46 protein-coding genes and 1 pseudogene are annotated in these 49,435 nt (G+C 73.3%); 21 read left to right on the top strand and 26 right to left on the bottom strand.

Going from position 1 to position 49,435, the window contains the following annotated elements; translation table 11 throughout:
- Window positions 1-395: pseudogene (locus tag V6U81_RS22295) on the top strand (hypothetical protein); the annotation flags it as partial.
- On the opposite strand, the gene V6U81_RS22290 reads toward V6U81_RS22295, so the two are convergent.
- The 3 genes from V6U81_RS22290 to V6U81_RS22280 all read right to left on the bottom strand — a co-directional run bounded on the left by V6U81_RS22290 (window position 360) and on the right by V6U81_RS22280 (window position 2,007).
- Entirely contained in the window at window positions 360-770 is a 411-nt protein-coding gene (locus V6U81_RS22290; RefSeq protein ID WP_334491835.1) for a hypothetical protein, read from the bottom strand. The pseudogene V6U81_RS22295 and the gene V6U81_RS22290 overlap by 36 nt on opposite strands.
- 164 nt (window positions 771-934) lie before the next feature.
- Window positions 935-1,156, bottom strand: a complete 222-nt coding sequence (locus tag V6U81_RS22285) for a DUF397 domain-containing protein (protein ID WP_334491834.1) — start codon at window positions 1,154-1,156, stop codon at window positions 935-937.
- Complete coding sequence (locus V6U81_RS22280; RefSeq protein WP_334491833.1) at window positions 1,126-2,007, bottom strand: helix-turn-helix domain-containing protein; 882 nt, start codon at window positions 2,005-2,007, stop codon at window positions 1,126-1,128. Before V6U81_RS22280 ends, V6U81_RS22285 begins: the two co-directional genes overlap by 31 nt.
- A gap of 632 nt (window positions 2,008-2,639) precedes the next feature.
- Between V6U81_RS22280 and V6U81_RS22275 the strand changes: the two genes are divergently transcribed.
- On the top strand, window positions 2,640-2,924 hold the full coding sequence (locus tag V6U81_RS22275; RefSeq protein ID WP_334491832.1) for a hypothetical protein: 285 nt from the start codon (window positions 2,640-2,642) through the stop codon (window positions 2,922-2,924).
- A gap of 97 nt (window positions 2,925-3,021) precedes the next feature.
- Entirely contained in the window at window positions 3,022-3,519 is a 498-nt protein-coding gene (locus V6U81_RS22270; protein WP_334491831.1) for a hypothetical protein, read from the top strand.
- A 10-nt stretch (window positions 3,520-3,529) separates the two neighbouring features.
- On the opposite strand, the gene V6U81_RS22265 is transcribed toward V6U81_RS22270, so the two are convergent.
- On the bottom strand, window positions 3,530-4,387 hold the full coding sequence (locus V6U81_RS22265; protein WP_334491830.1) for a PASTA domain-containing protein: 858 nt from the start codon (window positions 4,385-4,387) through the stop codon (window positions 3,530-3,532).
- A gap of 101 nt (window positions 4,388-4,488) precedes the next feature.
- Window positions 4,489-5,163: a PASTA domain-containing protein gene (locus tag V6U81_RS22260; RefSeq protein ID WP_334491829.1), complete on the bottom strand. Its 675-nt coding sequence runs from the start codon at window positions 5,161-5,163 to the stop codon at window positions 4,489-4,491.
- 145 nt (window positions 5,164-5,308) lie between these two features.
- Here V6U81_RS22260 and V6U81_RS22255 point away from each other — a divergent pair, with 145 nt between their 5' ends.
- Window positions 5,309-6,661 carry a hypothetical protein gene (locus V6U81_RS22255; RefSeq protein WP_334491828.1) on the top strand — a complete coding sequence of 451 codons (1,353 nt, stop codon included), beginning with the start codon at window positions 5,309-5,311 and terminating at the stop codon, window positions 6,659-6,661.
- Between the two features lie 100 nt (window positions 6,662-6,761).
- Here V6U81_RS22255 and V6U81_RS22250 read toward each other — a convergent pair whose 3' ends face one another.
- Both V6U81_RS22250 and V6U81_RS22245 read right to left on the bottom strand, forming a co-directional pair.
- Complete coding sequence (locus V6U81_RS22250) at window positions 6,762-8,240, bottom strand: glutamate-cysteine ligase family protein (RefSeq protein ID WP_334491827.1); 1,479 nt, start codon at window positions 8,238-8,240, stop codon at window positions 6,762-6,764.
- Window positions 8,241-8,484: 244 nt separating this feature from the next.
- A complete protein-coding gene (locus V6U81_RS22245) occupies window positions 8,485-9,066 on the bottom strand; it encodes a YceI family protein (protein WP_334491826.1) in 582 nt (193 codons plus the stop codon).
- A gap of 102 nt (window positions 9,067-9,168) precedes the next feature.
- On the opposite strand from V6U81_RS22245, the gene V6U81_RS22240 reads away from it, so the two are divergent.
- Entirely contained in the window at window positions 9,169-9,672 is a 504-nt protein-coding gene (locus tag V6U81_RS22240) for a MarR family winged helix-turn-helix transcriptional regulator (protein WP_334491825.1), read from the top strand.
- Between the two features lie 265 nt (window positions 9,673-9,937).
- Here the strand turns inward: V6U81_RS22240 and V6U81_RS22235 are convergent, their stop codons facing one another.
- The 6 genes from V6U81_RS22235 to V6U81_RS22210 form a co-directional block, all read right to left on the bottom strand.
- Entirely contained in the window at window positions 9,938-12,679 is a 2,742-nt protein-coding gene (locus tag V6U81_RS22235; RefSeq protein ID WP_334491824.1) for an ATP-binding protein, read from the bottom strand.
- A gap of 113 nt (window positions 12,680-12,792) precedes the next feature.
- Window positions 12,793-13,947, bottom strand: a complete 1,155-nt coding sequence (locus tag V6U81_RS22230; protein ID WP_334491823.1) for an acyl-CoA dehydrogenase family protein — start codon at window positions 13,945-13,947, stop codon at window positions 12,793-12,795.
- Between the two features lie 83 nt (window positions 13,948-14,030).
- On the bottom strand, window positions 14,031-15,563 hold the full coding sequence (locus V6U81_RS22225; protein ID WP_334491822.1) for an acyl-CoA carboxylase subunit beta: 1,533 nt from the start codon (window positions 15,561-15,563) through the stop codon (window positions 14,031-14,033).
- Between the two features lie 287 nt (window positions 15,564-15,850).
- On the bottom strand, window positions 15,851-16,771 hold the full coding sequence (locus tag V6U81_RS22220) for a hydroxymethylglutaryl-CoA lyase (RefSeq protein ID WP_334491821.1): 921 nt from the start codon (window positions 16,769-16,771) through the stop codon (window positions 15,851-15,853).
- 96 nt (window positions 16,772-16,867) lie between these two features.
- On the bottom strand, window positions 16,868-18,235 hold the full coding sequence (locus tag V6U81_RS22215; protein ID WP_334491820.1) for an acetyl-CoA carboxylase biotin carboxylase subunit: 1,368 nt from the start codon (window positions 18,233-18,235) through the stop codon (window positions 16,868-16,870).
- 89 nt (window positions 18,236-18,324) lie between these two features.
- Window positions 18,325-18,951: a TetR/AcrR family transcriptional regulator gene (locus V6U81_RS22210; protein ID WP_334491819.1), complete on the bottom strand. Its 627-nt coding sequence runs from the start codon at window positions 18,949-18,951 to the stop codon at window positions 18,325-18,327.
- A 106-nt stretch (window positions 18,952-19,057) separates the two neighbouring features.
- Between V6U81_RS22210 and V6U81_RS22205 the strand changes: the two genes are divergently transcribed.
- Entirely contained in the window at window positions 19,058-20,437 is a 1,380-nt protein-coding gene (locus V6U81_RS22205; protein WP_334491818.1) for an MFS transporter, read from the top strand.
- Here V6U81_RS22205 and V6U81_RS22200 read toward each other — a convergent pair.
- A complete protein-coding gene (locus tag V6U81_RS22200) occupies window positions 20,409-21,572 on the bottom strand; it encodes an FAD-dependent oxidoreductase (protein ID WP_334491817.1) in 1,164 nt (387 codons plus the stop codon). The two genes, V6U81_RS22205 and V6U81_RS22200, sit on opposite strands and share 29 nt — an antisense overlap.
- Window positions 21,573-21,673: 101 nt before the next feature.
- On the opposite strand from V6U81_RS22200, the gene V6U81_RS22195 reads away from it, so the two are divergent.
- Window positions 21,674-22,243 (top strand): TetR/AcrR family transcriptional regulator, encoded by a 570-nt coding sequence (locus V6U81_RS22195; RefSeq protein ID WP_334491816.1) that lies wholly within the window; start codon window positions 21,674-21,676, stop codon window positions 22,241-22,243.
- Window positions 22,244-22,291: 48 nt separating this feature from the next.
- Here V6U81_RS22195 and V6U81_RS22190 read toward each other — a convergent pair whose 3' ends face one another.
- Window positions 22,292-23,194 (bottom strand): sulfurtransferase, encoded by a 903-nt coding sequence (locus V6U81_RS22190; protein ID WP_334491815.1) that lies wholly within the window; start codon window positions 23,192-23,194, stop codon window positions 22,292-22,294.
- 114 nt (window positions 23,195-23,308) lie between these two features.
- Between V6U81_RS22190 and V6U81_RS22185 the strand changes: the two genes are divergently transcribed.
- Window positions 23,309-23,836: an RNA polymerase sigma factor gene (locus V6U81_RS22185; protein WP_334491813.1), complete on the top strand. Its 528-nt coding sequence runs from the start codon at window positions 23,309-23,311 to the stop codon at window positions 23,834-23,836.
- Entirely contained in the window at window positions 23,829-25,040 is a 1,212-nt protein-coding gene (locus V6U81_RS22180) for a hypothetical protein (RefSeq protein ID WP_334491812.1), read from the top strand. Before V6U81_RS22185 ends, V6U81_RS22180 begins: the two co-directional genes overlap by 8 nt.
- Window positions 25,041-25,061: 21 nt before the next feature.
- On the opposite strand, the gene V6U81_RS22175 is transcribed toward V6U81_RS22180, so the two are convergent.
- Both V6U81_RS22175 and V6U81_RS22170 read right to left on the bottom strand, forming a co-directional pair.
- A complete protein-coding gene (locus V6U81_RS22175; RefSeq protein ID WP_334491811.1) occupies window positions 25,062-25,508 on the bottom strand; it encodes an imidazolonepropionase-like domain-containing protein in 447 nt (148 codons plus the stop codon).
- Window positions 25,509-25,510: 2 nt separating this feature from the next.
- On the bottom strand, window positions 25,511-26,281 hold the full coding sequence (locus V6U81_RS22170; RefSeq protein WP_334491810.1) for an SGNH/GDSL hydrolase family protein: 771 nt from the start codon (window positions 26,279-26,281) through the stop codon (window positions 25,511-25,513).
- 206 nt (window positions 26,282-26,487) lie between these two features.
- Between V6U81_RS22170 and V6U81_RS22165 the strand changes: the two genes are divergently transcribed.
- From V6U81_RS22165 to V6U81_RS22145, 5 genes are all read left to right on the top strand, one after another.
- The gene (locus tag V6U81_RS22165; protein WP_334491809.1) at window positions 26,488-27,975 is read left to right on the top strand and encodes a hypothetical protein; all 1,488 of its coding nucleotides are present in this window, start codon (window positions 26,488-26,490) and stop codon (window positions 27,973-27,975) included.
- 275 nt (window positions 27,976-28,250) lie between these two features.
- Entirely contained in the window at window positions 28,251-30,020 is a 1,770-nt protein-coding gene (locus tag V6U81_RS22160; protein WP_334491808.1) for a proline--tRNA ligase, read from the top strand.
- A 57-nt stretch (window positions 30,021-30,077) separates the two neighbouring features.
- The gene (locus V6U81_RS22155) at window positions 30,078-30,503 is read left to right on the top strand and encodes a CBS domain-containing protein (RefSeq protein WP_334491807.1); all 426 of its coding nucleotides are present in this window, start codon (window positions 30,078-30,080) and stop codon (window positions 30,501-30,503) included.
- 66 nt (window positions 30,504-30,569) lie between these two features.
- On the top strand, window positions 30,570-30,995 hold the full coding sequence (locus tag V6U81_RS22150) for a SufE family protein (RefSeq protein ID WP_334491806.1): 426 nt from the start codon (window positions 30,570-30,572) through the stop codon (window positions 30,993-30,995).
- A gap of 20 nt (window positions 30,996-31,015) precedes the next feature.
- Window positions 31,016-31,648: a DsbA family oxidoreductase gene (locus V6U81_RS22145; protein ID WP_334491805.1), complete on the top strand. Its 633-nt coding sequence runs from the start codon at window positions 31,016-31,018 to the stop codon at window positions 31,646-31,648.
- Between the two features lie 56 nt (window positions 31,649-31,704).
- On the opposite strand, the gene V6U81_RS22140 is transcribed toward V6U81_RS22145, so the two are convergent.
- The 5 genes from V6U81_RS22140 to V6U81_RS22120 form a co-directional block, all read right to left on the bottom strand.
- Window positions 31,705-32,253, bottom strand: a complete 549-nt coding sequence (locus V6U81_RS22140) for a YbaK/EbsC family protein (protein WP_334491804.1) — start codon at window positions 32,251-32,253, stop codon at window positions 31,705-31,707.
- A gap of 96 nt (window positions 32,254-32,349) precedes the next feature.
- A complete protein-coding gene (locus V6U81_RS22135) occupies window positions 32,350-32,544 on the bottom strand; it encodes a hypothetical protein (protein ID WP_334491803.1) in 195 nt (64 codons plus the stop codon).
- A gap of 37 nt (window positions 32,545-32,581) precedes the next feature.
- Entirely contained in the window at window positions 32,582-33,367 is a 786-nt protein-coding gene (locus V6U81_RS22130; protein WP_334491802.1) for an SDR family oxidoreductase, read from the bottom strand.
- Between the two features lie 133 nt (window positions 33,368-33,500).
- Entirely contained in the window at window positions 33,501-34,877 is a 1,377-nt protein-coding gene (locus V6U81_RS22125; protein WP_334491801.1) for an MFS transporter, read from the bottom strand.
- A gap of 80 nt (window positions 34,878-34,957) precedes the next feature.
- Entirely contained in the window at window positions 34,958-35,218 is a 261-nt protein-coding gene (locus V6U81_RS22120) for a hypothetical protein (protein ID WP_334491800.1), read from the bottom strand.
- 219 nt (window positions 35,219-35,437) lie between these two features.
- Here V6U81_RS22120 and V6U81_RS22115 point away from each other — a divergent pair, with 219 nt between their 5' ends.
- Window positions 35,438-39,907: a cation-translocating P-type ATPase gene (locus V6U81_RS22115; protein WP_334491799.1), complete on the top strand. Its 4,470-nt coding sequence runs from the start codon at window positions 35,438-35,440 to the stop codon at window positions 39,905-39,907.
- A gap of 89 nt (window positions 39,908-39,996) precedes the next feature.
- Here V6U81_RS22115 and V6U81_RS22110 read toward each other — a convergent pair whose 3' ends face one another.
- Window positions 39,997-40,416 carry a CBS domain-containing protein gene (locus tag V6U81_RS22110; protein WP_334491798.1) on the bottom strand — a complete coding sequence of 140 codons (420 nt, stop codon included), beginning with the start codon at window positions 40,414-40,416 and terminating at the stop codon, window positions 39,997-39,999.
- Between the two features lie 166 nt (window positions 40,417-40,582).
- Between V6U81_RS22110 and V6U81_RS22105 the strand changes: the two genes are divergently transcribed.
- Together V6U81_RS22105 and V6U81_RS22100 are read left to right on the top strand one after the other, a co-directional pair.
- On the top strand, window positions 40,583-40,873 hold the full coding sequence (locus V6U81_RS22105; RefSeq protein WP_334491797.1) for a hypothetical protein: 291 nt from the start codon (window positions 40,583-40,585) through the stop codon (window positions 40,871-40,873).
- A 145-nt stretch (window positions 40,874-41,018) separates the two neighbouring features.
- Entirely contained in the window at window positions 41,019-42,524 is a 1,506-nt protein-coding gene (locus tag V6U81_RS22100) for a protein kinase domain-containing protein (protein ID WP_334491795.1), read from the top strand.
- Between the two features lie 31 nt (window positions 42,525-42,555).
- Here the strand turns inward: V6U81_RS22100 and V6U81_RS22095 are convergent, their stop codons facing one another.
- Window positions 42,556-43,509: an L-threonylcarbamoyladenylate synthase gene (locus tag V6U81_RS22095; protein WP_334491837.1), complete on the bottom strand. Its 954-nt coding sequence runs from the start codon at window positions 43,507-43,509 to the stop codon at window positions 42,556-42,558.
- Window positions 43,510-43,671: 162 nt separating this feature from the next.
- On the opposite strand from V6U81_RS22095, the gene V6U81_RS22090 reads away from it, so the two are divergent.
- From V6U81_RS22090 to V6U81_RS22080, 3 genes are all read left to right on the top strand, one after another.
- Window positions 43,672-43,932, top strand: a complete 261-nt coding sequence (locus V6U81_RS22090) for a DUF7660 family protein (protein ID WP_334491794.1) — start codon at window positions 43,672-43,674, stop codon at window positions 43,930-43,932.
- A 30-nt stretch (window positions 43,933-43,962) separates the two neighbouring features.
- Entirely contained in the window at window positions 43,963-44,355 is a 393-nt protein-coding gene (locus V6U81_RS22085; RefSeq protein ID WP_334491793.1) for a VOC family protein, read from the top strand.
- A 555-nt stretch (window positions 44,356-44,910) separates the two neighbouring features.
- Window positions 44,911-45,456 (top strand): hypothetical protein, encoded by a 546-nt coding sequence (locus tag V6U81_RS22080; protein WP_334491792.1) that lies wholly within the window; start codon window positions 44,911-44,913, stop codon window positions 45,454-45,456.
- Between the two features lie 670 nt (window positions 45,457-46,126).
- Here V6U81_RS22080 and V6U81_RS22075 read toward each other — a convergent pair.
- Window positions 46,127-46,783 carry an HAD family hydrolase gene (locus V6U81_RS22075; protein ID WP_334491836.1) on the bottom strand — a complete coding sequence of 219 codons (657 nt, stop codon included), beginning with the start codon at window positions 46,781-46,783 and terminating at the stop codon, window positions 46,127-46,129.
- Between the two features lie 810 nt (window positions 46,784-47,593).
- Between V6U81_RS22075 and V6U81_RS22070 the strand changes: the two genes are divergently transcribed.
- The gene (locus tag V6U81_RS22070) at window positions 47,594-48,040 is read left to right on the top strand and encodes a hypothetical protein (RefSeq protein ID WP_334491791.1); all 447 of its coding nucleotides are present in this window, start codon (window positions 47,594-47,596) and stop codon (window positions 48,038-48,040) included.
- Between the two features lie 528 nt (window positions 48,041-48,568).
- Here V6U81_RS22070 and V6U81_RS22065 read toward each other — a convergent pair.
- On the bottom strand, window positions 48,569-49,231 hold the full coding sequence (locus V6U81_RS22065) for a Type 1 glutamine amidotransferase-like domain-containing protein (protein WP_334491790.1): 663 nt from the start codon (window positions 49,229-49,231) through the stop codon (window positions 48,569-48,571).
- Window positions 49,232-49,435: the final 204 nt, after the last annotated feature.

Here is a 49,435-nt window from a genome sequence, read left to right as displayed (position 1 = left end):
TACGATCCGACTTCCCGGCGGTCGCGGTCGCGGTCTGCACGCTGCGCCGCACGCGGCGGCTGCGGGCCGGGGCGGGCGCGTTCGCCGCCGCGCCGGTGACGCCCGCGCCGTACGGCCTGCGGGCCATGGCGGCACACCCGCTGATCGGCCTGCCGTTGCAGGTCACCGCGCTGGCCACGGTGCCACCCCTGCTGGCGGCCGCCGGCCTCGACCTCGCCGCCCGACCGGGCACGGCCGGGCCGGCGATCACCGTCGGCGGTCTCGCCGTCCTCACGATCGGGGTACGACACGCGCTGCGGCACAGCCGGTTCGCCGAGCGGACGATGCCGGCGGCCCCGGCACCGGTCGGAGCGCCGGTGTCAGCGGCCGCTACGCCCCGCGCCCTGCACGTATAGCAGCTCAAGGATCGCCCGGGTCGCCTCGAACCAGCGGTCCAGCCAACCCGGCGGCGGGACGCTGCCCCTGGGCGGCAGCTCCATCAGCAGGCCGCGCAGCAGCGGGTGGTCGACCAGCGACTCGGTCGGCTCCATCGGCCAGCCGGCCGGCGGGAACGAGGGCTCGGTGAGCGGGTTCGGGTCGAGGGAGGGCAGCGACAGCGGCGGGCCGGCCTGTTCCGGCGAGGGCGCCCCGACGTCCCGGCCACCGACCTCGGTGTCGGTGGACGTCACCTCCGTCAACACGGTGTCCCGGCGGGCGCCACGGTACTTGCCGCCGAACCGCTCGCTCTTGCCCGGGCCGTTGGTGAGGTTGTCTGAACCGATCGTCGTCATCCGTCTCGCCTGCCTCGTTCGGTCGTCGATCCGTGCGGCGGAGTTGTCCCTGCAACGCCGTATCGACGGGTTCAACGAGACGGGGCGGATGTGGCGACGGGCCGGTCGGGAACGTCCCCGACCGGCCCGCGGTCAACGCCACGCCGGGTTGGTCAGTGCGCGATTCAGTGCTGGTCGAAGGCGCCGTTCCGGGCGCTGGCGACGAAGGCCTGCCAGCCCCCCGGGGCGAAGACCAGGGCGGGGCCTGTCTTGTCCTTCGAGTCCCGAACCCCGACCGCCCCGGTCACGTACGCCACCTCGACGCAGTTGTCACAGTTCGGCCCGCTCTTCGAGCTCTTGAACCACGTCGCGCGCGTCAGGTCCACGGGGAACCTCTTGGTCGCCATTTCCACAACGGCTCCTCTGCCAGTTTTGCGATGTGAGCGATGGACTCCTCCGGGCGGATGGCCGCCGCTCGAATGTGATCGAAGATGAAGCTATACCTCTGCAGTTCGTCGCTCTTCTCAAGGAAGAGCCCACCCGTGGCGTTCTCCGCGTACACGACATCAGGATCACTCGCTTCGGGGAAGCTGAGGATGGTGAAGGTACCGTCCATGCCGGCGTGCGCTCCCACCTCGAAAGGTAGGACCTGGAGCGTCACGTTCGGCAGCTCCGCCACCTCCACCAGCCGCTTGAGCTGGCCACGCATCACCGCGTCGCCGCCCACCGGCCGGCTCAGCACCGCCTCATCGAGCACCACCCACAGATCGACCGGATCATCCTGGATCAACAACGACTGACGGCCCAGACGGACACGCACCCGCTGTTGCACCTGCTCGACGGTGAAGTCCGGGCGGGCCGCCCGGATCATGGCCCCGGCGTACTCCTCGGTCTCCAGCAGGCCCGGGACCACCTGCTGCTCGTACGCCCGGATGGAGCTGGCCGCCGCCTCCAGCCCGACGTACGCCCCGACGAGCACTGTGGTGTACGGATGCCACCACCCCTTCTGCCGGGCCTCCCGGGCGATCTGCACCAGCTCGTCGCTCTCGACGCCGACCACGCCGTAGATCCGGAGCATGTCCCGCACGTCCCGCGGGGTGGCCGAGGTGTGGCCGGTCTCGATCCGGGAGATCTTGGAGGCGGAGCACTCGAGCTGCTCGGCGACCACCTCGATGGTGATGCCCGCCGCCTCCCGCTGGCGGCGGAGCTCCGCACCCAGCCGTCGCCGGCGGATCGTGGGACTGCGCCGCTCGCTCACGGTGCCACCCCGGGCGCCGCTGGGAGCGGACGCCGGTTCCTCGCGCTCACCCGGTTACCTCCGGTCGCTCGCGCCTGCGGCGACACCCGCCGAGGGCGCGACCGACGAACGGCGGGCGATCGTTCGCGGCTGGGGTGGTGCCGGTCGTCGACCGGCCGCGTCGGGCGAAACCGGCGTCCAGTGTGCCGCCCGGAGGGTGGCGGCTTCAAGCGCCTTCGATCCCGTGTCGCGCTCATGTATCGGCAAAAGTCGACGTGCAACTTGCATGAAGCACGACGCTGATGCACTCTGTCCGTATGGCTCGGGTCACACACGGTCTCCGAACGCTTCCCCGGCGTGGCGATCCCACCCGGATCGGACGGTCCGCGAGACACCCCCGCCAATACGCGACTACAAGACCTGCCCCGGGTTGATGACCCCGCCGCTGCACGCCCGACGGCTGCGGCGGCGGGAGCGGTACCCGGGAGCAACCGGTGATGGTCGGGTGGCGGTCCGCCACCAGCGGGTACGGCCCGACCACCGCCACCGATCCACCGGTTGACGAGGCACGAGCCCGGCGCCGGAGCACCAGCAGAGCCTTCCCCACGATCAGCCCGGCCGGTACGCCGGCCACTCCCTCCCCAGGAGCCCATGTGCTTCCCCGCTCCGGTGACGTTCTGCACGTGACTCGCGCGGCGAGTGTCCAGTTCCTCAAACCGATCACCTTCCGGGTGATCCGGGTGCTCGACTGGCCGACCTACGACGGCTGGCTCTGGCTCGACGGCTACGAGTTGAACGCGGCGGGGGACGCGGTCAACCGGCGGTCGATCTTCGTACAGCAGGCCGGACTCCGGCAGCTGCAGGCCGCGCCGGCGCAGCGCCAGCACACCGTACGGGCCCGGCGGCCCCTCAACCGGAGCCCGATCCCGGTGGGCTGAGCCCGCAATCGCCGGTCGGCCGGCGTGCCGTCGCCATAGAATCGGTACGCCCACCCCGGCAGAAGTCACCCTGCGCGTCCCGGACCCTGAACCTGGGATGGCCATGGTCAATATGCCCGCCGCGCGGCGGCACCACAGGTCCCGTATCGGTTACGCCTTCGGGCTGTTGGCGCTGGTCGGCGCCGCCACCACGCTCGTGGTGGTGGTGCGGTACCCGGCCGGCTCGGCGACCCGGCTCGCCGAGCCGGTCCCGGCGCCCGAGATCACCGTGGCCGGTGAGGGCACCGCGCCCCCCGACGACCCGGTCCACGGCGGTGGGATCGCCGACTGGGACGCGCCGGACCGGGGCGCCCTCCGGCACGGCGCCGAGGCCGGCGACGACCCCGCCACCGGCACGGACCGGGAGGAAGCCGGCGCGGCCGGCCAGGAACCGGGCGACCACCGTGGCGGCGGCACGACGACCGGGGCCGAGCGCTCCGGTTCCTCCGCGCACCAGCATGACCTGAGCCAGTCGCTCTTCTATTCCGGCCTGCTCGGCCTCGCCATCTCGCTGGCCGGCCTGGGACTGGTCGGCACCAGACGCCGAAGGTGGTGACCGGGCGCGGTCACCGGGTGGCGGTCGGCTCGGCCGTCGGCGTGGCCGTGGCGCTCAAGGTCGGCGACACCGACGGTGACTCCGCCGCCTCGGCGATCACCAGGGTCACCTCCTCGTCGGGGCCGACCGGTTCGCCGGCCGCCGGGTCGGTCTCGATCACCGTCCCCGGCGGCTGGTCCGACGTCCGGGTCTCCACCCGGTACGCCACTCCCAGCCGGTCCAGCACCCGCTGCGCCGTCGCCCTGGACAGCCCGGTCAGGGGCGGCATCGGGATCCGGGCCGCTGCGGTGGTGGTCGGTGGTGTGCTCGGCGGCTCGGTGGTCGGGGCGGCGGTGGTCGGGGCGGCGGTGGTCGCCGGGGCGCTGGTGGGCAGCGGTGACGGTGACTCCTCCGGCCCGCCGTCGTCGGACGCCCGCAGCGCCAGCCAGATGCCCGCACCGAGCACGCCGAGCAGGAGCAGGGCGAGGATGCCCAGCAGGATCGGCGCCCACCAGCGGCGGCCGCGCTGGTCCTCGGGGTACCACTCGGCCGGTTCGCGGTAGTCGGCCGGCCGGGGCGGCGGCACCCCGGCCCGTCCGGACCAGACCGCCGGTGCGGCCGGCCCCTGCCGGGCCGCTTCGCCCGGCGGCAGCGGCCGGGTCGCGTCCACGGGCTCGTGCCGGGCGGTCTCGTCCAGCGGCTCGTGCCGGGCGGTCGCATCCAGCGGCTCGTGCCGGGCGGTCGCATCGAGCGGCTCGTGCCGGGCGGTCTCGTCCAGCGGCTCGTGCCGGGCGGTCGCGTCGAGGGGCGGAGGGCCGGCGGCCTCGCCGCCGGGGCTCGGGAGCGGACGGGTCGCGTCGGCCGGCGGCTCCTGGCGGTCGTCGCTCATCGCACGTCCTCTCCGCACGGGGCGCGGCCGTCACGACCCTCGATCGTCCAAGGTATCGCCCGGGTGCACCGGCCGCCGGGATCAGCGCGGCGAACCGCCCGTCACGGCGTCGGGGAGGCGTCGGTGGGGGTGGGTTCCGCGGTCCCGCAGGAGATCGCCACCCGGTCGTTCCAGTACGCCGTCGCGTCGGGTGCCGGCTCCTGGGCGGTGACCGTGCCGCGCCGTCCCGTCCGGTAGCGCGGGTAGAGGCCCTTCTCGCCGAGCTCGTCGGCGGCCTTGTCGCAGTCGTCCCCGACCAGGTCGGGCACGGCCACCTCGGGGGCCGGCCCGGCGACGTACACCCGCACCGTGGTCCCCTTCTTCACCGGGGTGCCGGCGACGGGTTCCGTCCGCGCCACCTCCCGGCCCGTACCGGTGCCGAAGACGAGCTGCCAGCCGAGCTTGCGATCGTGCAGTTCCTCGCGGGCCTCGTCGAAGTCCGTGCCCACCAGGGCCGGCACGGTCAGGCCGCCGGCCTCCGTCCGGGGCGGGGTGGTCGTCCAGCCGGCGGTCGGTCGCTCGGTGGGGGTGTCCTCGGCGGGGCTGCTCGGCTGCGTCGGCTGGGCCGTCGACGTGGCGATCGGTCCGGCGGTCGGCCTGCCATCCTGCCCGGCCAGCACCCAGCCGGCGGAGGCGCCGACGGCGGCCAGCAGGACGACCGCCAGCCCGCCGCCGAGCAGCAGGTTCCTTCGACCCGGCCGCCCATCCCCGTCCTGCCCGGTGTACCCGTCGGTCATCGCACTCCCCGCCTCGTCACCGGCGACGGTACCGGTCGCCGACCATTACCCCCGCCGGGCACCGGTCGCCGCGCGCCGGTCACCGCCCGTGGTGCCTCCGTCGCACGGCTCGCCGCGCCGACCAGGGGACGTTACGCTCCCCGGCATGGCTGCACGGGGCTGGGGAGGATCGGTCGCGACCGCGATCGGCGTCGCTGCCGGCATGGGCGCGGCACAACTGGGCTTCGGCTACGGCCTGGGCATCATCAACTGGGCGCCGGCGGGCGCCGGCACCACCGAGGCGACATGGTTCGCCAGCCTCGCCTGGGCGACCTGGATCGCGGCCGTATCCACCGTCGTCGGTGCGGTCTGCGCCCAACGGCTGCACGAGCGCGGGGGCGCGACCGACGAAACCGGCGGTGGCCTGCACCGGGCGACGCTCGCCGTGGCCGGTGCGGTCGGCGCGCTCATCACCGTGCTGCTGGTCGCCGTGCCGGCCCGGGCGGCCATCGTTCCGGACACCTTCTCCCCACAGAGCCTCGCCGCCGGGTACGCCGGCATCGGCGTCCTGGTCGGCCTGCTGACCGCCGTCTGGGCGCTGCGTTCGCGGGCCGCCGCGAACAACGTCATCGCCACGGTCGGTTGGCTCTGGCTGCTCGCCGTGGTTTCGGTGGTGGACGGGGTGCTCGCCGGGCGCGGGCTGACCGCCGCCCAGCTCGGCATCTGGCAGATCAGCCACGACCGGGCCGGCTACTGGCTGCGCGACTACCTCTACTGGCCCGGGGCACTGCTCGCGGTGGGTTCGGCGCTGGTGATCGGCGCGCTCGCCGCTCGGCGTACCGCCCGGTCGTCCCGACTGCGGCTGGGCGCGGCGGTGTCCGGTGCGGCCGGGCCACTGCTGGTCGCGATCGCCTACTTCCTGGCGGTACCCCGGCTGGCCACCATCGCCCCGGAGCAGGTCTCCGCTCACCTCGTCGCCCCGTACGCGGTGATCGTCGGCGCGGCCGGCTCGATCCTGGTGGTCGCGCTCGCCCAGCGGGCCGAGCTGCGCGACGCCGGCCGGGACACGGTGGCGGCGGTGCCCCGCCCCCGGACCGGCGAGCACGACGACCGACCGGCCACCGCCGAAGCGCTGCCGGCCATCGGTGCCGAGGAGACCACGGGGCGGCGCAACGCCGCGAGCCGCGGAGACACGGTCGACGACCGGACGACCACGACGGGCCGGGCATCCGCCGCCACGCCGGCGGACGCTGCGGCGGTCACCCTCGCCGAGCCGCCGCCCGCCGAAGCCGAAACGTCCGGCGGGCAGGGTACGGCGACGGGAGCGACCGGACGCGCCCGCCCGCCCCGGCGCACCCGGTCTGCCTCGTCCACCCCGACGATCTCCACCACCGAGGACCCTGCGCTCGACCCGCCGACCGGTCCTCCGGCGGCATCCGGAACACCGACGGACGGCTTGCCCACCGGCGAGCCGACCGCCCCGCGCCCGGCCCCCCGCCCCGGCAGACGGCCCCGCTGACCCCTCCCGGGCCGATCTCCGCGCTGCCCTCACCCGGTCAGATCCCCGCCGACGCGCCACGTGCTCCCGCCCCGCCACCCGCAGGTGGGGAGGCCGGTGGTCAGTCGACCGGCCAGCTGTGGACGGGCTCGTTGCTGCGGGAGAGCTCGGCGTAGCGGTTGGCCATGTGGTGCAGGGCGGCCCCCCGGTCCATGCCGCGGTGCCGCTCGGCGGCCCAGACCGCCTCGGTCTGCCAGACCGCGCCGTTGCGGCCGGTACGGCAGCGCTGCTCGATGATGCCGAGCAGCCGATCCCGCTCGGCCGGGGCCACGCCGAACCGGTCCAGCCCGGCGGCGGCCTTCGGCAGCAGGGTGTCGAGGACGAGCTTGGTCACCGGCACGTCACCGAGGCGGGGCCAGTGCAGCACGGCGTCGATGCCCCGGCGGGCGGCGGCGTGGAAGTTCTCCTCGGCGGAGCTGAAGGTGAGCTGGCTCCAGATCGGCCGGTCCGACTCGGCCAGCCCCCGGGCCAGCCCGAAGTAGAAGGCGGCGTTGGCGAGCATGTCGACCACGGTGGGCCCGGCCGGCAGCACCCGGTTCTCCACCCGCAGGTGCGGACGCCCGTTCATGATGTCGTAGACCGGTCGGTTCCAGCGGTAGACCGTCCCGTTGTGCAGCCGCAGCTCGCTCAGCTCCGGCACCCCGCCGGCGTGCAGCACCTCGACCGGGTCCTCGTCGTCGCAGATCGGCAGCAGCGGCGGGAAGTAGCGGACGTTCTCCTCGAACAGGTCGAAGATCGAGGTGATCCAGCGCTCCCCGAACCAGACGCGGGGGCGTACCCCCTGGGCCTTGAGCTCGTCGGGCCGGGTGTCGGTGGCCTGCTCGAACAGGGCGATCCGGGTCTCGGCCCAGAGCTGCCGGCCGTACAGGAAGGGAGAGTTGGCGCCGACCGCGACCTGGACCCCGGCGATGGCCTGGGAGGCGTTCCAGTAGTCGGCGAAGCTGTCCGGCGCGACCTGGAGGTGGAACTGGAGGCTGGTGCAGGCCGACTCGGGCGCGATCGAGTCGGTGTGCGTCCGGAGCCGCTCGACGCCCCGGATGTCCAGTTCGATGTCCTCGCCCCGAGCGCCGACGATCTGGTCGTTGAGCACCCGGTAGCGCTCGTTGGTGGAGAGGTTGTCGACTACCAGGTGCCGCTCGGTGAGCGTGGGCAGGATGCCGACCAGGACGATCCGGGCGTCGGACTTCGCCGCCCGCTCGTCGGCCCGGGTCAGGCTGTTGCGCAGGTCACGCTCGTAGTCGGCGAGGCCGACCCCCTCGATGAGCCGGGGTTCGGCGTTCAGTTCGAGGTTGAACTGGCCCAGCTCGGTCTGGAAGAGCGGGTCGGCGATGTCGGCCAGGATCTCCTCGTTGCGCATCGCCGGCTCGGCGGCCGGATCCATCAGGTTGAGTTCGATCTCCAGCCCGGTCATCGGCCGGTCGGCGTCGAAGCCGAAGTCGTCCAGCATCAGCGCGAAGACGTCCAGGCAGCGCCGGACCTTCTGCCGGTAGCGGACCCGGTCCTCTCGGGAGAAGGCGCCCTGCTCGACGTCCCTACCCATGTGTCCTCCCGGCGCGAGGCGCCGCGGGACCGTGCCGTCCCGCCGCGCGTTGTGAACCACCACGGTAAGAGCGCCCACCTCGCCAGGGCCAGAGCCGGGTCGGTGGGCGCTCCGGCCATCTGTACCCAGCGACGGCCGGTCACACCCGGGTCAGCCGGCGGACAAGCCGTGAGGATTCGCACCGAAAACCGCCGAGGCCCCTGCTCAGGGGAGCAGGGGCCTCGGCGGAGTGGCGGTCGACGGATCAGGCCTGGCGGACGGCCTCACCCTCGATCTCGATCTTGATCTTCTTGCCGACCAGCACGCCGCCGGTCTCCAGCGCGACGTTCCAGGTCAGACCGAAGTCCTCCCGGTCGATCTCGGTGGTGGCGGTGAAGCCGAACACGTCCTGGCCGAACGGGGTGCGGCCGACGCCCTCGAACTCGACCTCCAGGTCGACCGGGCGGGTGACGCCCTTGATGGTCAGCTCACCGGAGAGGACGAACTCGTTGCCCTTGCGGGACTTCACTCCGGTGCTGCGGTACTCCAGCGTCGGGAAGGTCTCGGCGTCGAGGAATTCCGGGCTGCGCAGGTGCGCATCGCGGTCGGCCTGCGCGGTGTTGATGCTGGCCGCCTGGATGGAGGCGGAGACCGAGGACTGCAGCGGGTCGTCCGCGATGGTGATGGTGGCGGAGGTCTCGGCGAACTCACCGCGCACCTTGCTGACCATCATGTGGCGGGCGACGAAGCCGACCCGCTTGTGCGCCGCGTCCAGCAGGTAGGTGCCGGCGGTCGGGATGGTAAGGCCTTCCCAGTCGCGGGTAACCGACTCGGTGCTGCTGGTCATGGAACTGCCCTCCAGGGGGAGATTGTTTAGTAGCCCAACGGCTGTCTGAGCAACTATAGCCGTAGCAATATTCCCCGTGTCAAGCACTGATAGGATGACCAGGTGGATCAGAACGTGTTCGACGACCCCCGGATCACCGCCGTCGGCCTGCTCGTGGAGGCGCACGCCGGGCTGACCGCCCGGTTCGCCGCCCAGTACGAACAGCACGGCCTCTCCGCGGTCGAGTTCGAGGTGCTCATGCGACTCGCCCGCTCCCCCGGCAACCAACTGCGGATGACCGATCTGGCCGCGCAGACCTCGCTCTCCACCAGCGGGGTGACCCGGGTGGTCGACCGGATGGAACGCGACGGGCTGCTGTGCCGCCGGGCCTGCCCCTCCGACCGGCGCAGCTCGTACGCGGTGGTGACCGCGTCCGGCCTGAAGCGGCTGGACGAGACGCTCCCCGGTCACCTGCGGATCATCGAGCAGTGGTTCACCGGGCAGCTCGAACCCGCGGCCCTCGACGCCATGCTGGACGGCCTGCGCCGGGTCCGCGACGCCGTGCACCCAGGGGCGACCGCCGGCAGCACCGACCCGGTGCCCGCCGCACATGCCGGACCCGCCTGACGCACCGGCAGAACCACCGGCAGAACTGCGCCCGCCGATCCGGGCAATCCCGCCAATGCCAACAAAGCGGGCGGCGAGGTTGGTTAGCCTTCCTCACGCGGGGGAGCACCGGGGGGTGCCGGCGCGAGCGATTGAGCGAGGGGCGTGACCAGGGGGCTTCTTCGCTCGCGCCACCCCGCGCCACCCCACCGCGCCATGCCGCGCCACCCTGCCCGCGGACGCGCCACCGCACCAACGCGTCGCCGCACCGCCACGTCCCTGCGGGTCAGGCGGACAGGTCGCCCGCCGTGTGCCCGGCCCGTCCGGCGACCGCCTCGCGCAGCAGCCCCTCCTCGTACGGCAGCAACCGGAACCCGCTCTCCCGGCAGACCCGGTCGAGCCGTTCGCGTACCGCCGGGTCGCCGGTGCTGGCCGCCAGCCCGACCAGCGCCTCCACCACGTCCCGCCGGTCCTGCCCGTCCGCGCCGGCCGCCACCGCGGCGCCGAACCACTCCGCCGCCAGCTCCCGGTCACCCCGGTCCAGCGCCACGGTCCCCTCGATCAGCGCGCAGATCCCCTCCTCCGGCCGGCTCCGCGCGCCGGACCGGCCGGCTCGCCCGTCCACGGCACCCGTCCGCCCGCCGTCCACGCCCGGCGACCGGAGGTCCGACGCCGCCCCGGTCCCGTCGACGGGGACGCGCGGCACCGGCACCCGACCGGGCGGCCCTGCCACCTCGCCCGGTCCGGGGCGCTCGTCGCCGCGGAGTTCGGCGAGCACCTCGGCGGCCTCGTCGGCCCGCCCGGCCCGGGCCAGCGCCAGACCGACCGTGCCGAGCACCCGTCGACGGTGACCCGGGTCGCCCAGCTCGGCGAGCGCGCCGGCCACCCGCCGGCCCTGCTCGACCGCCTCGGCGTACCGGCCGGCCAGGCGGGCCACCTCGGCCAGGTTCGCCCGGGCCAGCAGGCGCAACCGGCGCTCCCCGCACTGGGCGGCCAGCCGGTCCACCGCGGCCAGCCGGCGGCGGGCGCCGCCCAGGTCGCCGAGGCGAATCTCGTGCCAGGTGAGGTTGTTCTGGGCGACCGCCATGTCGCGTACCCGGCCGTGCCGGGTGGCCAGGGCGAGCACCGCCTGGGCGTGCTCGCGCGCCTCGTCGTACCCGCCGGTGGCGTGCAGCAGCGCGCAGAGCACGGTGAGCGCCTCCAGCTCGCCGGTGACGTCGTCGTGCGCGGTGAAGAGGTCGAGGGCGGCCCGGGCGGACGGCAGCTCCCGCGCGCCGGCGCCGTGCTCGGCCGCCAGTCGGGCCACGCCCAGCAGCGCCCACGCCCGCAGCACCGGATCGGCCCCGGCGGTACGCGGATCGGCCAGCAGCCGGAGCAGCCACTGCCGGCCGGAGACGTCCCGCCCGCGCAGCCGCCACCAGCGGGGCAGCGCCGCCGCCAGGCGCAGCGCGGTGAGTGGGTCGTCGGTGGCGGCGTGTGCCAGCGCCGCGCTGATGTCGCTGGTCACCTCGTCGAGCTGGCGTACCGCGACGGGGAGCTTCGCCCCGACCAGGTCGGGTGCCGTCCGGCCGGCCAGTCGGGCGACGACGACGGCGTGCCGGCGTCGGATCGCGGTCAGCTCACCGCGGCCGGCGGCCCGTTCGGCGGCGAACTCGCGGACCGCGTCCAGCAGCCGGAACCGGAACGGGCCGCTGCCGCGCACACTGAGCAGGCCCAGCTCGACCAGCCGGTCCAGCAACGGCACCGGGTCCACCGCCACCGCCCCGTCCCGGTCGGCCTCGTCGGCGAGCAGCTCCTCGGCCAGCTCCACCGACCACCGGTTGGCGAACACGGAGAGCCGGCGCAGCGCCGCCCGTTCGGAGTCGGCGAGCAGGCGGTAGCTGGTCGCCACGGCGTCGCGCAGGGTCAGCGCCACCGCCGCCCCCGGATCGCCGCTCCCGGACGGCTCGGCGGCCTCCCAGCCGCGCCGCCCCGGGTCGGGCGTGGTCAGGTCGAGGACGCGGTCGCCGTACCGGTCGAGCAGCGCGTTCAGGTCGAGGATCCGACCCCGGGCGGCCATCAGCTCGATGGCGAGCGGCAGCCCGCCCAGCCGCCGGACCAGCGCGGCGAGGGCGGCCAGCTCGGTGGGGTCGGGCGGTTCCCGGCGTACCCGGGTGAGCCGGGTGGTGAAGAGTGCCGCCGCCGGCCAGCGGAGAACCTCGTCCGGGTCGGCGTCCGGCGGGGGGACGTCCAGCGGGGCGACCGGCCGGACCAGTTCCCCGGGCAGGCCGACCGGGTGCCGGCCGGTCGCCAGCACCCGCAGGGTGGGGGCTGCGTCGGTGAGCCGGTGCAGCGCCTCGGCGACCGGGTCGGGGGCCCGTTCGACCGCGTCGACCAGCAGCAGCGCCGGCCGGCCGCGCAGCCGGGCGGCCAGCTCGGGCAGCCGGGCCGCGCCGAGGACCGCGCTGGCCGCGGCGAGCACGTCGGCGGCGTCGGATCCCTCACCGACCAGCACCCCGGCCACCCCGCCCTGGTGGGCGTCGGCGACCGTGTGCGCCGCGGCCAGGGCCAGCGCAGTCTTGCCCACCCCGGCCAGGCCGACCAGGCTCACCAACGGTTGCCATGCCTCGGCTCTGAGCAGCGTGACCAGGTCGGCGAGATCCCGCTCCCGGCCGATCAGCTCGACCGGGGGCGGGAGCGCGATCGGCGTACCGGAGGGGTGGGGTTCGAGGGTTCGCGGGCCGGTGGCGGCCCGACGGTGCGGGCGCCCGGCGGTGGCCGGGCCGGCGGCGTGGCCGCGGGCGCTGGCGAGGAAGGCGGCGCGGCTCACGCCGGTCAGGCCGAGCGCGTCGGCGAGCAGTTCGGCGGTGGTGCGCTGCGGCCGGCTGGACCGGCCGCGCTCCAGGTCACGCACGGTCCGCACGCCCACCCCGGCCCGCTCCGCCAGCTCGGCCTGGGTGAGGCCGGCGGCCAGCCGGTGCGCCCGCACCAGCTCTCCGATCGGGGTACGACCACCCGGGCCGGACGGATGATCATGATCCGGAGTCATGGGCAGGAAGGTTACGGACGGGATACGACGCCCGGCAGCGGTGAGTCGTCCAGCCGACGCAGGGCTGCGGAAATCCGACAGGGCCCCGCCCGGGGCGGGACCCTGCCGGCCCGTCACATGCCCAGGTCCCGCGCAATGATCATGCGCTGCACCTCGCTGGTGCCCTCGCCGATCTCCAGGATCTTGGAGTCCCGCCAGAAGCGGGCCACCGGGTACTCGTTCATGAAGCCGTAGCCGCCGTGGATCTGGGTAGCCTCCCGGGCGTTGTCCACCGCGACGGTGCTGGCGTGCAGCTTGGCGATGGCCGCCTGCCGCTTGAACGGCTCACCGGCGAGCATCCGCGCGGCGGCGTCGTAGTAGGCCAGCCGGGCGGTGTGCGCCTTCAGCTCCATGTCGGCGATCTTGAACTGGATCGCCTGGTAGTTGCCGATCGGCTGACCGAACGCGTGGCGCTCCTTCGCGTACTTGATCGACTCGTCGACGCAGCCCTGAGCCAGGCCGACGGCGAGCGCGGCGATGGCGATCCGGCCCTCGTCGAGGATCCGCAGGAACTGGGCGAAGCCCCGACCCCGCTCGCCGAGCAGGTTGGCCGCCGGCACCCGGCAGTCGTCGAAGGTCAGCTCGTGGGTGTCCGAGGCGTTCCAGCCGACCTTCGAGTACGCCGGCGCCACCGTGAAGCCCGGGGTGCCCGACGGGACGATGATCGTCGAGAGCTCCTTCGAGCCGTCCTCACGGATCCCGGTCACCGCGGTCACCGTGACCAGCGCGGTGATGTCGGTGCCCGAGTTGGTGATGAACGCCTTCGAGCCGTTGATCACCCACTCGTCGGTCGCCTCGTCCAGGACCGCCCGGGTCTGGGTGCCGCCCGCGTCCGAGCCGGTGCCCGGCTCGGTCAGCCCGAAGCCGGCCAGGGCCTCGCCGCTGAGCAGCTTCGGCAGCCACTGCGCCTGCTGCTCCCGGGTACCAAATCGGTAGATCGGCATCGCGCCGAGGGAGACCGCCGCCTCCAGGGTGATCGCCACGCTGGAGTCGACCCGGGCCAGCTCCTCCAGGGCCAGGCAGAGCGCGAAGTAGTCGCCGCCCATGCCGCCGTGCTCCTCGGCGAAGGGCAGGCCGAACAGGCCCATCTTGCCCATCTGGCGGATGATCTCGTACGGGAAGGTGTGCTTCTCGTAGTGCTCGCCGATGACCGGGGCGACGACCTCGCGGGCGAACTCCCGCACGCTCTCCCGCAGCGCCTCTTGTTCCTCGCTGAGCCGGAAGTCCATCTGATCCTCCTGGTGGGACGTCCTGGGTGGACGGGCCGCCGGGCGCTCGTGACGCCGCGTCGGGTGGTGCGGGTCGGGGCAGGTCAGACCGGGGTGACGCCGTGCCGGCGCCGGGAGAAGTGCCGTTCCTTGCCGCGGGCGGCGGTGAACCGGCGGACCAGCTCGTCGCGGAGCTCGTGCGGTTCGACGATCGCGTCGATCACCAGCTCGCTGGCGAGCCGGACGACGTCGATGTCCCGCTCGTACTCCTCGCGCTTCGCGGCGACGAAGGCGGCCCGCTCGTCGGCGTCGGCGATCGCGGCGATCTTGTTGGCGTAGACCGCGTTGACGGCCGCCTCGGCGCCCATCACCGCGATCTTGGCGGTGGGCAGCGCGATCGTGGCGTCCGGCTCGAAACCGGGGCCGGCCATCGCGTAGAGGCCCGCGCCGTACGCCTTGCGAACCACCACGCAGATCTTGGGTACGGTCGCCTCGGAGATCGCGGTGATCATCTTGGCGCCGTGCCGGATGATGCCCTGCTTCTCCACCACGCTGCCGACCATGAACCCGGGCACGTCGCTGAGGAAGAGCAGCGGCACGTTGAACGCGTCGCAGAGCTGCACGAACCGGGTCGCCTTGTCGGCCGAGTCGACGAAGAGCACTCCGCCCTTGAACATCGAGTTGTTGCCGACCACGCCGACGACCTCGCCGTTCAGCCGGCCGAAACCGATGGTCAGCTCCTTGGCCCAGAGCGCCTGGATCTCGAAGAAGGAGCCGTCGTCGAGCAGGCCCTTGACGTACCGGCGCATGTCGAAGGCCTGCCGCTCGCTGGCCGGGACCAGCGCGGCCAGGTCGACCTTGTCGGAGGCCTCGACGGCCTCGGCAGCCGGCGGCTGCTGCGTCCAGTTCGCCGGCAGGTACGACAGGTAGCGCCGCACCACGTCCAGCGCGTCGGCCTCGGTCTTGCAGAGGAAGTGCCCGACGCCGGACTCGGCGCAGTGCACCTTCGCCCCGCCCATCGCTTCGAGCGTGGTCTTCTCGCCGGTGACCATCTCGACCATCCGGTCGGAGCCGAGGTACATGCTGGCGTTGCCGTCCACCATGGCCACCACGTCGCAGAACGCCGGGATGTACGCCCCGCCCGCCGCGCTCGGCCCGAACAGCGCGCAGACCTGCGGGATGGAGCCGGAGGCGCGGACCTGGTTCCAGAAGATCTTGCCGGCGCCGCGCCGGCCGGGGAAGAGGTCGACCTGGTCGGTGATCCGGGCGCCGGCCGAGTCGACCAGGTAGACCATCGGCACGCCGGTGGAGTACGCCCGCTCGATGATCCGGATGATCTTCTCGACGGTACGCGCGCCCCAGCTGCCCGCCTTGACCGTGGAGTCGTTGGCCATCAGGCAGACCTGCCGGCCGTCGATGGTGGCGGTGCCGGTGACCACGCCGTCGGCGGGCAGGCCCTCGGCCATCGCGTTGGCGTAGAGGCCGTCCTCGACGAAGGAACCCTCGTCGACCAGGAGCGCGACCCGCTCGCGGGCGAAGAGCTTGCCCTTGGCGGCGTTCGCCGCGTGGTACTTGTCCGCACCGCCGGCCCGGGAGTGCTTGCGCAGCTGCTCCAGTGCCTCACCGTCGAGCGTCACGCCGACTCCCTCGCCACCTGTGCCGGCCACCTCGTGAGCGCACCGACTGACCTGAACGATCGTTAGGCTAGCGCATTCGGGACCCCTCCGACGACCCACCGCTCGGTTGGCCGGGCCACCCGGGAGTTGACCGAGCGTGGGCGTGTCGCGCTCCGGGGTCGGATGTCGTGGTGAGCGATATGACTCGGCGTCATAAATATGACTGAGCGTCATACCGCTCTTCGCGACATCCGACCCCGTCCCGCTCCAGGCGGGGATCGGCGAGCAGGGATCCGGCGGGCGTGGGATCAGGCGGGCAGCGGGGTGAGCCGGGTGCGGGGGCCGGCGCGCAGCACCCCCGACGGAAGCTTCTTGCCGAGCAACTCCTCGGCCAGCTCGGCCGCCTCGATCAGGGCGTCCAGGTCGATCCCGGTGTCGATGCCCATGTCGTGCAGCATGTGCACCGCCTCCTCGGTGGCCAGGTTGCCGCTGGCCCCCGGGGCGTACGGGCAGCCGCCGAGGCCGCCGACGCTGGCGTCGAACTCGGTGATCCCCAGCTCCAGCGCGGTCAGCAGGTTCGCCAGCGCGGTGCCCCGGGTGTTGTGGAAGTGCAGCAGCACCGGGACGTGGGCGTTGCGGTCGCGTACCGCGGTGATCAGCTCGCGGACCCGGCGGGGCGTACCCATGCCGGTGGTGTCGCCGAAGGCGACCCGGTCCGCGCCGTCGCGGACCACCCGGTCGACGATGCCGGCGACCCGGTACGGGTCGACGTCCCCCTCGTAGGGGCAGCCGAAGCTGGTCGCCACGATCACCTCGGCCCGGGCGCCCGCGCCGTGCAGCAGGCCGATCAGCTCGGCGATGTCGTCCAGGGACTCCTCGGTGGAGCGGTTGACGTTGCGCCGGTTGTGCGTGTCGCTGGCCGAGACCACCACCTCGATCTCGGTGAAGCCGGCGGCCAGGGCCCGCTGGGCGCCCCGGGTGTTCGGCACCAGCGCCGAGTAGCGCACGCCGTCGACCCTGGTGGCCCGCTGCCACACCTCGTCGGCGTCGGCCATCTGCGGGATCGCCTTCGGGTGCACGAACGACACCGCCTCGACCCGCCGTACCCCGGTCCGGGAGAGGGCGTCGAGCAGTCGCACCTTGGCGTCGGTGGGGATCGGGTCCTCGTTCTGGAGCCCGTCCCGCGGCCCGACCTCCCGGATGGAGACGAAGTCCGGCAGTTCCGTCATAAGGGGTCACCTCACTGTGACGTCACGCTGTTGCTGGGATACCCCCAGCCTCCCACCCGGGCCCCGGTGGCCGCACCCACCGGGGCCGGGAAGGGGTCAGCGCATCCGGGAGACGATGCCGGTGTCGTAGTCGCCGGAAAGGAACTCCTCGTTCTCCAGCAGCTCGGCAAAGAACGGGAGGTTGCACTTCGGGCCGGTCAGTTCGAAGTTCGCCACTGCCGCCTTGGCCCGATCGATCGCCTCGGCGCGGGTCGCGCCGCTGACGATCAGCTTGGCCATCAGGCTGTCGTAGAACGGGGTGACGGTGTTGCCGGCGACGTAGCCCGAGTCGACCCGCACCCCCTCACCGGTCGGCTCCACCCAGGTCTTCACCACGCCCGGGCCGGGCAGGAAGCGCTTCGGGTCCTCGGCGTTGATCCGCAGCTCGATGGCGTGCCCGCGCGGGGCGAGCGCGGCCGGGTCGAAGGTCGGCGCCAGACCGGCCGCCACCCGCAGCTGCTCCTCGACCAGGTCCACCCCGTAGACCAGCTCGGTCACCGGGTGCTCGACCTGGAGGCGGGTGTTCATCTCCAGGAAGAAAAATTCCTCGGAGCCGGGGCCATCACCCTGGAAGTCCCGCTGACGCGGGACCAGCAGGCACTCGACGGTGCCCGCGTTGCGGTAGCCGACCGCCTCGCCGGCCCGCACGGCCGCCGCCAGGAAGCGCGACCGCAGCTCCGGGGAGACCGCCGGGGACGGGGACTCCTCGACCAGCTTCTGGTTGCGCCGCTGCACCGAGCACTCCCGCTCACCCAGCGCCACCACCCGGCCGTCGGCCAGGCCGAGGATCTGCACCTCGACGTGGCGTACCCGGGGGAAGTACCGCTCCAGCAGCACCGAGCCGTCGCCGAACATCCGCTCGGCGAAGGCGCGCACCTTGTCGTACTCGGTGCGCAGCGCGGCCTCGTCGGTGGCCACCCCCATGCCCATGCCGCCGCCACCGGCCGCGGCCTTGACCATCACCGGGTAGCCGATCTCCGCGGCGGCGGCGACCGCCGCGTCGAGGTCGGCCGCGGGCTCGGTGGTCCCGGGCGCGACCGGCACCCCGGCCGCCGCCATCAGGTTCCGGGCGTTGATCTTGTCGCCCATCGCGGTGATCGCGTCCGCGCCGGGCCCGACCCAGATCAGGCCGCTGGCCTCGACGGTACGGGCGAACTCGGCGTTCTCCGACAGGAAGCCGTACCCGGGGTGGATCGCCTGTGCGCCGGTGGTCTTCGCGGCGGCGAGGATCGCCTCGACGTTCCGGTAGCTCTGCGCGGGGTTGGCCGGGCCGACGCAGATCGCCTCGTCGGCCTCGGTGACGAACGGCAGGCCGGCGTCGGCCTCCGAGTGCACCGCGATCGCGCGGATACCGAGCCGCTTGGCGGTACGGATGATCCGGCGGGCGATCTCGCCCCGGTTGGCGACCAGCAGCGACTCGATCATGTTTCCTCCCAGCGTCCAGGGGTGGGGACGGGTGACAGAGAACCATGAGCCGCCCGTTACTCACGAGTCGCCCGGCCCCGGGCGGAGTGTCAGGCGGGGTCGGTGGGGGCGAGCAGGGCCGCCAGCGTCGCCCCGCGCAGCAGCGCCGCGCGGCGCCGCCGGTCGACCTCGCCGCCGAGGAACGGCGTCGAGTTCATCAGGCCGAACGCGGCGTGGGCCAGCACCCGCGCCTCGCCGTCCGGCAGGCCGGGGTGCAGCGCGGTCAGCACGCTCACCCACTCCTCGACGTAGAGCCGCTGGAGCTTGCGGATGCGACGGCGCGGCTCGTCGGGGAGGCGGTCCAGCTCGTGCAGGTGCAGCGCGATCACCGCCGGGTTGGCCAGCGCGAAGTCGACGTGGAAGTCGATCAGCGACTCCAACGCGCCACGCGGGTCGTCCGGGTGGCCGGCCGCGCGGTCCTTCCCGCCGGCGAGCAGCCCCTCGCTGACCGGGATCAGCGCGGCGGCCAGCATCGCCTCCTTGCCGGCGAAGTGGTGGTAGAGGGCCGGCCCGGTCACCCCGGCGGCGGCGCCGATGTCGTCCATCGACACGCCGTGGTAGCCCCGGGCGGCGAAGAGGCCGACCGCGATCTCCAGGATCTCGTCGCGCCGGGACCGGCGCCGACCCGCGCCCGCCGCGCCGCCCGCCCCGCTCCGCGCCTGCTGCTCCACCGCCACCGGGCAAGCCTAGACCGCGGGCGGAGCGTGGTGGAGGCTCGGTTACCCGTTGGTCGCCTCACACCGCTTGACCCTTTACCCGGTTGAGGCCGCAGGGTCCGTCGGCATGACCGCTTCCCCACTCGGCCGGGACTACCGACTGCTCTGGTCCGCGACCGTCTCGTCCCGGTTCGGCGACGCCCTGCGTACGCCGGCACTGGCCCTGCTCGCCGCGACCCTCACCCGCGACCCGCGCGCGATCGCCGCGGTGACCGTGGCCGGGCAGCTCCCGCCGCTGCTCTTCGGCCTGCTCGGCGGGGTGTACGCGGACCGCTGGGACCGCCGCCGGACGATGGCCGCGGTGGACGGGCTGCGGGCGACGGTGGTGGCCGGGCTGGCCGTCGCGGTGGCCACCGGCCGGGCCGACCTGACGGTGCTGGCCGGTGCCGCGTTCCTGCTCGCGGGGCTCGGCGCGCTCTTCGACGCCGCCGCCTTCGCCCTGCTCCCGGCGGTGGTCCCGGCGGCCGCCCTGCCCCGGGCCAACGGTCGCCTCCAGGCCGGTACGGCCGTGGCCGGCGGCTTCCTCGGCGCACCCCTGGCCGGTCTGCTCTTCGCGGCCTCGGCCCCGCTGCCCTTCGCCCTGGACGCGCTCAGCTTCACCGCCGCCGCCCTGCTCATCCTCGCCCTCTCCACCCACCCGGCCGGACCCGTCTCCACCCACCCAGCCGGATCCGCCTCCACCCGCCCGGCCGGATCCGTCTCCATTCACCCGGCCGGATCCGCCGAGGGCACCGGCCCGGCTGGCGGCCCTGGTCAGGAGCGAGGGGGCCGACCGTCGGTGTGGCGGGAGATCGGGGTGGGGCTGCGGTTCCTGCGGGGTGAGCCGGTGCTGTGGCGGCTGGCCGTGCTGGCCGCGGGCAGCAACCTGGCGATCAGCGGGCTGCTGGCGGTACTGGTGCTCTACGCGCTGGACGTGCTGCGCGTCCCGCCGGGCGGGTACGGCCTGTTCATGACCGCCGCGATCCTGGGCGGGCTGGCCGGGGCGCTGGGTGCCGGTCGGCTGGCCGCCCGGTCGGGGACGGTCGTCGCGTTGCGCCTCGTGCTGGCTGCGCAGGCCGTCGCGCTGACCGTGTTCGCGCTGGTCCGCCAGCCGGTCGCCGGCGGTGTCGCGCTGGCCGTCTTCGCCGCCGGGAGCACGGTGTGGAACAGCCTCTGGGCGGCGTACGGGCAGCGGCACGTGCCGACCGGGATGCTCGGTCGGGTGGGCGCGGCGCAGCGGATGGTCGGCCTGCTCACCGCGCCCGTCGGGGCGGCGTTGGCCGGACTGGCCGGGGCGGCGTACGGGGTGGGACCGGTGGTCGGGGCGGCGGCCGTGGTGTTCGGGCTGGTCAGCGCGGTGGCGTGGCGGGTGCTGCGAGCAGAGCCGGGGCCGCAGCCCGCCACGCCCCGAGGAGCTGCCGGCGTCCCGGCGGCGCGGCCTAGCCGGGGATCGACTCCCGGTGGGTGAGGCCGGAGAGGTTCAGCGCGAGCCGTCGACGGGCCGGCGGGGCGGCGGAGACCGCGCGGAGCAGCAGGTCGCGCAGGGGTCGGCCGGCCGGGGGCAGGGTGGCCAGGCGGGTGAGCCGGCCGGCGAAGCCGACCACCTCCTCGGCGAGCGGGCGGCGGGCCTCGGCGTACCGGTCGAGGACGGTGTCGGGCGCGCCGGCGAGCACCTGGGCCAGCGCGTCGCCGAGGGCGACCGCGTCGCAGATGCCGAGGTTCATCCCCTGCCCGCCGGCCGGGCTGTGCACGTGCGCGGAGTCCCCGGCGAGCAGCACCGGCCCGGCCCGGAACGTGTCGGCGATCCGGTGGTGGATCCGGAACCGGGAGCCCCAGCACACCTCGGTCACCCGGTCCGGCCGGCGCTGCGGGCCGCGCTCGTCGAGCAGGGCCTGGAGCAGGGCGGCGTCCGGGTCGCGGGGGGCCTCGTCCACGGCGGCGACCAACCGGACCAGGCCGTCGGGCAGCGGTGCCCAGACCAGCGGCCCGGAGCGGGCGAGGAAGAGCGAGACCTCGTCGCGGGGCAGCGCGCTGCGCACTCGTACGTCGGCGAGCAGGAACGACTCGCCGTCGCCCGTCGGCCCGGGGAAGTCGATGCCGGCCAGTTCGCGGACGGTGCTGTGCATGCCGTCGGCGCCCACCACCCAGCGGGCGCGCACGGTGGAACCGTCGGTGAACCGGACCACCGCGCCGACGCCGCCGCGGTCCAGGCCGCTCATCTCGTACGGCCGGAGCACCCGGCCGCCGAGCGCGGTGAGCCGGTCGGCGAGCACCGCCTCGGTCTCGGCCTGGGAGACCAGCAGCGCGTACGGGAAGCGGGACGGCAGGTCGCCGAAGGGGACGGTGAGCAGCACCCGGTCCCGGTCCCGGACGGTGAACCGGGCCGAGCGCAGGCCCCGGTCGGTCAGCGGCACGGCGGCCCCGATCCGGTCCAGCACCTCCAGGGTGTTGGCGTGCACCACGGCGGCGCGGGAGGTGGTCGCGGGCGCCGCCGCCCGGTCGACCACGGTCACGTCCACCCCGTGTCCGGCGAGGGTCGCCGCCACGGCCAGGCCGGTCGGGCCGGCTCCGATCACCAGGACGTCGGTCTGCTCGGGCAGCATGTCCCACCTCCATTTGCCAACAACTGTTTGCCAACGCTTGTAGGCAAGGGTAGGCGCGGCCCGGCTACGAAGTCAACGCTTGTTGGCCTACAGTCGTGGACATGACCGCACCGCCCACCCGACGCTCGGACGCCACCCGCGCCGCGATCCTGCGCGCCGCCCGGGAGCGGTTCGCCGCCGACGGGTACGAACGGGCCACCATCCGGGCCATCGCCGCCGACGCGCGGATCGACCCGTCGATGGTGATGCGCTACTACGGCAGCAAGGAGGGCCTCTTCGCCGCGGCGGCCGAGTTCGACCTGCGGCTGCCCGAGCTGGCCGACCTGCCCGCCGACCGGATCGGCGAGGCACTGGTCCGGCACTTCCTGGACCGCTGGGAGGGCGACGGCACCCTGGTCGCACTGCTGAGGACGGCCAGCACCAACCCCGGCGCGGCCGAACGGATGCGGACGATCTTCGCCGACCAGCTCGGCGCGGCGGTGGCCCGTACCGTCGCCGACCCGGCCACCGCCGCCCGGCGGGCCGGGCTGGTGGCCAGCCAGATCCTCGGCCTGGCGTTCACCCGATACGTCGTGCGCCTGCCCCCGGTGGCCGACGCCGACCCTGCGGAGCTGATCGCCTGGGTCGCGCCGACCGTCCAGCGCTACCTCACCGGGCCGGCCCCGCGATGACGAACGGCCGCGACCCGAGGGGTCGCGGCCGTCCGCCTGGTGGGTCCGTCAGCCGGCGAGCCCGCCCGGCTGGTCGCCCTTGACGACGGGCGCCCGGACCAGGTTGCCCCACTCGGTCCACGAGCCGTCGTAGTTGCGCACCTGCGGGTAGCCCAGCAGGTGGTGCAGCACGAACCAGGTGTGGCTGGACCGCTCACCGATCCGGCAGTACGCCACCACGTCGTCCGACGGGCTCAGCCCGAGCTGGTCGGTGTAGATGGCCCGCAGCTCGTCGGCCGACTTGAAGGTGCCGTCGTCGTTCGCGGCGGACTTCCACGGCTTGCTCACCGCGCCCGGGATGTGCCCACCGCGCAGCGCGCCCTCCTGCGGGTAGTCCGGCATGTGCAGCTTCTCGCCGGTGTACTCGGCGGGCGAGCGCACGTCGACCAGCGGCCGGCCGGCGGCGACGTGTGCCATGACCTGCTCGCGGTACGCCCGGATCGGCGCGTCGTTGCGCTCCGGCACCGGGTACTCGGCGCGGGGGCGGGTCACCTTCTCCCGGGTCAGCTCGCGCCCCTCGGCGATCCACTTCTGCCGGCCGCCGTCGAGCAGCCGCACGTCCGGGTGACCGAAGAGGGTGAAGACCCAGAGGGCGTACGCGGCCCACCAGTTGAAGTTGTCGCCGTAGAAGACGACCGTGTCGCCGCGGCCGATGCCCTTGGCCGCGCAGAGCTCGGCGAAGCTCTTCGCGTCGAGGTAGTCCCGGGTGACCTGGTCGTTCAGCTCGGTGTGCCAGTCGACCTTGACGGCGCCCGGCAGGTGACCGGTGTCGTAGAGCAACACGTCCTCGTCGGACTCCACCACGACGAGGCCCTCGTCGCCCAGGTGCTCGGCCAGCCACTCCGTGGTGACCAGGCGCTGCGGATCGGCGTACGACTGGAGGCGGGGATTCGGATCGCTCGGCACAGGCATGAGCCCCAAGGTACGCCGGATGTCAGGGCGACGACCGGCCATCCGCGATCGGGCGCAGCGGATGTGGCGGCGCACACGTGACAGTGGGGAACCCGCTCACCACAGAGGATCGAGATGACCGTACGGCAAGAGACCGGACCACCCCGGGTCGTCCCGACGGCCGTGGACTTCACCGACTTCTACCAGGCGCACTTCCACCGGCTCGCCGTACAGCTCTACGCCTATCTGGGAGACCACGCCGAGGCGCAGGACCTCACCCAGGAGGCGTTCTGCCGGCTGCTGGAACGCTGGGGCCGGGTGAGCGGGTACGACGACCCGTCCGCCTGGGTCCGCCGGGTCGCCTGGAACCTGGCGACCAGCCGGCTGCGCCGGGTCCGTACCGCCGTACGCCACCTGGCCCGCCAGCGCGAGGAGCACGTGGCCGGGCCGGAGCCGGACCGGGTGGCGCTGGTCCGGGCGCTGGCCACGCTGCCGGCGTCCCAGCGTCGGGCGATCGTGCTGCACCACCTCGGCCAGCTGAGCACGCGGGAGATCGCCGAGCAGGAGGGTGTGGCGGAGGGCACCGTCCGCTCCTGGCTGTCCCGCGGTCGCGCCGCGCTGGCCACCCACCTCACCGAGCGACCGGAGAACCCCCATGCCTGAGACCGTGGTGACCGAACTGTTCGCCGATTTCGAGGCGGACGCACTGCCGACCTTCCGCCCCCCGGGCGTGGCGGTGGCCCGGCGCCGGGTACGCGAGCGTCGGTGGCGCCGCCGCGGCCTGCTCGCCGGGCTCGCCGCCCTGCTGGTGGGCGCTCCGACGGGGGTACTCGCCGTCGACGGCCGGGACGCCGCCCCCCGGCCCACGCCACCGGCCCTGGGGTCGGGCCCGTTGCCCGAGCGGACGGTGACCGTGCCCGGGGCGACCGGCCGCCTGACCGACCTGCGCTTCGTCGACGCGCGACACGCCTGGGCGCTGCTCGACGGCTGTACCCGGGAGGCCATGGTCGACTGCCGGCAGACGGTCGCCTGGACCTCCGACGGCGGCGTGACCTGGCAGGGGCGGGGCATCCCGGATTCCGACGGCAGCGGCCAGCTGATGCCGTACGACCCGGAGCAGCTCGTCGTCGCGACGGATCGCGAGTACCTCCTGCTGTCCAGTCGTTTCTTCGCCAGCCCTGCCGACAGCGTGCGCCGGGTCCCCACCGGCGCAGCCCCGCCGCTGGGGGCCCAGAGTGCCTGGGCCTCGCCCAGCGGATTCCGGCTGACCTGCCCCGGGGAGCAGCAGGAGTGCGCGCGCTTCCAGCTGGTCCGGGTCGGATCGGGCAAGGCTTGGCAGCAGCCGCCGCTCTCCCTCGACGCGGATGCCGGGCCCCAGCTCGTCGAGGGCGGTGACGGCCGCCTCTGGGTGACCACCATGAAGGAGGGCAGGTCGACGGTGGTGGTCAGCGACAACGACGGGATCACCTGGCAGCGGCTGCCGGCGGTACCGGCCGAGGCGCGTCCCGCCGTCTCGCCGGACGGCACGGAGGTCTGGCTGGTCGACAGCGGCCGGGGTGGGGTGTGGCGGCTGGTCGGCGCCCGTTGGCAGCAGCGCCCGGGCCTGCCGAACGTGCCCCTCGACGGCGGGTTCGCCGCAGCCGGCGCCGGGGCGATCCTCGTCAACAGCCACGGGCGCATCGGGTACTGGATCGACGGCCGCTACGTCGACCAGCCGGACCTGCGGGACGCCCTCGCACACAGCGGGAGCAGTGTGGTGACGGTCAACTCGTTGCCGGACGGCACGATCGTGCTCAAGGGCGACGACGCCTGGCGGATCGTCGGGGTCGGCTCGGGAGTGGACCGCACCTGGACCCGGTTCTCCTGACGGCCGGCCTCCGGCGGGTGGTCAGGCCCGGCGGTGCACCAGCCGGCCCGCAACGACCGTGGCCAGGCAGGAGCCGTCCTCGGCGAAGACCGCCAGGTCGGCGCGGCCGGTCAGGATCAGCTCCGTGGGACGTACCCGTTCGAGGATCGCGACGTCGTTGCGGACGGCGGCGGCACGCAGGCCCGGATCGGCCACGTGGGCGGCGAGCACCGCGCCGGCGCCGAGCCGGAACAGGGCGTGCACCCGCTCGCGCGGGGTGGGTGCCGGGGGCAGCGGTCCGTCGTGCAGGAGCGCCGGCCCGAGGGTGCCGGCCCACCGCCGCACCCGCACCTCGGGGTACGCCTGCGTCAGCTCGTCCGCCGGGCCGATCGCGCCGATCCGGTCGCCCACGACGAGGACCGCCCCGTCCGGTGTCGGCTCGTCGAGGGAGCTCAGTCGCAGCAAAGAAGCGGCATGGATCGTTCGCACGGTCAGTCCGTGACCGGACCGAGCAGCGGACGCTTGGCGGTGACCGTGTCGCCGGAGGAGCGACCGGTCAGCCGGCGCTTGATCCACGGGGCGAGGTGCTGCCCGGCCCAGCGCAGGTCGGCGGCGCGGGCGGCCAGCCAGGGGGTCGGCGCCGGCCGCTCGGGGACCAGCAGCCACTCCTCGTCGCAGCCCACCCCGAGCGCGGTCAGCACCTGGCCGGCGACCCGGCGGTGCCCGGCGGCCGACAGGTGCAGCCGGTCGGTGCTCCAGAGCATCGGGTTGAGCCGGAACGTGTCGTCGGCGTACAGGTCGACCAGGATGGCGCCGTGCCGCTCGGCGGTCTCCCCGACGGACCGGTTGAGCAGCTCGATCCGGGGGGCGACGAGGCGCTGGCCGGGCAGCCGGGCCATCACGTCGGCGAACCGGAAGAGGATCACGTCGGCGCCGCCGGAGCGCAGCTCGCGAACCACGTCGTCGAAGCGGGCGACCAGCGCGTGCGGGTCGAAGTTGCGGCGCAGCACGTCGTTGCCGCCGGCGGCGAAGCTGATCAGGTCGGGCTTCATCGCCAGCGCGACCGGCACCTGCTCCTGGACCACGCTCGGGAAGAGGCGTCCCCGGATCGCCAGGTTCGCGTACCCGAAATCAGGGCCGGCCTCGGCGGCCAGCCGGGTCGCGACCAGGTCGGCCCAGCCTCGGTAGGTGCCGTCCGGGTACGCGTCGTCCATGCCCTCGGTGAAGCTGTCCCCCACCGCCACGAAGCTGCGCCAGCGCACGCCGCCTCCCTCAGTCGTTGCCTGCGGCGACCAGTTTGGCATCGACCGGGAAGGTCGGACACGCCGGCCGGACGTGGCGCTGCCCACGCCCCCGCCCGCCCGCACGGGACAGAAAACGAACGGGTGGGCAGAAATAATGACGCGACTCGATCGGGGACGGTGCGGACGCTGCCTCCGATTCCACGGACACGAGCGAGGACGCCATCATGACCGAGGGACGACCCTCCGTTCCCCCGCCCCCGCCGGGGCTCGCCGGGCCGTACGGCGGGCCCGTCCCCGCTCCGCCGGGGCCGTACGGTCCGCCGCCGGTGCGGCCCACCGGCCGGAAGTCCCGCCGCGCGCTGTGGATCGTGCTCACCTCGGTGGTGCTGGCGCTGTCACTGTGCGCCGGATCGGTGCTCGTGCTCAAGTCGTACCTCGATCGGCAGAACGCCGCGTCGGCCGACGCGCTCGACGACAAGTACAACCCGATCAGGCCGGAGAAGATCGACGCGCTGCTGGCCGAGCACACCAGGGCGCTCACGGAGCGGGACGAGAAGGCGTTCGTGGCGCCGTTCGACCCGACGACGAAGGGCCTGGTGGCGGGGCAGACCAGCCTGTTCCGGAACCTCAGCAAGTTGCCCCTGGCCGACGTCCGGTACCGGTACCTGACGAAGAGCGACTTCCGCCCGGTCGGTGGCGGATACGAGGTCGACGTGACGGTGGCGTTCGTGCACCGGTTCGACGGCTTCGACCTCAACCCGGTCGAGGAGTGGTACCAGTGGACGATCGTCCAGCCCGACAAGGCCGCCCCGTTGAAGGTCACCAGGGCCGGCGGCAGACCTGAGGAACGCAAGCGAGACTCGATCACCCACTATCCGGCGCCCTGGGACAAGTGGCGGAGCATCCACGTCGAGCGGACCCCGCACACCCTGCTGATCGTCGATGCGCCGTTGCGCGCGGAGGCCCAGCGGTACGCCCCCGTCGCCGAGCAGGCAGCGACCGCGGACCTGGCGGCCTGGCGGGACGGCGGGGTGACCGCCAAGGCGCCGCCCGGCTTCGTCATCTCCCTGGTCAAGGGCAAGAAGGAGCTGGGTTCCCTCTACCGGACCACGAAGGAGACCCCCAAGGAGTCCGGGGTCGCGATCCCGGTGCCGCCCGAGGGCGTGCTCGACGGCGACGACGACGCGGGCCGCCCCGAGGTCGGAGCCACCCGCGTGGTGATCGACGTCGCCGACAGGTACCACTTCGTCAACGGCACCCGGGGCCGGCAACTGGACATCTTCCGGCACGAGATCGGCCACGCCGTGGTCGGCACCCTCACCGCCCGCCGCCCCGGCAAGTACCTCCTGGGCGAACGGGAGACGTGGGTGGTCGAGGGGTTCGCGGAGTACCTCGGCCACGATCGGAAGCCCTGGACGACCAGCGAGCGTACGACCGAGGCGCGGGCGGTGATCCGGGAGATCGGCTACCCGTACTCGCTGCCGAGCATCCAGACCTGGGACCTGGAGGGCCGGGTCACCTACCACTACTGGCTGGGCCACTCGGCGATCGGCTACATCGTCGAGAAGTACGGGGAACAGAAGATGTTCCAGCTCGTGGCCGAGCACTACCGCAGCAAGGAGATCGGCGAGGTGACCCGGGAGGTGCTCGGCGTCTCGTACGAGGAGTTCGAGAAGGCGTGGCTCGCGTACCTCAAGGACAAGGTGCGCTGAGCGCGGTCGCGCGGGGCCACCGGAGGGTGGCCCCGCCGGCCCGCTCGCGCGGATTGGCCTGGCTCTCAGGTCCACCGGCCGCCAGTGGACTACCAACTTGATGCCGTCAACGAATCATCGACCGCCACGATCACGACGCCGGGGCATCGACTGCCTCCCCGCGCGGGTGCGGCGCGGTGATTCGTTCGCGTCATCAAGTTGGTAGCCCCCGAACCAGCACCTCGCCCGCCGGAATAGGATCGCCCATCCCGCGCCACCGGCCGTACGCTGCGCTGATGTTGCTTCGTACGTCGACCACGCTGCTGCGGACCCTGCGCGAGGACCCGGCGGACGCGGAGGTGCCGAGCCATCGGCTCCTGCTGCGCGCCGGCTACATCCGTCGCGCCGCCCCGGGCGGGTACGCCTGGCTGCCGCTGGGCAAGCTGGTGCTGGACCGGGTGACCGAGATCGTCCGGCGGGAGATGACCGCCATCGGTGACCAGGAGGTGCACTTCCCGGCGCTACTGCCGGCGGAGCCGTACCGGACCAGCGGGCGGTGGACGGAGTACGGCGACGACATCTTCACCCTGGCCGACCGGAAGGGCGCCGAGCACCTGCTCGCCCCGACCCACGAGGAGCTGGCCACCCTGCTGGTCAAGGACCTCTTCTCGTCGTACCGGGACTTCCCGGTGACGATCTTCCAGATCCAGACGAAGTTCCGGGACGAGGCCCGTCCCCGGGCCGGGCTGTTGCGCGGGCGGGAGTTCCTGATGAAGGACGCCTACTCGTTCGACCTGGACGAGGCGGGGCTGCAGGCGGCCTACGACCGGCACCGCGGGGCCTACGAGAAGGTCTTCACGCGGCTGGGGCTGGACTACACGATCGTGTCCGCCATGTCCGGGGCGATGGGCGGCTCGGCGTCGGAGGAGTTCCTGGCCGCCACGCCGGTCGGGGAGGACACCTTCGTCGGCTGCACGGCCTGCGACTACGCGGCGAACACCGAGGCGGTGACCACCCGGGCCCCGGAGGCGACCGACCCGGACGTCCGGTCGGCGATGACGGTGCACGACACCCCGGAGACGCCGACCATCGCCGCCCTGGTGGAGCTGGCGAACACGCGAGGTCTCGCCGGCCGCCGCGACTGGACCGCCGCCGACACGCTGAAGAACGTCGTGCTGGCCGTCCGCCGGCCGGGCGCCGAGTCGGCGGACGTGCTGGTCATCGGCCTGCCCGGCGACCGGGAGGTGGACCTCAAGCGGGTCGAGGCGGCACTCGCCCCGGCGACCGTGGCGGTCTTCGACGACTGGGCCGCCCACCCCGAACTGGTTCGCGGGTACATCGGCCCGCAGCTCCTGGCGAAGCTGGGCGTCCGCTACCTGGTCGACCCCCGGGTGGTCACCGGCACCGCCTGGCTGACCGGCGCCAACGAGCCGGGCCGGCACGCCACCGACGTGGTCTGCGGGCGGGACTTCACCCCCGACGGGACGATCGAGGCGGCCGAGGTGCGCCCGGGTGACCCCTGCCCGGCCTGCGGCACGGGTGAGCTGACCATGCGCCGGGGCATCGAGATCGGGCACATCTTCCAGCTCGGTCGCCGCTACACCGACGCGTTCGCCCTGGACGTGCTGGGTGCGGCGGGCAAGCCGGTCCGGCCGACCATGGGCTGCTACGGCATCGGCGTCTCCCGGGTGGTCGCCGCGATCGCCGAACAGCACCACGACGAGCGGGGCCTGGTCTGGCCGGCGGCGGTCGCGCCGTGCGACGTACACCTGGTGGCGGCCGGGAAGGGGCCGCAGGTGGACGCGGCGCTCGACCTCGGCGGACGCCTCTCCGCCGCCGGCCTGCGGGTGCTGGTCGACGACCGGACCACCGTCTCCGTCGGGGTGAAGTTCACCGACGCCGAACTGATCGGTATCCCGCGCGCCGTCGTGGTCGGCCGTCGTCTCGCCGAGGGGTACGTCGAGCTGCGCGACCGGGCCACCGGCGAGCGGGCCGAGGTGCCGCTGGACGGGCTGGTCGAGCGGCTGGTGGACGAGGTGCGCCGGACGCGCGGGGACATGGTGTAGCGCTCGCGTCACGGGGTATCGCTTCCGAATCGGCTTATGCGCATTTCGGAGGCTCTCATGACCGGTTACCGGGTCAGTGACGTGATGACCAAGCAGGTGGTCTACCTGTCCTCGGAGACCACTCTGGACGAGGCGGCCAGGGTGATGAAGGAGGCGGACATCGGCGACGTGGTGGTGACCGACGGTGCGAGCCTGGCCGGGCTGCTGACCGACCGGGACATCGTCGTCCGGGCGGTGGCCGAGCGAGCCGACCCCTCGAAGACCACCATCGGCTCGATCATCACCCGTGAGGTGGTCATGATCGAGCAGCACTCCACGGCCGGGGAGGCGGTCTCACTGATGCGGGAGCGCAACATCCGGCGGGTGCTGGTCTGCGACAACGAGCGGAAGCTGGTCGGCATCGTGTCCCTGGGCGACCTGGCGATGCAGCTCGACCCCACCTCGGCGCTGGCCGACATCAGCGAGGCGACCCCGACCACCTGACCGGCTGCCGCCCGGTGCCCCGGCGACCGCCGGGGGGCACCGGGCGGCCGGCGGTAGCCTGGCGGGATGCCCGAGATGCCGACGAAACTGGCCGAGATCGTCGAGGAGTTCGCCGCCGCGCCGAAGGACCTGGTGCTGGAGCTGCTGCTCGAATACGCCGACGTCATCCCGCCCCTGCCCGCCGGCACCGATCGGGACGAGCTGGAGCAGGTCCCGGAGTGCCAGACGGCCTTCTTCCTGCGCGCCCAGGTCAACCCGGACCGGACGGTGAGCACCGTCTTCGACTGCCCGCCGGAGGCGCCGACCACCCGCGCCTTCGCCGGCATTCTCGCCGAGGGGCTGGCCGGGGCAAGCGCCGACGAGGTGCTGGCCGTGCCGGACGACCTCTACCAGCGGATGGGGCTGTCGCAGGCGATCAGCCCGCTGCGGGTCCGCGGCGGCACGGCCATCCTCGGCCGGCTGAAGCGGCAGGTCCGGGAACAACTCGGCTGAGCCGCGGGTTGTTCCCTCTCATGGAGATCGAGATCTACGCCGACGTCGTCTGCCCGTGGTGCTACATCGGCAAGCGCCGGCTGGAGCAGGCGCTGGAGTCGTACGACGGCGACGTGACGATCCGGTACCGGCCGTTCCAGCTCGACCCGTCGCCGGTAACCGACCCGAAGCCGCTGGTCGACGCGCTGGCCGCCAAGTTCGGCGGTCGGGAACGGGCTGAGCAGATGTTCGCCCAGGTGACCGAGGTGGCCGCCGGGGTCGGGCTGAAGCTGGACTTCGACCGCGCGGTGAGCGCCAACACCTTCGAGGCGCACCGGCTGGTCCGGTTCGCCGAGGAGCGCGGCCGGGCGGGCGAGACGGTCGAGGCGCTCTACCGGGCGTACTTCACCGATGGGGTCGACGTCGGCTCCCGTGACGCGCTGGTGAAGATCGCCGCCGAGGTCGGCCTGGACGAGGCGGAGACCCGGGAGTACCTGGAGTCGAACCTCGGCCGCCGCGAGGTCGCCGCCGACCTGTCCACCGCCCACCAGCTCGGGGTGACCAGCGTGCCGACATTCGTGCTCGCCGGCAAGTACGGCGTCACCGGCGCGCAGGAGCCCGAGACACTGCTCGCCGCGCTGCGCGAGGTGGAGCACCGGGAGTCGGCCGCCTGACCCGGCATCGACACCGGTGATGTTTCACGTGCAACGAGATCGACGCTCGTGACGAGCTAGGCCGGCCTGGCCAGCCCGTCGACCACCCGCGCGCCGGGCAGCGCGCCCAGCGCCGGCCCGGGAATGGCAATCTTGCTGTGCCGCACGCCCGATCCGATGATCACGTGCGGCGCGGCGATCACCCGCGCGTCGACCAGGATCGGCCAGGACTCCGGCAGCCCGATCGGGGTGATCCCGCCGTACTCCATGCCGGTCAGCTCGACCGCCTCGGCCATCGGCGCGAAGCTCGCCTTGCGGACGTCCAGCGCCCGCCGGACCACCCCGTTGACGTCGGCCCGGGTGGTGGCGAGCAGCACGCAGGCGGCGTACCGGATCTCGCCCTCCCGCTTGCCGGCCACCACCACGCAGTTCGCCGACACGTCGAGGCCCACCTCGTACGCGGCGCAGAAGGCGGCCGTGTCGGCGAGGTCGGCGTCGATCGGGGCGACCAGCACATCGTCGACGTCCACCGGCGCCTCGGCCGACCACTGTTCCAGCGCCGCGGCGACCGGCGGCGCCAGCAGGTCCAGGCGAGCACGGGCCGGTTCGGTCTTCAGCGTCCCCATCACGGGTGCGATCCTCGCACCCGTCGCGCCGTTCCGCCCGGTGGGCGGCCGGCCCGGCACGCCCGCCCCCCGGCCCGTACCCGCCCGCCGACGGGGTCAGTTGCCGCCGAGGAAGGCGTTCTGCTGCATGAACGCCTGGTCGTCGGCCGAGGCGGACCGCGCGGCCCGCAGCGCCTGGGGGCGACGGTCCTCCAGGTCCTCCATCCCGTGCCGGACGGCGACCCGGATCACCCCGTAGAGGAAGACGAACCCGAACACGTACAGGACCACGGTGGCGATGAGCGTGAGCATGGCGTCACCGTAAGACGAACGTGAACCGGGAGAAGTCTCATCTCCGGCCGGATCCCCCGTACGTGTCGGCCAGGTGGTCGGCCCAGGTCCGCTTCCCGGCGGGGGTGGCGGTGGTGGTCAGTCCACCGGAGCGCAGCGCCCGCCCCAACCCGCCGGGAAACCGCACCGGCAGCAGCGGCCGGAACCCGGGCCGGGCCGCCCGCCAGGCGCGTACCGCCTCGTCGAAGCGGAGCACCTGCGGCCCGCCGTACTCCTCGATCCCGTTCAGCGGTCCGGCGGTGAGCCGCTCGGCGAGCCGGCCGGCGACCTCGTGCTGGTCGACCGGCTGGGCCAGCACCGCCGGATCGCCGACGACCGGGCCGAGCCGCCCCGACGTGCGCAGCAGCCGGTCGAGGAAGACCGGGAACTGGGTGGCCCGCAGCACCGTCCACGGCACCGGGCCGGTGGCCACCACGTGCTCCGCGGCCAGCTTGTGCCGGTAGTAGGACAGCGGCACCCGGTCGACGCCGACGATCGAGACGTAGAGCAGATGACCCACGCCGGCCCGGCCAGCAGCCACCGCCAGCTCCCGGGTTCCGAGCACGTCCACCCGATGGGTACGCCCACCACGGCCCGGCAGCGACGCCAGGTGCAGCACCGCGTCCACGCCGGCCACCGCCTCGGCCAGCCCCGTCGCGGACTCCAGATCGGCGACCACCCAGTCCGCCCCCGGGTCGTGCCGGGGCCGGCGGCTCATCGCCCGGACCTCGAAACCGCCCGCGCGCAGCCGGGGCAGCACCGCCCGACCCAACGTGCCGCCCGCGCCCGTCACCAGAACCTTCATCAGCAACCCTCCCTGTCACCGGCACGACGAGGTGGCCGGGCCGGTGGTGACCGCGCACCTCGACAGGTCATCGTCACCAGGATGAGGAAGACGACCAGGATCCGGAGTCGATAACGGCGGACGACCGGCTCGCTCAGCGCGCGGCGGGTGCCGACACCACCCGACCGGCGAGCAGGGCACCGAGCAGGGCGCAACCCACGGCCACCGCGAGGGTCCCCGCATAGCTCGCCGGTCCCGGCGTCGCACCGGCGGCGAGCACCGCGCCGGTCAGCGCCAACGCGGTGGCGGTGAAGAGCGCGTCGCCCAGCTGCAACGACGAACTGTTCCGCCCCTGTTCGGCAGGGGCCGACAGGGCCAGGGTCAGCACCGACAGCGAGGGGAAGAGCAGGCCCATCCCGGCCCCCGCCAGCGCCCACCCGCACACGCCCAGCGCCACCGGGACGACCGGCACGACCGTCAGCGCGACGGTGGCCGTCCCGGCGGTGATGCAGACGAAGCCGAGCCGGGGCAACGTCGCCGACGAGCGGGGCGCGGGCAGCCGCCCCTGCACCCAGGAACCGGCCGACCAGGCCAGGGCGCCCACGGTCAGCACCAGGCCGGCGGCGGTCGGCGAGAAGCCCCGCTCCCGGGAGAGCATCAGCGGAATCACCACCTCCGCCCCGGCGAACGACGCCGCACCCAGCCCGCGCAGGCTGATCACCGTCGGCAGGCCCCGCGCCGCGCGGAGGAAACCGGCCGGCAGCAGTCGCGGCGCACACCAGCCCAGGCCGGCCAGCGCCACCACCACCAGCAGCACGCCGGACGCGCCGCGCTGCTGCCCCCCGTAGTGCAGCAGCGCGGCGCTCGCCCCCGCCCCGGCGGCCCAACCGACCCGGGCGAGCGCCCCCGCCGGCGGCCGCGCGACGGCCGGTGCGTCGAGGGTGCGCAGACCGGACTCCACCAGCAGCACCGCCGGGACGGCCACCACCGGCACCACCAGGAAGACCCAGCGCCAGCCCAGGTGCTCGACGATCAGCCCGGCCACCGCCGGACCGACCAGCGACGGTACGACCCACGCCGCCGCGAACGCGGCGAAGATCCGCCGCCGCAACTGCTCCGGGTACGCCCGCCCGACCACCACGTACAGCGCGACGATGAGCAGGCCCGAACCGAGGCCCTGCACCGCCCGCCCGACGACCAGCACCGGCATCGTGCCGGCGCTGCCCGCCAGCAGCAGCCCGACCACGAAGAGCGCCACCCCGCCCCAGACCGGGGCGCGCGGCCCCCGGGAATCGCACCAGATTCCGGAGACCACCATGGCGAGCACGCTGGCGGCGAACGAGCCACCGAAGGCCAGCGCGTACAGGGAGAGACCGTTCAGGGCGCGGGCGACCGTGGGCATCGCGGTGCCCACCGCCAGCGCCTCGAAGGCGAGCAGGGAGACCAGCGCGACGCTGCCCACGGTCATGGCCCGCAGTCGCGGGTCGTACAGGCGGTCGGCGGGGGCGGCCGGGGCGGCGACGGCCGTCACCGGGGCACCCGTGGATCATTTCGCACGGACCCAGCCTGCTCCCTCAACCCGGGTTCAGGTCAACGGTGAGCCGCGTCTCGTCAGGCCGACTCGAGCGCCTCCCCGACCCCCTTCACCAGCCCCGACATGTGCTGGTCGGAGAGCAGATGACCGGCGGTGATGACCAGCGCCAGCGGCCACTCGATGACCTGGAGCGCGGCGAGCACGCCCAGCCCCGCGTAGTAGGCGACCTTGTCCGGCGGCGGCACCGCCATCTCGCCCAGCATCGGGATCTGCACCCGGTGGGCGTACGCGCGGACGGTCTCGTGGCCACCGCTGAGGTGTCGCGTGAGCGTGCTCATCCCGGCCTCCCCGGTTTCCGGTTCCCCGACCCCAGCCGGATTCCACCGGCGTCGGAGTCCATGCCCCCGCCAGCGGGGCGAACTTCTCCCACTCCCGGGGCATAACGGACGGTGCACCGGGAAGCCAGGCCGTCCCACGGAAGCGGGAGGCGAGATGGCGTACGGCAGGGGCGGGGTGGACGGCGGGAAGCAGGGCCGGCGGCCCGGCCGTACCGCTCGATGACGACACTGGGCCGGGTCGCCGGTCGCGTACTGCCGCCGCTGCCGGTGCCGGCGGTGCCGCCGCTGGTCGGCGGCGCCTCCCGTACCGTCGGCGCGGCCGCGTCGCGGTTGGCCCGCGCGGCCGGGCTGACCCGCCGCCGGGTCTGGTCCCGGCACGGCCGGCACCACATCGAGGTGCACGGCGTCTGCCAGGACGGCGGCGACCGGCTGGCCCGCCAGGTCGAGACGGCGCTGGAGCGGCTGCCCGGGGTGGCCTGGGCCCGGGTGAACGCCCCGTCCGGCCGGGTGGTGGTGGCCGTCGAGGAGCCGAAGCCGAAGCTGCGCGACCTCATCGCCACGGTGGCCCGCACCGAACGGGTCTGCCCGCACGAACCCGACCCGGAGATCCCCCCGCCGCACCCGCCCGAGGAGGGCCCGCGCACCCCGCGCACGCTCGGCGCGCTCGCCTCCGACGCGCTCGGCCTGACCATCTCCGCGGCGACCCGGATCCTGCCGTTCACCCCGGTCCCCGGCGAGGTGGCCGGGCTGCTCGGCGCCATCGACCTGCACCCGAAGCTGCACGCCCTCGCCGGCCGGGGCCTGCGCGCCGATCCGCGTGCCGAGGTGATCTTCCCGCTCGCCGAGGCGGTCGTGCAGGGCCTCACCGGCGGCTGGGCCGGGATCGTGCTCGACGGCGCGCAGCGCCTCGTCCAGTGGGGTGAGGCGCGGGCGCAGCTCGCCACCTGGGAGAAGGCCGAGCCCCGGCTCACCGGGGACCCGGACCGGGCGGTGGCCCGCACCCTTGACGGGGAGCGTCCCCGACCGATGCCGGACGGCCCGATCGAGCGGTACATCTCCTCGATGCTGGCCACCGGCGCGCTGGCCGGTGCGGCGGCGCTGCCGTTCGCCGGCCGTAAGCGGGCCGCCGCGCTGGCCCTGTCGTCGCTGCCCAAGGCCCCGGGCAGCGGCCGCGAGGGGTACGCCGCCCAGCTCGGCCGGATGCTCGCCCGGCGCGGAGTGATCGCCATGGACCGCAAGGTGCTGCGCGAACTCGACCGGATCGACACCGTGGTGCTGGACGCCGCCGTGCTCGGCTCGGCCCGCGGCGTGCTCGCCGACCTGGCGCCGCTCGGCGACGCGGAGACCGGGGAGGTGGCCGGCCGGGCCTTCGCGCTCTTCGACCCGACCGCCCCGGAGGGCACCCGGGAGGCCGACGGCTGGCGGCTCGGGCCGCTGGACGGGCTGGCCGCCGACGACCCCGGGGACACCCCGGACAGCCGCCGGCTGCGCGACGGCGGTGGGCCGCTGCTCGGCCTCGCCCACCAGGGCACCCTCGCCGCCGTCATCCGGGTCGAGCCGGAACCGGCGCCCGGTGTCGACGCGCTACCCGCCGCCGCCCGGTCCGCCGGGCTGCGCCTGGTGGTGGCCACTGACGACCCCCAGCGGTACGGCTTCGCCGACGCCGTCCTGCCCGGTGGTGACCAGCTCGCCGACTCCGTCCGTACCCTGCAACGCGACGGCGCGGTGGTGCTGCTGGTCTCCGGGGACCGCCGGGGGCTCGCCGCCGCCGACTGCGGCCTCGGCGTGGCCGGCCCGGCGGACCTGCCGCCCTGGGGCGCCCACCTGCTGGTCGGTACCGACCTGCGGATTCCGGCGCTGATCATCGAGGCGGCCGGGGTGGCCCAGCGGATGACCAGGCAGAACATCCGGCTGTCGATGGCCGGTACCGGCCTGGGCGCGCTCGGCGCGTTCACCGCCGACCGCCACCTGCTGCCCGGGCGCACCCTCGCCGCGGTCAACGGCGCGGCCGCGGTGGCCTTCGGTAACGGGGTGTGGCAGGCCCACCGGCTGCCCGGCCCGACCGGTGCGGCACCCCCGGCCACCACCGCCTGGCACCTGATGCCGGTCGACACGGTGCTCCGGCAGCTCGACAGCAGCCCGGAGGGGCTCACCGACGCGGAGGCGCGCCGCCGGCACCGCGCCGGCCCGGACGGCGGGCCGGCGACCGGCGGGCTGCTCCGCGCCTTCGTCGACGAGCTGGCCAACCCGCTCACCCCGGTACTGGCCGCCGGGGCGGTGCTCTCCGCCGCGTTCGGGTCGCTGGTCGACGCCGCGCTGGTCGGCGGCGTGGTCGGCGGTTCGGCGCTGATCGGGGCGGTGCACCAGCGCAACACCGAACGGTCCCTGGCCGAGCTGCTCTCCCGCTCGGCGGTGACCGCCCGGATCCGCCGGGACGGCACCGAGCGGGTGGTCGCCGCCGAGGACCTGGTACCCGGTGACGTGGTCACCCTCGGCCCGGGGGACGCGGTGCCGGCCGACTGCCGGGTGCTGACCGCCGACGGCCTGGAGACGGACGAGTCGTCGCTGACCGGCGAATCGCTGCCGGTGGGCAAGAGCGACGAGCCGGTGGTGGCCATCGCCGTCGCCGACCGCCACTCGATGCTCTACGAGGGCACCACGATCGCCGCCGGGCACGGCACCGCCGTGGTGGTGGCCACCGGCGCGGACACCGAGAGCGGACGCAGCCTGGCGATGGCGCGGCAGGCGCCGCCAGCCAGCGGGGTGGAGACCCGGCTGGGCAGGCTGACCAGCGCCGCGCTCCCGATGGCGGCGAGCTCGGCGGTCGCGGTGGCCGGTGCGGGGCTGCTGCGCGGCGTACCCCTGGCGGAGACGGCGGCGACCGCCGCGAACCTGGCGGTCGCGTCGGTGCCGGAGGGGCTGCCGTTCCTGGTCAGCGCGGCCCAACTGGCGGCGGCGCGGCGGCTGGCCGAGCACGGCGCCCTGGTCCGCAACCCGCGCACCATCGAGGCGTTGGGCCGGGTCGACGTGCTGTGTTTCGACAAGACCGGCACCCTCACCGAGGGCAGGCTGCTGCTCGCCGGGGTCGGCTACGACGGCCGGTACGCCCCGGTGGACAAGCTCGACGACACCCTGCGGCTGACCCTGGCGGCCGCGCTGCGGGCCACCCCGGCGGCGGACGACCCGGAGCAGCTGCCGCAGCACACCGACCGGGCGGTCCGGTACGGCTCCCGCGACGCGGGGGTGACCGAGCAGACCGGCGCGGACGGCTGGAAGGCGGTGGGCGGTTTGCCGTTCGAGCCGTCCCGCGGCTACCTCGCCATGGTCGGGCGGACCGGGGGGCGGCTGCTGCTCAGCGTGAAGGGGGCGCCGGAGACGGTGCTGCCCCGCTGCGCGGCGTGGCGTACCCCGGGTGGCCGGGACGAGCACCTGGACGGCGAGGGGCGGGACAGGCTGCACGCGATGCTCGCCGACCGGGCCGGTGCCGGGCACCGCGTCCTCGCCGTCGCCGAATGTCGGGTCGACACCCCGACGGTGACCGACGACGAGGTACGCGACCTGGTCTTCGTCGGCTTCGTCGCGCTCGCCGACGGGGTACGCGAGAGCGCCGCCCCCGCGGTCCGCCGGATCCGGCAGGCCGGCGTGCACACCATCATGATCACCGGTGACCACCCGGCCACCGCCGAGGCGATCGCGTCGATCATCAGCCCGGACCACGAGGAGCAGCGGGTCGCCACCGGCGTCGAACTCGACGAGCTGGACGACGACGCGCTCGGGGAGCGGCTGGCCCGCACCGACGTGGTGGCCCGGTGCACCCCGACGCACAAGGTCCGGATCATCCAGGCGTTGCAGAAGTGCGGCCGTACCGTGGCGATGACCGGGGACGGCGCGAACGACGCGCCGGCGATCCGGCTGGCCGACGTGGGTATCGCGCTGGGCCAGCGGGGCACCCCGGCGGCGCGGGCCGCCGCCGACCTGGTGGTCACCGACGACCGGCTGGAGACCATCATCGCCACCCTGGTCGAGGGGCGGGCGATGTGGTCCTCGGTTCGCCACGCGCTGAGCATCCTGGTCGGCGGCAACCTGGGCGAGATCGCGTTCAGCGTGCTCACCGCCGCCAGCACCGGCCGGTCGGCGCTGACCGGGCGGCAACTGCTCCTGGTCAACCTGCTCACCGACCTGGCGCCGGCGCTGGCCATCGCGGTCCGGCCGCCCGCCGCGGACCGCGCCGACGGGCTGCTGCGGGAGGGGCCGGACACCTCGCTGGGCGAGACGATGACCCGGGAGATCGGCCTGCGGGCGGCGGCCACCACGCTGGGCGCGACGGCCGGCTGGACGTTGGCCCGGTACACCGGTCGCCGGCGCCGGGCCGGCACGGTGGCGCTGGTGTCCCTGGTCGGTACCCAGCTCGGCCAGACCGTCCTGGCCGGTGGCACCAGCCCGATGGTGCTCGCCTCCACCGCTGTCTCGCTGGGCGTGCTGGCCGGGGTGGTGCAGACGCCGGGGGTGAGCCAGTTCTTCGGCTGCACCCCGCTGGGGCCGGTCGGTTGGAGCATCGCCGCCGGTTCCGCGCTGGGCGCCACCTTCGCCAACGGCGCGCTCAGCCGGCTGGTCGAGCGCCTCCCCCCGCCGCCGGGTTCGCCCGCCGGATCGGGGGCACCGAGCGGGGATGGGGACGGAACAGGCTGAGGTGACGTCCCCCTTGACGGTCTGACACCCGGATGCGCCGATCGCCGCCTCCCGGCCGGAGCCGAGGGCGGCGATCAGGATGGTGCCGGTCAGGAGCGTTCGGAGATCGCCTCGATCAGGTCGCCCACCGGGCGTTCCGGCAGGGAGCGGGCCACGTCGGCCACGGCCACGATCCCGACGAGCTCGTGCCCGTCGATCACCGGCAGCCGGCGTACCTTGTGCTTGCCCATGGTGCGCAGGATCTCCGCGGCGTCGTCGTCGGCGCCGATGGTGACGGCCTCGCCCTGGGCAAGCTCGCCGGCGGTCACGTTGGCCGGGTCCTTGCCCTGGGCGAGGACCTTCACCACGATGTCCCGGTCGGTCAGCATGCCCTTCAGGCGGTTGTCGTCGCCGCAGATCGGCAGGGAACCTACGCCCAGGTCGGCCATCCGCTTCGCGGCGGCCCGGAGGTCGTCCTGTTCGCGGACGCAGGTCACGTCGCTGGTCATGATTTCGCGTGCGGTCGGCATGATGTGCCACCTCGCTTTCGGGGGTCGTTGCTTTCCGGGGGTTGTTGTCTGAATTCGTACCCTCGGTCCGGGTGACCATGCACGCGACCTCGACCGGCCGCCGGTTCCCAGGTGGCGGCGGTATGGACGGCAACGGCCCGGGTATCCGCCGCCGGGAGGTGACGACATGTCGTTCGTCCAGGTGATCGAGTACGACACGGACCGGCCCGACGAGGTGCGGGCGCTGAGTGAGGAGTGGGGGCAGCAGCAGCTGTCGAACGCCCCGGCGCGGATGACCGTCGCGGAGGACCGGGAGCGGCCCGGCCACTTCGTCATGGTCGCCGAGTTCGACAGTTACGAGCAGGCGATGGCGCACAGCGGCCAGCCGGAGACCGGCACGTACGCCGAGCGGATGCGGCGGTTGGCCAAGGGGGAGCCCCGCTTCGTCAACCTCGACGTCACGCACCAGGAGGCGTAGCGCCGCTCCCCCCGTGTCGGTTCCGCGCACGGGGTCCCAGGTGACGGTGGCGCGGCGCGGCACAGTCGGGCGGTTGACCGTGCCGCGCGCCGTCGCCCGGCGTGTGGTGGGTGTAGCGGTGGCCGCGACTGGAGAAACTGACCGGGTGTTGAAACGTGTGCTCGGTGGCCGCTACCGGTCCGAGGAACTGCTCGGCAGCGGTGGGATGGGCGAGGTCTGGCGGGGCCGCGACCTGCGACTGGACCGACCGGTGGCGATCAAGGTGCTCTCCGCCGCCGGCCTGAGGGAGCCGATGGCCGCCGAACGGTTCGACCGCGAGGCGCGTGCGGCGGCCCGGCTGAGCCATCCCCACATCGTCGCGGTCTACGACTCCGGCACCGAGAAGGACGACTCCTACCTGGTCATGGAACTGGTGGAGGGACGGACCGTGTCGGCGCTCATCGCCGACGGACCGCTCCCCGTGGAGCAGGCCATCGCGATCGCCGTGCAGGCCGCCGACGGGATCGCCGCGGCGCACGCGGCCGGCGTGGTGCACCGGGACGTGAAGCCGGGGAACCTGATCGTCACCCCGTCCGGCACCGTGAAGATCTGCGACTTCGGCATCGCCCGGTTGGCGCTGGCCGCGGGGCACGCCACCCTGACAGGTCCGGCGACCAAGCTGGGCACCAGCTCCTACATGGCGCCCGAACAGGCGCTCGGGCTGCCGGTCGACAGCCGATCCGATCTGTACGGTCTGGGCTGCACCCTCTACGCCATGCTGGCCGGCACGCCGCCGTTCACGGGTGATCCGTTGAGCGTCCTGCACCAGCACGTCAACGACCCGCCCCCGCCGCTGAGCGAACGCCGCTCGGACCTCCCCGCCGCGCTGGACGCCCTGGTGGCGGAGCTGCTCGCCAAGGATTCGGCCGCCCGGCCGACCGACGCCGGGGAGGTCCGTGACCGCCTCGCGGCGCTGGGGACGTCCCCGGTCGTCCTGCCGCCTTCCCTACCGTCGCAGCGCTCCGACTCCGACCGGCCCGGTCCGAGCGCCCCGGTCGTGGCCATGGCGGTGCGGGGAGATCCGGGCACCGGGGAACGACCGGTACGACGGCGACGCGCCCTGCTCCTGGTGACGGCCGGCGTCCTCGGCGTCGCGCTGCTCACGCTGGTCGCCGCCGCGCTGCTGCGCCCCGACACCGGCACGTCGGTCGCGCCGCCCACCGGCACGTCGGTGCCCGCCAGTCCGACCCCGGTACGGCCGAGCCCGGCGACCGTGGCCCCGACGACCCCGGCGGTCCGGACGGTCGAGCCGGCGGCCCCGGTGGCCCCGAGCACCCCGACCACCCCGACCACCCTGAAGACCAGCGAGGCGCCCAGCCCGCCGGCCGTCTCGCGTACGCCGGCCCCGCCCGCCGACCCCGTCGTCGCGATGCGCCTGTCGATCCAGGAACAGGTGCAGACCGGCCAACTCAACCCGGACGCGGCGAGGGACCTGCACAGCAAGGTGGACGCCATCGCCAAGGAGATCGCCGAGAACGACCCGGAGCAGGCCGCGGAGCAGATCAAGAAGCTCCGCGACAAGCTGGCCGAACTCCTCCGGGGCGGCAAGCTCAGCGCGGCCGGCTACGACGAGCTGACCGCCGGCGTCGACCGGATCGCCGCCGAGTTGTGAGAACGCGGGACCGGGTGTGCACCGGGTCGGGTCAGTGCCAGGTGGCGGCGGCCCGGCGCAGCCGGTCGTTGATGGCCCGCCCCACCCCCACCTCGGGGGCGGCCTCGGCGACGATCTCCGTCACCCCGGCCGCGTCGAGCCGGTGCAGGGCGTCGAAGAGCCGGGCGGCGGCCTCGGTGACGTCGCCGGTCGGCGAGAGCACCTCCACCGCGACGTACCCGTCGGCCGGATGCTCCCGGAAGGCCAGGAACCCGCGCCGGGCGCCGTCGCCGGCCGCCGGCTCCGCGCCGACCACCAACCGCAACGGGGTACGCGGCGCGTAGTGCGCGGCCAGCGTCCCCGGCGCCACCGGCTGCCCCGAGCTGCCCGGCCGTACGGTCACCGGCCCGACCGCCTCGACCAACTCCTCGACGGCCAGCGCGCCGAGCCGCAGCACCACCGGCCGATCACCGCGGGCGTCCACGATGGTCGACTCGATTCCGCACCGGGTCGGCCCGCCGTCCAGCACCACGTCGACGGCCGCGCCCAGCCCGCGCACCACGTGCTCGGCGCGGGTGGGGCTGAGCTGCCCGAACCGGTTGGCGCTGGGGGCCGCCACGGGCACCCCGGCGGCCCGGATCAGCGCCCGCGCGGACGCCTCGTCGGGCACCCGGACGGCCATCGTGTCCAGCCCGGAGGTGACGATCGGCGGGATCTCGGCGGGCCGGTCCACGATGAGGGTGAGCGGGCCGGGCCAGAACCGGGCGGCCAGCGCGGCCACCGCCGGCGGCACCGGGCCGACGAGTTTCTCCAGGTCGGCGGCGTCGGCGAGGTGGCTGATCAGCGGGTCGAAGCTGGGCCGGGCCTTCGCCTCGAAGATCCGGGCAGCGGCCCGCGCGTCGAGGGCGTTCGCCCCGAGCCCGTAGACGGTCTCGGTGGGGAACGCGACCAGGCCGCCGGCGCGCAGCACGGCGGCGGCCTCGGCGACGCCGCTGTCGGCGGGCAGGACGCGGGGAGTTCCGGTGCTCACGCCCCGACGCTAGCCTGCCGCCGGGACGGGTGGTCCGGTCAGGGGCGAGGTGCCACCCCGTCGTTTGCCGCACCTTCCCCGGCGGCACGTGCTGGCGGGGTACACAGGTCGCAGGATCCCCGACCCCTGGGAGCGCTCATGACCTCAGCCGACGGCCAGCCGACGAAGCGCGTGCGGAGCCTGGACGACCTGGTCACCTGGATGCAGTGGCTCGCCGACGACGTGGCCCGCGCGCCGGACGCCGTGGTCAACCCGGAGCTGGACCAGTTCCTGGCCGCCTGCGCCACCCAGCTGCGCGATCGTGGGCGCCTGCAACGCCGGGCGGGCCAGCCGGCGCCGGACGGGGCAGCCTGGCAGTTGGTGGCCGACGCGCTGGCGTCCGCCTGCCACGACTACTGACCCCACCGGCGGCCCGGCTAGGCTCCCCGGATGCGGATCGACCTGTGCACCGTCGTGGTGCGGGACTACGACGAGGCCATCCGGTTCTTCACCGAGGCGCTCGGCTTCGAGCTGGTCGAGGACTCCCCGTCGCTCACCAACGACGGACGCCCCAAGCGATGGGTGGTCGTCCGGCCGGCCGGCGGGGGAACGGGCCTGCTGCTCGCCCGCGCCGACGGTGAACGGCAGGAGGCGGTGATCGGCGACCAGACGGCCGGCCGGGTCGGCTTCTTCCTTCAGGTCGACGACTTCCGCGCCGTGTACGACCGGATGACCGCGTACGGCGTGGAGTTCGTCTCCGCCCCGCGCACCCAGCCCTATGGCCAGGTGGCCGTCTTCCTCGACGTGGCCGGCAACCGCTGGGACCTGCTCGGCCCGGCGTAGCCCGGCCCCGGTCTCCCCTCGCTACGGTGCTGGCTCTTCACCCCGCAGTACCCGGACGGCGGCCACGACGTCGTCGACGGTGCGGTCCGGTCGGGGCAGGTGGCCGGCCAGTCCTTTCCTCTGCTGACCCAGACGCTGGCAAGCCCGACCGCACGACCACCCTCGACGTCGAGCAGCGGGCTCAGGCAGTTGGCGGGTGTTGTCGAGGTCGAAGAGTGCCAACCGCTGCATCGTCAACGACCGTGCCGACACGCGGCTTCCGATCTGAGCACGCGTTCGGTCGATTTCGGACTCGGTCGTGACATCTCCTCCTCGAAATCCGCGACCTGGCCGACGCCGAACAGGAGGCACCCCCTGGAGATCAACTCGGTGATAGCCTCCTGCGCTGGCGGGATGGAGGCACCATCCCGTCGCCTTCCGGCGCTCGAGAGGATTACCCAGTTGCTTCGTCGTTCTTCGGCGCTTCTGCTTGCCCTGCTAGGCCTGTCGGTGCTGCTGGCGGTTCCCGCCCCGGCGCAGGCCGCAGGAACCTGCGTCCTGAATGCACCCGGCAGGGTGGCGATCGGTCGTCCCTACATCGGCCTGAAGCTGACCATGAGCGGGCCGTGCTACCCCGGATATGGGGCGTGGTCGCTCTACCACCCGAGTCAGGGTCTCCAGGACGTCGCGATCTTCGACGACACCACCGCTGACTACTGGGACGTCTACAGCTTCCACACGATCGGCGTGCACACCTGGCGACCCAGCGGCGCGTGGGACGGCAACTACGCCGACCAGGCGCAGAATCAGCCGACCTCCACCGTGAAGCTGGCGGCCGGGGCGTGGATCTCCTCGTCGCGCAGCGGCGACGTGGTGACGCTGAAGGGCACCTCGCTGCTCTACTCGGTCTCGAACAACAACTACTTCAAGCGATCCGCCGGTGGCGTCTTCCAGTTCCGGGAGCGCGGCACCACGCAGTGGCAGAACCTGAAGTCGGTGTGGACCAACAGCAGAGGTGAGGCCACGATTTCCTACCGGTCCAGCAAGATCCGGGACTACCGGTTCGCGCTGTACTCGACCTCGATCAGCTGGGACCTGGGCAGCGCGGTGACCACCCGCTGACGTAGTGCGGCACTGATCCTGCCCGGTTCCGACGGGACAGCAGGTGCATCAGGGAGCCGCACACGGCGCACAACGGCGTCAAGAGAAACAGAACCCCCGCCGACGTCGAGGCGAGGTCGGCGGGGGTTGCTCAAGGCAACTCCACAGCGACGACGGAGCGACCCTGCACGGGCGGGCAGCGAGTCAGGGTGGGGGCCACTGGTACAGCACCGTGAATCCTGCAGCCGCGAACGACACCGCGGCCACCGGCCAAGGCCACCATCGGCCCTCTATACGCAGCCGTGCCAGAGCCGCCCCCAGGGAAAGCACGGCGAGCAGACCCGCCGTGAAAGCGCTAAGCCACAAGAGTCGGCTGTTGGCGGGTCTGCACCGTCCGAACTCAGGATCGCAGGACCCGGGATGGGTCAGATCAGGGGTCAGCCAGACGAGCACCCACCCGAGCCAGAGCAGGAACGGGATTACGACGACCAGTACGGTCGCCGCCGCTCCCTTACGTAACCCAAGGACCGGTGCCGGCTGAGGACGCTTATCGGTTTCTGGGGCAGGCATGCCCACACCATTCCGGCCTCGCCTTGCGGTTGGAAGCACGAACCGGTCACATGGGTGCCGACAGTCCGTCGATGTTCACCCCGCTGCGTAAATCCCGGCTGACGTCGCCAGAGTGCGCGAGCTAGCCGCTTGCCGCGTTGTGCTTCGCCACCAGGCTCGGGAGTTCGTCCAGCGAATCGATACGGAACAGGCACTGCTCAGACACGGCTGGCATGTCGAGGATGTAACCCCACGGACCGCGCCGGATCAGGCACGTCTTCATACCGGCCTCCTTGGCCGGGCGTACATCGTTGTCGGGCCGATCGCCGACGTACAGGATCGAAGACGCATCGCCACCGCCTTCGCGAATGACCCGCTCGAAAAAAGCCGATGACGGCTTCGCCACGCCCCAACCGTGCGACGTGCCGATCACATCCACGGGCAGGTCGAGAGCACGGAGGATCGCCTCAGCATGAGCCGGCTGGTTGCCAGCCAAGCCCACGAACATGCCCTGATCCTTCAAGGAGGTCAGGCACGCTCGCGCGTCGGGGTAGAGATCCTCTTCGCCGAACGACTCCGGTTTGCCAGCGGCTGCTCGGCGTTCGAGCTCGCCCGCGAGATCGAAACCTGGCCGGAAGACCCGGAACGGTTCCTGCCAGTCCAGACCCTGGGCGATCGCCGCACCGAAGACCGCCGAAAACGTATGCCGTGGAACGCCGAACCAGTCCGCCCAGGTCTCGAACTCGCGGGACTCGTCGAGAATCGTCCCGCCGACATCGAAAAAGATCGCGTCGATCACTTGCGTTCCTCCGTCACGGTCGCGCTGCCAGCGGATCATAGACGGGATCGTCGTAACCTGGCTCATGATCATCACGGCGATTGGCGCCTAGCCCGAGCCGTGGCCATCGTGCTGCGTATGCAGACCACAGGTCGTGAATTTCGTTTCGGTCCGTTCGCGGGCCTTGGCGTGTTGCCAGTGGGCAAATGCGAGTTCGCACGTCCGAGGAGGCCATCGACTGCGCCAGCCTTCTCTACGGCACTGCTACGCGACATAGCTGGTGTCCGGCGGGGTTCCCTTCACCGTCACTCAGGCGGTGACGGGCCACGAGCAGGCGTCGACCACACTCAACCGCTATACGCATACCCCGGATGAGAACAGCCGTGACCAGGCCCAGTGAGGTGGTGGAGCCCAGGGTACTCAAACCCCTAACTCCTGCCTTGCAAAGATCAAGACTGCTGTCGGCCGGCGTCGGCCACTGCCGCTGACCTGCTCGACTTGTCGGCTGCCGTCGCTCGTCGCCCCTATCCGTCGGCTGGCTTGGCTGTACGGATGGCTGTACAGCCACCTTCTGATCCGTAGATCCCCAAGAGCACTTCACAAGCGTTCGGCAGAGTTCGCGTCGCGCTGGTCGTCGCACGCTCGGCAACTCCATCGGTCCGGGCTCGTCCGGCGTCGTTCGCCCCAGTGGCGCCCAGCCGTGGCTCCCACCGAGGACTGAGACCACGCTGCGATCATCACTGACGCCGACAACCACCGGCCTCGCAACGGTCATGGCCAGGCTCAGGAACTCGCAGGTCGCATTGGGTCGGCCGCCTACGGGCCTCATCCATGCCGTCCACGGAGCCTGTCGACCGGTGGCGCTCGGCTGAGTACTTCGACGGATATGCACTCAACGGCTGCGGCCATACGCTCACCACCGTGAACCCGATTTCACCCCCGCCCAAGCGGACCATGGTCTGGCAGAGCCTGGCCTTCATGACGGCCTGCCATGGCCTGCTCATCGCCGCGCTCGCCCTGTTGTGGACGCTGCTTCCCGCCCACGGCCAATGCGGGGGGATCGACTGCATTCCACACGACCTCTTGCTTCGCCTGGCAATCATGTTCGGCCCTTTGTTCCTTGCTGCGGCACTCCTCGCCTCGGCAGTCATGCTTTGGTTCACGGTGGCCCGGAACGAGCCTCAAGCGGCCTGGGCCATTGGGACAACGGCTGCACTCACCGGCTGGCTCGTCGGGTTTGCCGCCATCTTGCTGCAACAGCTACTCCAAGTTTCTTGATCAATGAGAGCGGATCTCCTCGTCGGGCAGTTGTAGACCGTCCAGCCTCCCCGGACGGGGACAAGGTGGAGCGCCTCACCAGCCGAACGACCTTGGCCCCGTCCGGGGAGGCTGGTAGCCCTTGTGGTGCCCGGCGCGAGGAGGTCCGCGGCTGATCTCTGAGGAGGGCCGGGGTTCGGGGCGGAGCCCCGAAGTCTTAGGAGTCCTGGTCGTCCCGCAGTTTGGCCGGCCGGCCCGGCCGATGCCGGCCGGAGGTCGCCAGCAGGCCGGGGCCGGGCCGGCGCGGCCCGCTTGCGGGCCGCCTTGATCCTTAAAGAGGCCAATTCGGCAGTGCGCGGGCCTTGTCAGGGTCCTCCGTTGGCTGATGTGCGACACGCGTCTGCCCAACTCATCCGCGACGTCCGCGCGGATCGCGGCAGATCCGGATGGCCGCAGCGCACGCGACCTGCGACATGGGCGGGCGCACTCGGAAGTGCTGCAAGTCGACGGGGTCACGTCCAACGACGCGACGTCACGGATGCCGGGCGGCTATGACCCGAACTTCTTCCATTGCCCTTCGGAGACCACCTCGACGGAGCCGTCGTCGACTTTGATGGCCGTCTGTTCGTCGATGGCGTAGGCCGGGACACCGATTTCGGCGGCCCACCGCTCTGCGTCGGCCAGGGTGTTTGTTGGGAAAGCGTCCAGGTGCGGGAAGATCGAGAAGTCGACGACTCCGAGGGTGCGGTCGCCCGGCGCGGACGGCCACTCGACGAAGTACGTTCCGATCCGGGGTGTCATCACCATGCTTCCGGCACTCACTCCCACCCAGACCGTGTCGGGCAGCGATGGCAGCAGATCGGCCAGCCCGGACTCCCGCATCCAGTGGCACAGGTACGTCGCGTCGCCGCCGTCGACCAGGAGCACGTCAGCCTCCCGTACCCAGGGGACCCATCGCTCCGCGCCGATGGTGGGCAGTGCGGTGAGCTCGAGGACACCGAGCGACGCCCAATCCAGGCCGGACGGGTACTGAAACACGGGCTCGGCGGCTACGAAGCCCCGCACTGATTTCGGGCCGCACATCGGGTGACCCCATTGTGCTGTCGGGACGCAGAGGGCGTGGCACTCGGCGATCGGCTTGCCGAGGAGCTGCACGAGCGCCGAGTGGATGCTTGGGTTCGTGACGCCGCCTGACGTAAGCAAGAGCTTCAAGGTGCCTCCAAATTCGCGCGGGTGGATGTACTTGAAGACTCGGGACCGTGCTGGAACTCATCGGAGGTCGGGCAACCTCTTCAGAGGTCCCTCAGGTCGCCAGGTGCGATTGCCGCTAATCCTCCACCCGGTCCTACCCCGTGTCGGCTCCGCCTGAAAACTGACCACGTGGTTCCGGCTGAATCGGGACCACCTCCTGAAGCA

The sequence above is a fragment of the Micromonospora lacuserhaii genome, from assembly GCF_036902735.1.
Lineage (GTDB): Bacteria > Actinomycetota > Actinomycetes > Mycobacteriales > Micromonosporaceae > Micromonospora.
The sequence above is the reverse complement of the archived record's forward strand: the minus strand, read 5'-3'. Positions and strand labels throughout refer to the sequence as shown.

What these genes read in the sequence shown, in the direction of transcription:
- V6U81_RS22090 (WP_334491794.1), top strand. Translation starts at nt 43,672, where the DNA reads ATGACCTCAGCCGACGGCCAGCCGACGAAGCGCGTGCGGAGCCTGGAC.
- V6U81_RS22160 (WP_334491808.1), top strand. Translation starts at nt 28,251, where the DNA reads ATGTTGCTTCGTACGTCGACCACGCTGCTGCGGACCCTGCGCGAGGAC.
- V6U81_RS22165 (WP_334491809.1), top strand. Translation starts at nt 26,488, where the DNA reads ATGACCGAGGGACGACCCTCCGTTCCCCCGCCCCCGCCGGGGCTCGCC.
- V6U81_RS22185 (WP_334491813.1), top strand. Translation starts at nt 23,309, where the DNA reads ATGACCGTACGGCAAGAGACCGGACCACCCCGGGTCGTCCCGACGGCC.
- V6U81_RS22195 (WP_334491816.1), top strand. Translation starts at nt 21,674, where the DNA reads ATGACCGCACCGCCCACCCGACGCTCGGACGCCACCCGCGCCGCGATC.
- V6U81_RS22260 (WP_334491829.1), bottom strand. Translation starts at nt 5,163, where the DNA reads ATGACCGACGGGTACACCGGGCAGGACGGGGATGGGCGGCCGGGTCGA.
- V6U81_RS22265 (WP_334491830.1), bottom strand. Translation starts at nt 4,387, where the DNA reads ATGAGCGACGACCGCCAGGAGCCGCCGGCCGACGCGACCCGTCCGCTC.
- V6U81_RS22230 (WP_334491823.1), bottom strand. Translation starts at nt 13,947, where the DNA reads ATGGACTTCCGGCTCAGCGAGGAACAAGAGGCGCTGCGGGAGAGCGTG.
- V6U81_RS22215 (WP_334491820.1), bottom strand. Translation starts at nt 18,235, where the DNA reads ATGATCGAGTCGCTGCTGGTCGCCAACCGGGGCGAGATCGCCCGCCGG.
- V6U81_RS22115 (WP_334491799.1), top strand. Translation starts at nt 35,438, where the DNA reads ATGACGACACTGGGCCGGGTCGCCGGTCGCGTACTGCCGCCGCTGCCG.
- V6U81_RS22200 (WP_334491817.1), bottom strand. Translation starts at nt 21,572, where the DNA reads ATGCTGCCCGAGCAGACCGACGTCCTGGTGATCGGAGCCGGCCCGACC.
- V6U81_RS22290 (WP_334491835.1), bottom strand. Translation starts at nt 770, where the DNA reads ATGACGACGATCGGTTCAGACAACCTCACCAACGGCCCGGGCAAGAGC.
- V6U81_RS22180 (WP_334491812.1), top strand. Translation starts at nt 23,829, where the DNA reads ATGCCTGAGACCGTGGTGACCGAACTGTTCGCCGATTTCGAGGCGGAC.
- V6U81_RS22235 (WP_334491824.1), bottom strand. Translation starts at nt 12,679, where the DNA reads ATGACTCCGGATCATGATCATCCGTCCGGCCCGGGTGGTCGTACCCCG.
- V6U81_RS22255 (WP_334491828.1), top strand. Translation starts at nt 5,309, where the DNA reads ATGGCTGCACGGGGCTGGGGAGGATCGGTCGCGACCGCGATCGGCGTC.
- V6U81_RS22190 (WP_334491815.1), bottom strand. Translation starts at nt 23,194, where the DNA reads ATGCCTGTGCCGAGCGATCCGAATCCCCGCCTCCAGTCGTACGCCGAT.
- V6U81_RS22205 (WP_334491818.1), top strand. Translation starts at nt 19,058, where the DNA reads ATGACCGCTTCCCCACTCGGCCGGGACTACCGACTGCTCTGGTCCGCG.
- V6U81_RS22085 (WP_334491793.1), top strand. Translation starts at nt 43,963, where the DNA reads ATGCGGATCGACCTGTGCACCGTCGTGGTGCGGGACTACGACGAGGCC.
- V6U81_RS22070 (WP_334491791.1), top strand. Translation starts at nt 47,594, where the DNA reads ATGCCGTCCACGGAGCCTGTCGACCGGTGGCGCTCGGCTGAGTACTTC.
- V6U81_RS22285 (WP_334491834.1), bottom strand. Translation starts at nt 1,156, where the DNA reads ATGGCGACCAAGAGGTTCCCCGTGGACCTGACGCGCGCGACGTGGTTC.
- V6U81_RS22105 (WP_334491797.1), top strand. Translation starts at nt 40,583, where the DNA reads ATGTCGTTCGTCCAGGTGATCGAGTACGACACGGACCGGCCCGACGAG.
- V6U81_RS22270 (WP_334491831.1), top strand. Translation starts at nt 3,022, where the DNA reads ATGGCCATGGTCAATATGCCCGCCGCGCGGCGGCACCACAGGTCCCGT.
- V6U81_RS22220 (WP_334491821.1), bottom strand. Translation starts at nt 16,771, where the DNA reads ATGACGGAACTGCCGGACTTCGTCTCCATCCGGGAGGTCGGGCCGCGG.
- V6U81_RS22135 (WP_334491803.1), bottom strand. Translation starts at nt 32,544, where the DNA reads ATGCTCACGCTCATCGCCACCGTGGTCCTGTACGTGTTCGGGTTCGTC.
- V6U81_RS22110 (WP_334491798.1), bottom strand. Translation starts at nt 40,416, where the DNA reads ATGCCGACCGCACGCGAAATCATGACCAGCGACGTGACCTGCGTCCGC.
- V6U81_RS22120 (WP_334491800.1), bottom strand. Translation starts at nt 35,218, where the DNA reads ATGAGCACGCTCACGCGACACCTCAGCGGTGGCCACGAGACCGTCCGC.
- V6U81_RS22145 (WP_334491805.1), top strand. Translation starts at nt 31,016, where the DNA reads ATGGAGATCGAGATCTACGCCGACGTCGTCTGCCCGTGGTGCTACATC.
- V6U81_RS22130 (WP_334491802.1), bottom strand. Translation starts at nt 33,367, where the DNA reads ATGAAGGTTCTGGTGACGGGCGCGGGCGGCACGTTGGGTCGGGCGGTG.
- V6U81_RS22150 (WP_334491806.1), top strand. Translation starts at nt 30,570, where the DNA reads ATGCCCGAGATGCCGACGAAACTGGCCGAGATCGTCGAGGAGTTCGCC.
- V6U81_RS22140 (WP_334491804.1), bottom strand. Translation starts at nt 32,253, where the DNA reads ATGGGGACGCTGAAGACCGAACCGGCCCGTGCTCGCCTGGACCTGCTG.
- V6U81_RS22155 (WP_334491807.1), top strand. Translation starts at nt 30,078, where the DNA reads ATGACCGGTTACCGGGTCAGTGACGTGATGACCAAGCAGGTGGTCTAC.
- V6U81_RS22245 (WP_334491826.1), bottom strand. Translation starts at nt 9,066, where the DNA reads ATGACCAGCAGCACCGAGTCGGTTACCCGCGACTGGGAAGGCCTTACC.
- V6U81_RS22250 (WP_334491827.1), bottom strand. Translation starts at nt 8,240, where the DNA reads ATGGGTAGGGACGTCGAGCAGGGCGCCTTCTCCCGAGAGGACCGGGTC.